At 72.6% G+C, this 54,827-nt stretch carries 55 protein-coding genes (2 of these 55 running past the window's edge); 24 read left to right on the plus strand and 31 right to left on the minus strand.

Translation table 11 applies throughout. The annotated features are described in order from the left end of the window. Both ACZ7FF_RS32150 and ACZ7FF_RS32155 read left to right on the plus strand, forming a co-directional pair. Positions 1-58 carry the end of a DUF2795 domain-containing protein gene (locus ACZ7FF_RS32150; protein ID WP_470816631.1) on the plus strand. Its footprint begins 320 nt before the window's first position, so the window shows 58 of its 378 coding nt (coding positions 321-378); its start codon lies off the left edge, out of view; the stop codon is at positions 56-58. A gap of 136 nt (positions 59-194) precedes the next feature. Beyond that, the gene (locus tag ACZ7FF_RS32155) at positions 195-737 is read left to right on the plus strand and encodes a type 1 glutamine amidotransferase domain-containing protein (RefSeq protein WP_470816632.1); all 543 of its coding nucleotides are present in this window, start codon (positions 195-197) and stop codon (positions 735-737) included. Positions 738-800: 63 nt separating this feature from the next. Here the strand turns inward: ACZ7FF_RS32155 and ACZ7FF_RS32160 are convergent, their stop codons facing one another. Continuing rightward, positions 801-1,088: a DUF6158 family protein gene (locus ACZ7FF_RS32160; protein ID WP_470816633.1), complete on the minus strand. Its 288-nt coding sequence runs from the start codon at positions 1,086-1,088 to the stop codon at positions 801-803. A gap of 58 nt (positions 1,089-1,146) precedes the next feature. Between ACZ7FF_RS32160 and ACZ7FF_RS32165 the strand changes: the two genes are divergently transcribed. Then, the gene (locus ACZ7FF_RS32165; protein ID WP_470816635.1) at positions 1,147-1,344 is read left to right on the plus strand and encodes a hypothetical protein; all 198 of its coding nucleotides are present in this window, start codon (positions 1,147-1,149) and stop codon (positions 1,342-1,344) included. A gap of 115 nt (positions 1,345-1,459) precedes the next feature. Here the strand turns inward: ACZ7FF_RS32165 and ACZ7FF_RS32170 are convergent, their stop codons facing one another. Together ACZ7FF_RS32170 and ACZ7FF_RS32175 are read right to left on the minus strand one after the other, a co-directional pair. Beyond that, on the minus strand, positions 1,460-3,079 hold the full coding sequence (locus ACZ7FF_RS32170; protein ID WP_470816636.1) for an ABC-F family ATP-binding cassette domain-containing protein: 1,620 nt from the start codon (positions 3,077-3,079) through the stop codon (positions 1,460-1,462). Between the two features lie 98 nt (positions 3,080-3,177). After that, positions 3,178-3,837 (minus strand): histidine phosphatase family protein, encoded by a 660-nt coding sequence (locus ACZ7FF_RS32175; protein WP_470816638.1) that lies wholly within the window; start codon positions 3,835-3,837, stop codon positions 3,178-3,180. A gap of 86 nt (positions 3,838-3,923) precedes the next feature. Between ACZ7FF_RS32175 and ACZ7FF_RS32180 the strand changes: the two genes are divergently transcribed. Both ACZ7FF_RS32180 and ACZ7FF_RS32185 read left to right on the plus strand, forming a co-directional pair. Continuing rightward, positions 3,924-5,420 (plus strand): phosphatase PAP2 family protein, encoded by a 1,497-nt coding sequence (locus ACZ7FF_RS32180; protein ID WP_470816640.1) that lies wholly within the window; start codon positions 3,924-3,926, stop codon positions 5,418-5,420. Positions 5,421-5,542: 122 nt separating this feature from the next. Further along, entirely contained in the window at positions 5,543-6,364 is an 822-nt protein-coding gene (locus ACZ7FF_RS32185) for a class I SAM-dependent methyltransferase (RefSeq protein WP_470816642.1), read from the plus strand. A gap of 34 nt (positions 6,365-6,398) precedes the next feature. Here ACZ7FF_RS32185 and ACZ7FF_RS32190 read toward each other — a convergent pair whose 3' ends face one another. From ACZ7FF_RS32190 to ACZ7FF_RS32250, 13 genes are all read right to left on the minus strand, one after another. Continuing rightward, the gene (locus ACZ7FF_RS32190) at positions 6,399-6,680 is read right to left on the minus strand and encodes a gas vesicle protein K (protein WP_397938672.1); all 282 of its coding nucleotides are present in this window, start codon (positions 6,678-6,680) and stop codon (positions 6,399-6,401) included. After that, positions 6,677-6,865, minus strand: coding sequence for a gas vesicle protein (locus ACZ7FF_RS32195; RefSeq protein ID WP_450583092.1), 189 nt, complete (start codon positions 6,863-6,865; stop codon positions 6,677-6,679). The genes ACZ7FF_RS32190 and ACZ7FF_RS32195 overlap by 4 nt, the downstream gene beginning before the upstream one ends. Next, entirely contained in the window at positions 6,862-7,629 is a 768-nt protein-coding gene (locus ACZ7FF_RS32200) for a GvpL/GvpF family gas vesicle protein (protein ID WP_470816645.1), read from the minus strand. The genes ACZ7FF_RS32195 and ACZ7FF_RS32200 overlap by 4 nt, the downstream gene beginning before the upstream one ends. After that, positions 7,626-7,961 (minus strand): gas vesicle protein, encoded by a 336-nt coding sequence (locus ACZ7FF_RS32205; RefSeq protein ID WP_470816647.1) that lies wholly within the window; start codon positions 7,959-7,961, stop codon positions 7,626-7,628. The genes ACZ7FF_RS32200 and ACZ7FF_RS32205 overlap by 4 nt, the downstream gene beginning before the upstream one ends. Then, complete coding sequence (locus ACZ7FF_RS32210; RefSeq protein WP_470816649.1) at positions 7,958-9,109, minus strand: SRPBCC family protein; 1,152 nt, start codon at positions 9,107-9,109, stop codon at positions 7,958-7,960. Before ACZ7FF_RS32210 ends, ACZ7FF_RS32205 begins: the two co-directional genes overlap by 4 nt. Further along, positions 9,106-9,771, minus strand: coding sequence for a DNA primase (locus ACZ7FF_RS32215; RefSeq protein ID WP_470816854.1), 666 nt, complete (start codon positions 9,769-9,771; stop codon positions 9,106-9,108). Before ACZ7FF_RS32215 ends, ACZ7FF_RS32210 begins: the two co-directional genes overlap by 4 nt. Continuing rightward, on the minus strand, positions 9,771-10,031 hold the full coding sequence (locus tag ACZ7FF_RS32220) for a gas vesicle protein GvpG (RefSeq protein WP_470816651.1): 261 nt from the start codon (positions 10,029-10,031) through the stop codon (positions 9,771-9,773). The genes ACZ7FF_RS32215 and ACZ7FF_RS32220 overlap by 1 nt, the downstream gene beginning before the upstream one ends. A 30-nt stretch (positions 10,032-10,061) precedes the next feature. Beyond that, entirely contained in the window at positions 10,062-10,832 is a 771-nt protein-coding gene (locus tag ACZ7FF_RS32225) for a GvpL/GvpF family gas vesicle protein (protein ID WP_470816653.1), read from the minus strand. Then, the gene (locus tag ACZ7FF_RS32230; RefSeq protein WP_470816655.1) at positions 10,829-11,248 is read right to left on the minus strand and encodes a gas vesicle structural protein GvpA; all 420 of its coding nucleotides are present in this window, start codon (positions 11,246-11,248) and stop codon (positions 10,829-10,831) included. Before ACZ7FF_RS32230 ends, ACZ7FF_RS32225 begins: the two co-directional genes overlap by 4 nt. Positions 11,249-11,313: 65 nt before the next feature. Next, a complete protein-coding gene (locus ACZ7FF_RS32235) occupies positions 11,314-11,679 on the minus strand; it encodes a gas vesicle protein GvpO (protein ID WP_470816657.1) in 366 nt (121 codons plus the stop codon). A 94-nt stretch (positions 11,680-11,773) separates the two neighbouring features. After that, positions 11,774-12,718 (minus strand): non-homologous end-joining DNA ligase, encoded by a 945-nt coding sequence (ligD, locus tag ACZ7FF_RS32240; RefSeq protein WP_470816659.1) that lies wholly within the window; start codon positions 12,716-12,718, stop codon positions 11,774-11,776. Then, the gene (locus tag ACZ7FF_RS32245) at positions 12,715-14,562 is read right to left on the minus strand and encodes a transketolase (RefSeq protein ID WP_470816661.1); all 1,848 of its coding nucleotides are present in this window, start codon (positions 14,560-14,562) and stop codon (positions 12,715-12,717) included. Before ACZ7FF_RS32245 ends, ligD begins: the two co-directional genes overlap by 4 nt. Before the next feature lie 51 nt (positions 14,563-14,613). After that, positions 14,614-16,023, minus strand: coding sequence for an NAD(P)/FAD-dependent oxidoreductase (locus ACZ7FF_RS32250; RefSeq protein ID WP_470816662.1), 1,410 nt, complete (start codon positions 16,021-16,023; stop codon positions 14,614-14,616). Positions 16,024-16,277: 254 nt separating this feature from the next. Here ACZ7FF_RS32250 and ACZ7FF_RS32255 point away from each other — a divergent pair, with 254 nt between their 5' ends. Further along, a complete protein-coding gene (locus tag ACZ7FF_RS32255; RefSeq protein ID WP_470816664.1) occupies positions 16,278-17,237 on the plus strand; it encodes an LLM class F420-dependent oxidoreductase in 960 nt (319 codons plus the stop codon). Positions 17,238-17,305: 68 nt separating this feature from the next. On the opposite strand, the gene ACZ7FF_RS32260 is transcribed toward ACZ7FF_RS32255, so the two are convergent. Continuing rightward, complete coding sequence (locus ACZ7FF_RS32260) at positions 17,306-17,764, minus strand: phage holin family protein (protein WP_470816666.1); 459 nt, start codon at positions 17,762-17,764, stop codon at positions 17,306-17,308. Between the two features lie 80 nt (positions 17,765-17,844). Between ACZ7FF_RS32260 and ACZ7FF_RS32265 the strand changes: the two genes are divergently transcribed. After that, positions 17,845-18,192 carry a VOC family protein gene (locus tag ACZ7FF_RS32265; protein WP_470816667.1) on the plus strand — a complete coding sequence of 116 codons (348 nt, stop codon included), beginning with the start codon at positions 17,845-17,847 and terminating at the stop codon, positions 18,190-18,192. A 4-nt stretch (positions 18,193-18,196) separates the two neighbouring features. Here ACZ7FF_RS32265 and ACZ7FF_RS32270 read toward each other — a convergent pair whose 3' ends face one another. The 10 genes from ACZ7FF_RS32270 to ACZ7FF_RS32315 all read right to left on the minus strand — a co-directional run bounded on the left by ACZ7FF_RS32270 (position 18,197) and on the right by ACZ7FF_RS32315 (position 32,715). Next, a complete protein-coding gene (locus ACZ7FF_RS32270) occupies positions 18,197-20,158 on the minus strand; it encodes a DUF5107 domain-containing protein (RefSeq protein WP_470816669.1) in 1,962 nt (653 codons plus the stop codon). A 218-nt stretch (positions 20,159-20,376) separates the two neighbouring features. Further along, positions 20,377-20,928 carry a GNAT family N-acetyltransferase gene (locus ACZ7FF_RS32275; protein ID WP_470816671.1) on the minus strand — a complete coding sequence of 184 codons (552 nt, stop codon included), beginning with the start codon at positions 20,926-20,928 and terminating at the stop codon, positions 20,377-20,379. A gap of 86 nt (positions 20,929-21,014) precedes the next feature. Next, on the minus strand, positions 21,015-21,938 hold the full coding sequence (locus ACZ7FF_RS32280) for a S66 peptidase family protein (protein WP_470816672.1): 924 nt from the start codon (positions 21,936-21,938) through the stop codon (positions 21,015-21,017). Next, positions 21,935-23,899, minus strand: coding sequence for a prolyl oligopeptidase family serine peptidase (locus ACZ7FF_RS32285; protein WP_470816674.1), 1,965 nt, complete (start codon positions 23,897-23,899; stop codon positions 21,935-21,937). The genes ACZ7FF_RS32280 and ACZ7FF_RS32285 overlap by 4 nt, the downstream gene beginning before the upstream one ends. 3 nt (positions 23,900-23,902) lie before the next feature. Next, positions 23,903-25,207, minus strand: a complete 1,305-nt coding sequence (locus ACZ7FF_RS32290) for a M20/M25/M40 family metallo-hydrolase (protein WP_470816676.1) — start codon at positions 25,205-25,207, stop codon at positions 23,903-23,905. After that, a complete protein-coding gene (locus ACZ7FF_RS32295; RefSeq protein WP_470816678.1) occupies positions 25,200-26,033 on the minus strand; it encodes a M55 family metallopeptidase in 834 nt (277 codons plus the stop codon). The genes ACZ7FF_RS32290 and ACZ7FF_RS32295 overlap by 8 nt, the downstream gene beginning before the upstream one ends. 164 nt (positions 26,034-26,197) lie before the next feature. Beyond that, the gene (locus ACZ7FF_RS32300) at positions 26,198-26,917 is read right to left on the minus strand and encodes a methyltransferase domain-containing protein (RefSeq protein WP_470816679.1); all 720 of its coding nucleotides are present in this window, start codon (positions 26,915-26,917) and stop codon (positions 26,198-26,200) included. Between the two features lie 139 nt (positions 26,918-27,056). Next, the gene (locus ACZ7FF_RS32305; protein WP_470816680.1) at positions 27,057-29,519 is read right to left on the minus strand and encodes a SpoIIE family protein phosphatase; all 2,463 of its coding nucleotides are present in this window, start codon (positions 29,517-29,519) and stop codon (positions 27,057-27,059) included. 160 nt (positions 29,520-29,679) lie between these two features. Then, entirely contained in the window at positions 29,680-32,118 is a 2,439-nt protein-coding gene (locus ACZ7FF_RS32310; protein ID WP_470816682.1) for an MFS transporter, read from the minus strand. 153 nt (positions 32,119-32,271) lie between these two features. Beyond that, entirely contained in the window at positions 32,272-32,715 is a 444-nt protein-coding gene (locus ACZ7FF_RS32315) for an SRPBCC family protein (protein WP_153545860.1), read from the minus strand. Positions 32,716-32,849: 134 nt separating this feature from the next. Here ACZ7FF_RS32315 and ACZ7FF_RS32320 point away from each other — a divergent pair, with 134 nt between their 5' ends. From ACZ7FF_RS32320 to ACZ7FF_RS32335, 4 genes are all read left to right on the plus strand, one after another. Continuing rightward, on the plus strand, positions 32,850-33,914 hold the full coding sequence (locus ACZ7FF_RS32320; RefSeq protein WP_470816684.1) for an Rv2578c family radical SAM protein: 1,065 nt from the start codon (positions 32,850-32,852) through the stop codon (positions 33,912-33,914). Between the two features lie 148 nt (positions 33,915-34,062). After that, positions 34,063-35,616: an alpha/beta hydrolase gene (locus ACZ7FF_RS32325; protein WP_470816685.1), complete on the plus strand. Its 1,554-nt coding sequence runs from the start codon at positions 34,063-34,065 to the stop codon at positions 35,614-35,616. Between the two features lie 55 nt (positions 35,617-35,671). Beyond that, the gene (locus tag ACZ7FF_RS32330) at positions 35,672-36,070 is read left to right on the plus strand and encodes a RidA family protein (protein WP_470816686.1); all 399 of its coding nucleotides are present in this window, start codon (positions 35,672-35,674) and stop codon (positions 36,068-36,070) included. Further along, positions 36,067-36,585, plus strand: coding sequence for a GNAT family N-acetyltransferase (locus tag ACZ7FF_RS32335; RefSeq protein WP_470816688.1), 519 nt, complete (start codon positions 36,067-36,069; stop codon positions 36,583-36,585). The genes ACZ7FF_RS32330 and ACZ7FF_RS32335 overlap by 4 nt, the downstream gene beginning before the upstream one ends. Positions 36,586-36,592: 7 nt before the next feature. On the opposite strand, the gene ACZ7FF_RS32340 is transcribed toward ACZ7FF_RS32335, so the two are convergent. Continuing rightward, positions 36,593-37,177: an adenylosuccinate lyase gene (locus tag ACZ7FF_RS32340; RefSeq protein WP_470816690.1), complete on the minus strand. Its 585-nt coding sequence runs from the start codon at positions 37,175-37,177 to the stop codon at positions 36,593-36,595. 378 nt (positions 37,178-37,555) lie between these two features. Here ACZ7FF_RS32340 and ACZ7FF_RS32345 point away from each other — a divergent pair, with 378 nt between their 5' ends. From ACZ7FF_RS32345 to pssA, 9 genes are all read left to right on the plus strand, one after another. Further along, complete coding sequence (locus ACZ7FF_RS32345; RefSeq protein WP_470816691.1) at positions 37,556-39,361, plus strand: 3-hydroxyacyl-CoA dehydrogenase family protein; 1,806 nt, start codon at positions 37,556-37,558, stop codon at positions 39,359-39,361. 136 nt (positions 39,362-39,497) lie between these two features. Beyond that, positions 39,498-40,316, plus strand: coding sequence for a TetR family transcriptional regulator (locus tag ACZ7FF_RS32350; protein ID WP_470816693.1), 819 nt, complete (start codon positions 39,498-39,500; stop codon positions 40,314-40,316). A 396-nt stretch (positions 40,317-40,712) separates the two neighbouring features. Then, entirely contained in the window at positions 40,713-42,050 is a 1,338-nt protein-coding gene (gene ccrA, locus ACZ7FF_RS32355) for a crotonyl-CoA carboxylase/reductase (RefSeq protein WP_470816856.1), read from the plus strand. Positions 42,051-42,059: 9 nt separating this feature from the next. Continuing rightward, the gene (locus tag ACZ7FF_RS32360; protein ID WP_470816695.1) at positions 42,060-44,087 is read left to right on the plus strand and encodes a protein meaA; all 2,028 of its coding nucleotides are present in this window, start codon (positions 42,060-42,062) and stop codon (positions 44,085-44,087) included. Next, positions 44,084-45,046, plus strand: coding sequence for an HpcH/HpaI aldolase/citrate lyase family protein (locus ACZ7FF_RS32365; protein WP_470816697.1), 963 nt, complete (start codon positions 44,084-44,086; stop codon positions 45,044-45,046). The genes ACZ7FF_RS32360 and ACZ7FF_RS32365 overlap by 4 nt, the downstream gene beginning before the upstream one ends. A 15-nt stretch (positions 45,047-45,061) precedes the next feature. Beyond that, positions 45,062-45,574 (plus strand): MaoC family dehydratase, encoded by a 513-nt coding sequence (locus ACZ7FF_RS32370; RefSeq protein WP_037654726.1) that lies wholly within the window; start codon positions 45,062-45,064, stop codon positions 45,572-45,574. Then, entirely contained in the window at positions 45,574-46,779 is a 1,206-nt protein-coding gene (locus ACZ7FF_RS32375; RefSeq protein ID WP_470816699.1) for an acyl-CoA dehydrogenase family protein, read from the plus strand. The genes ACZ7FF_RS32370 and ACZ7FF_RS32375 overlap by 1 nt, the downstream gene beginning before the upstream one ends. A gap of 169 nt (positions 46,780-46,948) precedes the next feature. Further along, positions 46,949-47,605: a phosphatidylserine decarboxylase gene (locus ACZ7FF_RS32380; protein ID WP_470816701.1), complete on the plus strand. Its 657-nt coding sequence runs from the start codon at positions 46,949-46,951 to the stop codon at positions 47,603-47,605. Positions 47,606-47,627: 22 nt separating this feature from the next. Continuing rightward, entirely contained in the window at positions 47,628-48,446 is an 819-nt protein-coding gene (gene pssA, locus ACZ7FF_RS32385) for a CDP-diacylglycerol--serine O-phosphatidyltransferase (RefSeq protein ID WP_470816857.1), read from the plus strand. A 265-nt stretch (positions 48,447-48,711) separates the two neighbouring features. Here pssA and ACZ7FF_RS32390 read toward each other — a convergent pair whose 3' ends face one another. Further along, positions 48,712-49,863: a glycerate kinase gene (locus tag ACZ7FF_RS32390; protein ID WP_470816703.1), complete on the minus strand. Its 1,152-nt coding sequence runs from the start codon at positions 49,861-49,863 to the stop codon at positions 48,712-48,714. A gap of 150 nt (positions 49,864-50,013) precedes the next feature. Between ACZ7FF_RS32390 and ACZ7FF_RS32395 the strand changes: the two genes are divergently transcribed. The 4 genes from ACZ7FF_RS32395 (at position 50,014) to ACZ7FF_RS32410 (ending at position 53,613) form a co-directional block, all read left to right on the plus strand. Further along, entirely contained in the window at positions 50,014-51,117 is a 1,104-nt protein-coding gene (locus ACZ7FF_RS32395) for an ADP-ribosylglycohydrolase family protein (protein ID WP_470816704.1), read from the plus strand. Between the two features lie 120 nt (positions 51,118-51,237). Then, entirely contained in the window at positions 51,238-51,729 is a 492-nt protein-coding gene (locus tag ACZ7FF_RS32400) for an NUDIX domain-containing protein (protein ID WP_470816705.1), read from the plus strand. Between the two features lie 280 nt (positions 51,730-52,009). Continuing rightward, a complete protein-coding gene (locus ACZ7FF_RS32405) occupies positions 52,010-52,639 on the plus strand; it encodes a hypothetical protein (protein WP_470816706.1) in 630 nt (209 codons plus the stop codon). A gap of 236 nt (positions 52,640-52,875) precedes the next feature. Then, positions 52,876-53,613 (plus strand): SIR2 family NAD-dependent protein deacylase, encoded by a 738-nt coding sequence (locus tag ACZ7FF_RS32410; RefSeq protein WP_470816708.1) that lies wholly within the window; start codon positions 52,876-52,878, stop codon positions 53,611-53,613. A 44-nt stretch (positions 53,614-53,657) separates the two neighbouring features. Here the strand turns inward: ACZ7FF_RS32410 and ACZ7FF_RS32415 are convergent, their stop codons facing one another. Both ACZ7FF_RS32415 and ACZ7FF_RS32420 read right to left on the minus strand, forming a co-directional pair. After that, the gene (locus ACZ7FF_RS32415; protein ID WP_470816710.1) at positions 53,658-54,149 is read right to left on the minus strand and encodes a methylated-DNA--[protein]-cysteine S-methyltransferase; all 492 of its coding nucleotides are present in this window, start codon (positions 54,147-54,149) and stop codon (positions 53,658-53,660) included. Positions 54,150-54,159: 10 nt separating this feature from the next. Then, a protein-coding gene (locus ACZ7FF_RS32420; protein ID WP_470816711.1) for an AlkA N-terminal domain-containing protein crosses the window boundary here: on the minus strand, positions 54,160-54,827 show its 3' portion. The gene runs 814 nt beyond the window's last position; the window shows 668 of its 1,482 coding nt (coding positions 815-1,482); the start codon falls outside the window, past its right edge; it ends in the stop codon at positions 54,160-54,162.

Here is a 54,827-nt window from a genome sequence, read left to right on the forward strand (position 1 = left end):
CGCCGAGCGGTTCAACAACGTCCAGCAGCTGGCCGAGGCGGTGACGGGCGGCAGGTGAGCCGGGACCGGGACCGGGCCGCCGGGGTCGCGCGGGGCGAAACCGCCGGCCCCGGGGAGCAGCCCGGCCATGTGCCGCCACTGCGGGACCGGGCGCCGGGGGACGCCGGGACCGTTCTGAAAGGAAGCTGAGAATCATGCGTATCGCGTTTCTGGTGGCGCCCGAGGGCGTCGAGCAGGTCGAGCTGACCGAGCCGTGGAAGGCGGTCTCCGACGCGGGGCACGAGCCGGTGCTGGTGTCGACGGAGGCCGGGAAGATCCAGGCGTTCAACCACCTCGACAAGGCGGACACCTTCGACGTGGACGAGGTGGCGGGCGAGACGTCCGCCGACGCGTTCGGTGGTCTGGTGCTGCCGGGCGGGGTGGCCAACCCCGACTTCCTGCGGATGGACGAGAAGGCCGTCGCGTTCGTGAAGGACTTCTTCGACCGGGGGCGTCCGGTCGCCGCGATCTGCCACGCGCCGTGGACGCTCGTGGAGGCGGACGTCGTGCGCGGCCGGGTGCTGACGTCCTGGCCGAGCCTGCGGACGGACATCACCAACGCGGGCGGCACCTGGGTGGACGAGCAGGTCAAGATCTGCGACCACGGCTCCAACCAGCTGGTGACCAGCCGCAAGCCGGACGACCTGAAGGCGTTCTGCGACGCCTTCCTGCACGTGCTCGCGGGCGAGGCGGGCTGAGCGCGACCGCTCGCCGAGGGCCGGCCCCGACGGGCCGGCCCTCGGCGTGTGCGGTGCGCCGCCTCAGGTGCCGGGCGCGCCCGGGGTCACCGACTCGCCGCAGCGGCGCTCCCGGGCTCCCTCCCGGGTACGGCCGGAGCTGACCAGCCGGCGCGGGTTGCGGCGCAGGTACTCGCCCTCCAGCTGCGCCATGCGCTCGTTGTGGGCCCGCAGCGCGTCGTTCGAGGCGTACAGGAGGGTGTCGTGGCGCGTGCGGTGGATCGTCTCCAGCTCCTTCATGAGCTGCTGGTCGTCCAGCCGGCTGGGGTCGACTCCGGTCATGGTGGTGCCCCGCTCGTCGTGTCCAATCATGCGGTCCGGGTACCCGCCCGGGCGTGCACTGCCCCCGAGCGCTTTCCGGGAGGGATCCATGGAGCTCGCTTTCCTGAGTCCACTGTACGAACATCCGGGGTCCCGGGCCTCCGCATGCGTCGACCTCGCCCAGCACGACGAGGACATGCGGCACCGCGGGCGTCCGACCGCGGAGGCGGTGTCCCGGGAGCTGCGCGAGCAGGGCGCCGACGAGGCCACCTGGGGGCGGTGGACGAGGCCAGGGCGGCCGTGGTGACGGACGCGCCGGTCGCCTCGCTCACCCCGGTGGCGCGGGAGACCGGGGACGAGGTCGCGGTGGGCGGTCCGGGCGGGCTGCCGCACCGGCGGTGAGGGCCCGGGCGGGCGCGGACCTACCGCGCCCGCTCGACCCTGCGCTCGTCCCAGACGGGTTCCGTGGTCTCGCGGACCCGTCCGTCGCTGCCGAAGACCAGGAAGCGGTCGAAGGAGCGGGCGAACCAGCGGTCGTGGGTGACCGCGAGGACCGTGCCGTCGAAGGCCTCCAGTCCCTCCTGGAGGGCCTCGGCGGACTCCAGGTCGAGGTTGTCCGTCGGCTCGTCCAGCAGCAGCGCGGTGGCTCCCCGCAGTTCGAGCAGCAGGATCTGGAAGCGGGCCTGCTGGCCGCCGGAGAGCCGGTCGAAGGACTGCTCGGCCTGCTGCGTGAGCTCGTAGCGGCGCAGCCGGGACATGGCCGCGCCCCGGTCCTGGGCGTGCTCCTTCCACAGGATGTCGAGGAGGGTCCGGCCCGCCAGCTCGGGGTGGGCGTGGGTCTGCGCGAAGTGGCCGGGCACGACGCGGGCGCCGAGCTTCCAGTGGCCCGTGTGCGCCACGTCCTCCCCGGCGAGCAGGCGCAGGAAGTGTGACTTGCCGGAGCCGTTGGAGCCGAGGACGGCGACCCGTTCGCCGTAGAAGACCTCCAGGTCGAACGGCTTCATCAGGCCGGTCAGCTCTAGAGCCTCGCAGGTGACGGCCCGGACGCCGGTACGGCCGCCCTTGAGGCGCATGGTGATGTCCTGCTCGCGCGGCGGCTCCGGCGGCGGGCCGGCCTCCTCGAACTTGCGCAGGCGGGTCTGCGCGGCCTGGTAGCGGGAGGCCAGCTCGTGACTGACGGAGGCGGCCTGGCGCAGGTTCAGGACGAGCTTCTTCAGCTGGGCGTGCTTCTCATCCCAGCGGCGGCGCAGCTCCTCGAAGCGGGCGAACCGCTCCCGGCGGGCCTCGTGGTAGGTGGCGAAGCCGCCGCCGTGCACCCAGGCGTCGGCACCGGCCGGTCCGGGCTCGACGGAGACGATCTTCTCGGCGGCGCGGGCGAGGAGCTCGCGGTCGTGGGAGACGAACAGGACGGTCTTGCGGGTCTCCCTGAGCTGCTCCTCCAGCCACCGCTTGCCGGGCACGTCGAGGTAGTTGTCCGGCTCGTCCAGGAGCAGCACCTCATCGGTGCCGCGGAGCAGCGCCTCCAGCACGAGGCGTTTCTGCTCGCCGCCGGAGAGGGTGCTCACCTGCCGCCACTGGGCTCGCTCGTAGGGCACGCCGAGCGCGGCCGTGGTGCACATGTCCCACAGGGTCTCGGCCTCGTAGCCGCGGGCCTCGGCCCAGTCGGCGAGGGCCTGCGCGTACCGCAGCTGGGCGGCCTCGTCGTCGACGGTCATGACGGCGTGCTCGGCCTCGTCCACGGCCCTGGCCGTCTCCCGGATGCGGGGCGGGGCCACGGAGACCAGCAGGTCGCGTACGGTCGTCTCGTCCCGCACGGAGCCGACGAACTGGCGCATCACACCGAGGCCGCCGCTGACGGTGACCGTGCCGCCGTGCGGCTTCAGCTCGCCGGAGATCAGCCTGAGCAGGGTGGTCTTGCCGGCCCCGTTCGGGCCGACCAGGGCGACGGCGGCGCCTTCGCCGACCCGGAAGGAGACATCACCGAGCAGCGTCCTGCCGTCGGGGAGGTGGTACTCGAGATGCGCGACTTCCAGATGTCCCATGGGGCGGCATTCTCCGGGGCGCCCCCCGGAGCGGGCAAACCGTTATCCCGCCGGCCGCCCGTGCCCGCCGCTCTCCCCCGGCCGGGCCCGCTGCCCGCTCAGCGTCCGTGCACCTCCTGCGGCTCGCCCGCCGGCCCGGGCTCGCCGGCCGGTTCCACCGTGGCACCCGCCCAGGAGAGGGCCTTCCAGCCGTCCGACGGCGAGCCCTCCAGGATCACCGTGCCGGTGTTGGCCAGCGGGTGGGCGGCGGCGAAGCGCACGTCGACGTTGTCCGCGCGGGCGGCGGTCCACATGCGGATCGCGGCGCCGTGGCTGACCATGGCGACGGTTCCGGCGCCGCTCGCGGCGGCCTCGGCGACCACGGCGTCGTAGCGGGCCAGCGCCTCCTCGCCGCTCTCCCCGCCGGGGACGCGCAGCGCGGTGTCGCCCACCGCCCACGCGAACGCCGTGCGCATGTAGCACCGGGCCTCGGGGGCGTCGCCGGGCAGCATCTCCAAGTCGCCGGCGGACAGCTCGCGGATGCCGTCGCGGACGGTCACCTCGAGGCCCCGGACGGCGGCCAGTGGGGCGGCGGTGAGCTGGGTGCGTATCAGCGTGGAGGCGTACAGGGCCTCGATGTCCTCGCCGGCGAGGGCCTCGGGCAGCGCCGCGGCCTGCGCCTCACCGAGCGGCGTCAGTCCGGGGCCGGGCACGGCGGTGTCCAGCAGGTGACGGACGTTGGACGGGGTCTCGCCGTGGCGGACCAGGAGCAGGCGCATCCGGGCGGTCTCCTTGGATACGCCGGCCGGGCGGCCGGCACGCGAGAGAACACAAGAACGGGGCACTTCAGGGTAACCGGACCCCTATGAGCCCAGACCTCGACCTGACCGTCCCGAAGATCGCCCCGCACGCCCTGCGCTCGCGGCTGCTCGCCCTGGACTCGCGGCTGTTCGTGCGCGCCGCCAAGTGGAACTGGCCGGGCGCCGAGCGGGTGCTGCCGCGGCTGAGCCGCAGTGCCAACCACGGGGTGCTGTGGTTCGCCACGGCCGCCGCGATGGCCGCGAGCCGCACGCCCCGGGGCCGCCGGGCCGCCGTGCGGGGCCTGGCCTCGCTCGGTCTGGCCTCCCTGACGATCAACACCCTCGGCAAGCGCTCGGTGCGCCGGGCGCGGCCGGTGCTGGACCCGGTACCGCTGGTGCGGCAGCTGAAGCGGCAGCCGATCACCACCTCCTTCCCGTCGGGGCACGCCGCGTCGGCGGCCGCCTTCGCGACCGGGGTGGCCCTGGAGTCCCCGGCGTGGGGTGCGGCGGTGGCGCCGGCGGCGTTCTCGGTGGCGATGTCCCGGGTGTACACGGGGGTGCACTTCCCCAGCGACGTCCTGGCCGGGGCGGCGCTCGGCGCGGGCGCCGCCTTCCTGGTACGGCGCCTGGTGCCGACCCGCGCCCAGTCCGTGTCGCCGCCCCGGCCGCGCGCCGAGGTGCCCGCGCTGCCGGAGGGCGAGGGTCTGGTGGTGGTCGCCAACCGGGCCTCGGGCACCGCGGACCGGGTGCGCGCCCTGCAGGAGGCGCTGCCGAAGGCCGAGCTGGTGGAGTGCGCGCCCGACGAGGTCATGGACGAGCTGGCGAAGGCGGCCGCCCGGGCGCGGGTGCTCGGGGTGTGCGGCGGCGACGGCACCGTGAACGCGGCCGCCGGGTTCGCGCTGCGCCACGGCCTGCCGCTCGCGGTGCTCCCGGGCGGCACCCTGAACCACTTCGCCTACGACCTGGGCGTGGAGGACGAACGCGACCTGGCGCGGGCGATCCGGGACGGCGAGGCGGTCCGGGTGGACGCCGGGCGCTTCGTCACCGGCGAGTCCGAGGGGCTGTTCCTGAACACGCTGAGCCTCGGGGTCTACCCGGAGCTGGTGCGCTCACGGGACCGCTGGTCGAACCGGATCGGCGGCTGGCCGGCCGGGCTGCTCGGCGCGCTGCGGGTGCTGCGCGCGGACCGGCATCCGCTGGAGGTGGTGGTGGGCGGTGAACGACGGCCGCTGTGGCTGCTGTTCGTCGGCAACGGCGTCTACCACCGGATGGGGCTCGCGCCCGCCCGCCGTGCCGACCTGGCCGACGGACTGCTGGACGTGCGCGTGGTGCACGGCAGCCGCCGGCCCGCGCTGCGCCTGCTCGCGGCGGCCGCCGCGGGCCCCCTCACCCGCTCCCCCGCCCATGCCGCGGTGCAGGTGAACCGGCTGCGGCTGACGGGCCTGGCACCGGGCACCCCGCTGGCGTACGACGGGGAGGTCACGGCGGTGTCGGGCGAGGTGAGGCTGGAGAAGCTGCCCGAGGCCCTGACGGTCTACCGTCCGCTGCGCGGTGCCTCCTGACAGAGAACTGACGTTCCATCAGTCCGAATGGTAAAACGGCGGTCTCAACATTCGGCATGCGCGCGTACGGTGAGCCGTATCGCCGGCCCGGTCCGGCCGGTACGACGAGAAGGGGCACAGCCATGCCGAACGCCCAGGAGACCGCCGTCTACACGCACGGGCACCACGAGTCCGTGCTCCGGTCGCACACCTGGCGGACCGCCGCCAACTCCGCGGCCTACCTGCTCGGTTCACTGAAGCCCCACATGAGGATCCTGGACATCGGCTGCGGCCCCGGCACCATCACCGCGGACCTGGCGGAGCTGGTCCCCGACGGCCACGTCACGGGCGTCGACCACGCGCCGGGCATCCTGGAGCAGGCCCGGGCCACGGCCGCCGGGCGCGGTCTGTCCAACGTCGACTTCACGGTCGCCGACGTCCACGCCCTGGACTACCCGGACGACACCTTCTGCGTGGTCCACGCCCACCAGGTGCTCCAGCACGTCGGCGACCCCGTGCAGGCGCTGCGCGAGATGCGGCGCGTGACGAAGCCGGGCGGGTTCATCGCCGTGCGCGACGCGGACTACGCGGCGATGACCTGGTACCCGGCGCTGCCCGGCCTGGACGACTGGCTGGACCTGTACGAGCGGGTGGCCCGCGCCAACGGCGGCGAGCCCGACGCCGGGCGCCGGCTGAAGGCCTGGGCGCTGGCCGCCGGGCTCACCGACGTCACCGCCACCTCCGGCAACTGGACCTTCGCCTCGCCCGAGGAGCGGGCCTGGTGGAGTGGCCTGTGGGCGGACCGCACCCTCGCCTCGGCCTACGCCGAACGGGCTGTGCAGGGGGGTCACGCGACCGCCGATCAGCTGCGGGCGGTCTCCGAGGCCTGGCGGGACTGGGGCCGGCGGGAGGACGGCTGGTTCGCCGTGCTGCACGGGGAGATCCTGTGCCGCAAGGAGGCCTGAGCCTGCCTCTGGCGGCTCGCCCCGGCGGTGCCCGTCAGTCGCGGGGAAGCAGCGGTCCGAGCGGTCCGAGGTCCAGGTTCAGGTCCTCGGGCCGCAGGCCGTAGCGGTCGCGCAGCTCGGCCATCCGGTCCTCCAGGAGCATCAGGGTGAGGCCGATCCGCTCCTCCTGCTCCTCCGTCAGGTCCCCGGTGTCGAAGCGCCGCACGGCCTGCCGCTCCATCAGCTGACGCAGCAGCTCCACCACCGTCAGCACGAGTTTCACCAGGTCGCGCTCGACCGTGTCGGGTTCGAGGTCGAGCCGCTTGCGCGCACTCATCGGGGCTCCTCGAAGGGTGAGGGGACCGACTCGTTCACCGAGCTGATCAGCGCGTTCAGGTCGATGCGGACGAGATCGACGTCCGCGATGCGCAGCGTGACGTCCCCCGTGATCACGACTCCGCCGGCCAGCAGCCGGTCCAGGAGGTCGACCAGCGCGATCTCCCGGCGTTCGACGACGGTCACCGCTCCGCCCCCGTTTCCTCTCCGGTGAACGAATAGGCGGCCCAGGGGCCGGTGAGTTCCACCCGGATCCCGGGTGCCTCGTCCTTGGTCCGGTCCACCAGTTCCACGAACTCCTCGGAACGCGCCCGCGACACCAGATAGGCCGCGTTGAGCACGTTCCGCCCGGTCGCGCCCGAGAGCGCGGAGTTCTGCGGGGCGTGCAGCCGGCAGTCCTCCGCCTGCTCGCACAGCCGCTCGTGCAGGGACTGCGCGAACGCCTCGGTGGCCTGCAGGCTCTCCTCGTGCGCCCAGGTGTCCGCACGGCGCCGGCGCAGATAGTCCCGGCCGCTGGCGGCCTTCTCTGCGGGGACGGCGGGCCGGGCCGGCGAGGCCTCCGCGTACACCTTCACGCCCCATTCCACGCGGCCTTCCAGCCGGTCCAGCACGCGCCGGAAGTCGTCCTCGCGCGCCTCCATCATCGTGCGCACCCCGCTGTCGTCCCTGAAGACCGTCGCGAGCCGCAGCGGCAGCGGGGTGGTGACCGTGGTCAGCGCGTCGATCACGCCTTGGTGGGCCCGCGCCGTCGCGGCCAGCCAGTCCAGGTCCTCCAGATGGGCCTTCAGTGCGTCCTCGCGGAAGTCCGCCTCCGAAACCGTGCTGACGACGGCGATCAGCTCGTGGTGATGCAGCAACGCGGGCGGAGCGCCCCCGATGCCCGTCAGCTGGGCCTGCAGGGGCGTTCCGAAGGGGCGGCAGACGGCGTAGACGTAGCGCAGCCCGGTCATGGCGCCTCCTTCGGTACGTGGCCCGGTTCCAGCTCCTCCAGCCGGGCCAGCCGTTCTCTCAGCTCGGCGTTCTCCCTGGCCAGCTCGTCCCGGCGGGCCCGGGACGAGAGGGCCGGGTCGGTCTCCCACCAGTCGATCCCCATTTCCTTGGCCTTGTCCACCGAAGCGACGATGAGCCGCAGCTTGACGGTGAGCAGTTCGATGTCGAGCAGGTTGATCCGGATGTCGCCCGCGATGACCACACCCTTGTCGAGAACACGTTCAAGGATGTCGGCGAGGTTGGCCCCCGAGCTTTGGCCGTACGGCTCGGGGAACCGGCTGGGCGTCGTCATCGACGGCTCCCGCGCTCCGCGTACTCGGGCTCCTCTTCCTCTTCCTCTTGCTCTTCCTCGTACTCCTCGTCAGGCTCGTCCTCGTCCCGGTACGAGCCCTCGTCCTCGTCCTCGTACTCCTCGGGCTCCTCCTCGTCCTCTTCCTCCTCGTCGGCGGCCTCGTCCTCGTCCTCGTACTCCTCGGGCTCCTCGGACTCGTCCTCGGCGGCGGACCCCTCGGGCTCGCCGGTGTCCTCGGAGTCCTCGGACTCCTGGGACTCCCGCTCCTCCTCGGCGACCGCGTCCTCGTGGCTCTTGACCACCTCGCCGTCGCGGATCTCACCGCGCCAGCCGTCCTCCGCCTCGCCCTTCATGGAGATGAAGCGGGCGAAGTGCTTCAGGTCGAGCCTGGCCCGGCGGCCCTGGGCGCGCCAGATGTTGCCCGTCTTCTCGAAGAAGCCGCTCGGGTAGTACTCCATGACGAGCAGCACCCGGGTGAGGTTCTCCGCCAGCGGGTGGAAGGTGACGACACCCTTGACGCTGCCCTTCGCCCCCTCCGACGTCCACTGGATGCGGTAGTCCGCTATCTGTTCGGTGGTGTGCGCCTTCCAGCTGCGGCTGGACAGGAAGATCTTGGCCTGCCAGTCGGAGTCGGTGTCGCTCGCGCGGCTGGCGCTCTTGACGCCCTTCGCGAAGTGGGAGAAGTCCTGGTACTGGGTCCACTGGTCGTAGGCGGTGCGCACCGGCACGCCGACGTCGATGAACTCCATGATGACGGTGGGCTTGTTGCCGCCTCCGCCCTTCTTCTTGCCGCCCCCGAGGTTCTTGAGCGCGCCCATCACGTTGTCCTTCGCCCGGGAGGCGCCGAGTTCCAGCGCGGAGCGCAGCGGCCCCTTGCCCTCGGCGAGCTTGCGTCCGCCGTCCAGCGCCAGCTTTGCGAAGCCGGGACTGTTTCCCTCGGCGATGTCGTTCAGCTTGTTGGTGGTCTCGCCGAGCTTGCGGCCGAGGCCGGTGAGCAGCTTCTGGGCCTGTGCGGACAGGTACTCCTGCGCCTCCTCCTTCAGCCGGTCGGCGGCCTCGCTGTGGGCGAGGCTGGTGAGCGGGTTCTCCTTCGCCGCGCCCGTGCCCTTGCCGGCCGCGGAGGTGGCCGATCCGAGTGTGTCGGTCATCGGTCATCGCCGCCCTTCGACTTGCTGGACGCCGCTCCGCGGGCACCGGACGTCCGCTGCGCGGCCGACTTGCGTGCCGCACCGGTCCTCTTGGCCGCCGTCTTCTTCGCGGGAGCCGTCTTCTTCTCGGCCTTGCCGTCCGCCGCAGCCTTCTTCGACGGTGCCTTCTTGGCCGCCTTCCTGGCCGTGCTCCGGCCCGACCCCTCCTGGCGGGATGCGCGGTCCTCGTCGTCCGCGTCCTCGCGCGCCCCGGAGTCCTCCTCGTCGCGCGCCCCCGTGTCGTCCTCGTCCCGCGCCTCCGTGTCGTCCTCGTCCGGCTCCTCCTCGGACCCGTCGGACGGCAGGGCGCCGGTGACCTCCCCGCGCACCTGTGCGGTGCGGTCGTGGAGCCGGTCGGCGAGCGCGCCGATCTGCCGCTCGACCATGGCCCCGGTGGCGGCCTTGCCGACGCCTCGCAGTTCCTGGCGCAGCTGGTCCCCGATCTCCTTGAACTGGGGGTTGTCGCGCAACTGCTGCCGCGCCAGATCGGCGAGCGCCCCGGGGCCGAGATTCAGCTTCTTGCCCGCCACCATGGAGCCGACGGCGAGCGCCATCTTCATTTTCCTGGTGCGTCCCAGGAGGTATCCGGCCCCTATGGCGAGGCCCAGTGCCGTTCGGTTCATCATCCCGTCCCGTTGCCTGTGGTTTCGCCGGAGCGCAGCGCGATCTCCAGCCGGTCGAGCAGCTCGTCCTCGCGCCGGTCGAACTCCTCCTCGGTGATCTCGCCCGCTTCCAGCTGTTCTTCGAGGCGGGCGAGTTCGGCCCGAACGGTGGCGGGGTCGTAGTAGATCCGTTCCGCCTCCCGGAGCACCTGCCTGATCGCCCACGCACTGCCCCGCACGGGTGCGAACGGCAGCATCAGCACTTCGCCGATCAGTCCCACGGTGTTCTCCTTCCGCTCGGGCCTGGAGTGCTACTGCGCGCCGGCGTCCGCACCGGCCGTGCTGCTCGCGGGCTCGGCCGGGCCGGGCTCGACGAAGCTGTACGGCGGGAGGGGGCCGTTGACCCGCAGTTCGAGGTGGGGATGGCTCTCGCGGACGTGCTCGACCGCGGCCAGGAATTCCTCGGCCGTGTCCCGGGGGACCAGGAACGACACGTTCAGCAGCCAGCCGGTGGACTCGGCACCGATGCTGACCGCGGCGGCGGTCGGCGTCAGCAGGCGCCGCACCTCGTCGGCGTCCCCCGCCTCCTTCGCCTTGACTGCGGCCGCGACCATCTCGCCGAGCCGGATCTTGTCGTCGTAACTTCCGCCTCCGGAACGGCGGTTCGCCTCAGCCAGGCTGCGGGCGTCCGCGTTCTCGGCCATGACCAGGTGCAGGACGGCCTCCTCGACATGGGTGGCCTTGACGTTGTACTCGACCTTGCCGTCCAGGGCCCTGAGCCGCTCCAGGTAGTGGTCCGCACGCTCGTCGAGGACCTGGGCGACGGTGTCGTCGTCCGGAGCCACGTTGCCGAACCGCATGGGCAGCACGCAGCCCGCGGCCCCGGTCTCGGCGAGCACGTTCTGGTGCGCGAGCAGGTCCCGGCGCTTGGGGCGCAGGTCGTCGGGGGCGTCACTGACCACGGCGGTCAGCTCCCCCGCCGTGAGGACCCGGACGGACTGGGCCGGCTCGCCGACGCCGGTCATGCCCTCGGGGAGAGCCGGGTGCGACCGGGCGGTGATCCCGTAGACGTAGGTGCTCACTCCTGCTCCTCCTTCCTGCGGGCCGTGCTCTTGCGGGCGCGCCGCGGCTCGGGCTCGCCCTCCTCACGGGCCTGCTTGAACGCGTCGGAAACGGTCTGCGCCGCGCCGGTCAGAGCACCCTTGGACTTGCCGCGGGCGCCGGACTCGGTGACCTCGCCGACCAGGTCGGGGAGCCCCGGGCTCTTGTGCGGGCCGGACTCCAGGTCGAGGCGGTTGCACGCCTCGGCGAAGCGCAGGTACGTGTCGACGCTGGCCACGACGACCCGGACGTCGATCTTCAGGATCTCGATGCCGACCAGGGAGACGCGCACGAAGGCGTCGATGACGAGCCCCCGGTCGAGCACCAGCTCGAGTACGTCGTAGAGGCCGCTGCTGCCGCCTCCGCCTCCGGTCTGCTGAGCCGGAACAACAGTCATGCCGGCAATTCCTCCTCGTACGTTGTCGGTGAACGCTTTCAGGGCTGTCACGCGTCGGCGTCGGCCTAACGGCCGCCTCGGGCGTCGGCCCTCCCGCGTTCGTAGCGGCGGACGCGCCGGTAGCCGGTCAGCTGCCCGTCCGGATCGAGTTCGACCTGGTAGGTCGCCATCAGGCTCATCGTGTCGGGCACCCTCACCAGTTCGAGGACCTCGACCTCCAGCGACCACCCGGCCTCCGTCTGCTCGAACGAGGACACCGACTCCGGTGTGAGTCCGGTGAGTTCGGCGAGCTGGGCGCGCGCCTGGCGCAGCACCTCCATGGGGGTCGGACGGTGGTCGTCCGCCGCGTGCTCTGTCTTCTTGTGAGAGTCCTGAGAGTCATGTGACTCATGTGAACTCTGTGAATTCGCTGTGTCTTTTGCGTTCGACATGGCCACCTCTCCCTGCGTGTGGCCGCCACATCCTTGGCCAAACCTCCGAGAGCCACCGGGTGCCACCGCGGGACCAGACTGCCTGGTCACGAGGTCACGTAAGCCGGTCACCCAATGCGGCGAGGCGACTACGTGCGGTCCCGAGGGAGCGGCCACGACTCGGCAGAGCGGCCCAGGGGTCGGTGCGCGCCTGCTCCACGGCGTCGGCCATGGTCCAGCGGCGGGCGTCGAGGCCGGGGTCGTCCACCTGTTCCCAGGCTAGGGGCACCGCGACGGGCGCGCCCGGCAGGGCGCGGACGGCATAGGGGGCGACGGCGGTCTGCGCGTAGGCGTTGCGCTGCACGTCGAGGTAGAGCCGGTTGCCGCGTTCGTCCTTGCGGACGGCGGTGGTGAGCCGCTCCGGGTGCCGCGCCTCGGCGAGTTCGGCGACGTCATGGGCGAACTGCCGTACCGCGTCGAAGTCCTGGCGGCCGTCCAGCGGGACGACGAGGTGCAGTCCGCGCGAGCCGGTGGTCATCGGCGCGGCGGGCAGGCCGAGTTCGTCGAGCAGCTCGCGCAGCCACGCCGCCGTCTCACGGACCGGGGCGAAGTCCCGGCCGGGAGGGTCGAGGTCGAAGACCAGGCGGTCGGGGTGGTCGAGGCCGCCGGCGCGGTCGGTGCGCGAGAGCCACCGGTGCAGCGTGACCGAGGCCTGGTCGGCGAGGTAGAGCAGGGTGGCGGTGTCGTCGCACACGACGTGCGTCACCGTGCCGTCCTCCTTGGCGACCTCGGCGCGGGTGATCCAGTCCGGGTAGTGCGCGGGGGTGTTCTTCTGCATGAACCGCTGCCCGTCGATGCCGTCCGGGTGGCGTTCCAGCATCAGGGGACGGCCCCGCAGGTGTGGCAGCATGTGAGGGGCCACGCACCGGTAGTAGTCGACGAGGTCGTACTTGGTGTACTCACCGGCGCCCCCGCCGCCGGGGAAGAGGACCTTCCCCGGCCGCTGGATCTCCACCGTGCGCCGCCCCGCCCGTATGGCGCGGGCGTCGCCCTCGCTCATCGCACGACCGCCTCCTCCACCAGCAGCCTGGCCGCCGCCGCGATGCCCGCGGCGTCGATGCCGGCCGCGTGCAGCTGCTCGTCGGGCGCGGCCGAGCCGGGCATCGTGCGCACCCCGAGCCGGACCAGCCGGGGCACCGGCCCACCGTCGGCGAACGACTCCGCCACGGCGTCCCCGAGACCGCCCTCCGGGTGGTGGTCCTCGACGGTGAGCAGGCAGCCGGTCTCCTCGGCGGCCCGGCGCAGGGTGTCCGCGTCGACGGGCTTCACGGAGTACAGGTCGATCACCCGGACCGCGATGCCGTCCTCGGCGAGCCGGTCGGCCGCCGCCAGCGCCTCGTGCACGGTGACCCCGGCCGCGACGACGGTCAGCCGGTCCTCCTCGCTCGACCGCAGCGTCTTGCTGCCGCCCACCTCGAACTGCTCATCCGCGCCGTAGATCACCGGGGTCTTGCCGCGCGAGGTGCGCAGGTAGCGGATGCCGTCGCGGCCGGCCATGGCGGCGACCAGCCGGGCGGTCTGGTTGGCGTCGCACGGGTAGAGGACCGTCGAGCCGTAGACCGCCCGGAACATCGCGAGGTCCTCCAGGCCCATCTGGGAGGGCCCGTCCTGGCCGATGGAGACGCCCGCGTGCGAGCCGACCAGGTTGATCCCGGAGCCGCTGATGGAGGCCATGCGCACGAAGTCGTAGGCCCTGGAGAGGAAGGCGGCGAAGGTCGCGGCGTACGGCACCCAGCCGCGCGTGGCCATGCCGACGGAGGCGGCCACCAGCTGCTGCTCCGCGATGTAGCACTCGAAGTAGCGGTCGGGGTGCGCCTTGGCGAACTCCTCGGTCCGCGTGGAGTCGCCGACCTCGCCGTCCAGGGCGACGATGTCGCCGCGGGCGGTGCCGAGCGCGGCGAGGGCCTTGCCGAAGGCGTCCCGGGTGGCGACCTCCTCGCCCCGGTCGAAGGCGGGCAGCTGGAGCACCTCGGTGGTGACGGAGCGCAGCGCGGCGGCGGCCGGCGGCTCGCTGACCCGCACGCGCACACTGCGGGGCCCGCCGAGTTCCTCGATGGCCTCCTCCGCCTCGGGCAGCGGCTTGCCGTGCAGGCCCTCGCGGTCCTCGACGGAGGCGACGCCCTTGCCCTTGAGGGTGCGGGCGAGGATCACGGTGGGCTGCCCGGTGGTGGACAGGGCCTCGCCATAGGCCCGGTCGATCTTGTCGACGTCGTGGCCGTCGATCTCGATGGTGTGCCAGCCGAATGCCTGGAAGCGGCGGGCGTAGGCGTCCAGGTCGTGGCCGTGCCGGGTGGGGCCGCGCTGCCCGAGCCGGTTGACGTCGACGATCGCGGTCAGGTTGTCCAGGTTCTCGTACCCGGCGTGCTCGGCGGCCTCCCACACCGACCCCTCCGCCAGCTCGCTGTCGCCGCACAGCACCCACACCCGGTAGCCGACGCGGTCCAGCCGCTTCCCGGCGAGGGCGATGCCGACCCCGACCGGCAGTCCCTGACCGAGCGAGCCGGTGGCCGTCTCCACCCAGGCCAGCCGCCGGGGCGTCGGGTGTCCTTCGAGGCGGCTGCCGAGCTTGCGGAAGGTCATCAGCTCGCCGTCCTCGACGGCGCCGGCCGCCTTGTAGACCGAGTACAGCAGGGGCGAGGCGTGGCCCTTCGACAGCACGAAGCGGTCGTTGGCCGGGTGTTCGGGGCGCTCGAAGTCGTAGCGCAGATGGTTGGCGAGCAGGACGGCCATCAGGTCGGCCGCGGACATCGAGGACGTCGGATGCCCGGATCCCGCCGCGGCGGCGGCCCGTACGCTGTCGACACGCAACTGCTGGCCCAGTTCGGCGAGTTCGGCGGTGTCCATGAGTCTCCTTGCGCAGAGTCGTGGGAGAAGTGGAAGAGGTCGGGGGCGGGGTCAGGCGGACGCGGGGTCGGGCGGGTCGGTGCGCCGGACGGGGCCGGGCGCGGGATGGCTCCCGCCGGGCCCGCCGTGCTCACCTGCGTTCGCCTCGCCCGGTCCGCCCGGTACCCGGGCCAGCTCGGGCGATGCCGACTCCAACGGCACCGACCAGGCCCGCACCAGGCCCAACTGGACGCTCTGGCACGGCAGCAGGGCGTCCAGCAGCCAGTCGGCGGCCACCCGGACCCGGTTTCCGGGCAGCGCGGCCAGGTGGTAGCCGCGGGTGACCGCGCCGGCCGCCGGGCCGGACAACGGGACGCCGAACGGGTTGGCGGCGGCCTGGACACCGCCGAGGTCGACGGCGAAGCCCAGGTCGCGATGGCGGTAGGGGCGCCGGCGCCGGCCGAGACCGAGCGAGGCGGCCACGTTCTCCCCCGCGACCCGGCCCTGCCGCCAGGCGTGCTGCGCCGTCATCGGCGTGAACTGCCCCGGCTGCTCCAGGTCCGGTACGGCGGCCGCGTCCCCGCAGGCGAACACGTCGGGCCGGCCGGGCACCTGCAGAAACGGGTCGACGATGAGCCGGCCGCGCTCCAGGGGCTGCCCCAGCGCCTCCACCAGCGGATCGGGCCGCACGCCGACGCACCAGACCAGGGTCCGGGAGGCGACGGACTCGCCGTCGCTCAGCAGCACCCCGTCGTGGGTGGCCTCCTTCACCGACGTCCCCGTCCGCACGTCGACCCCGCGCGTCCGCAGCACCCGGTCGGCCGTCCGGGACAGCCGCCGGTCCATCTCCGGGAGCACGCGCGGCGCCACGTCCAGCAGGATCCAGCGCGGCCGCACCCCGGCCGGCAGCGGATTGCGGCGGGCCACCCGGTCGGTGAGCAGCTGCATGTGCGCGGCCACCTCGGTACCGGTGTACCCGGCGCCGACCACGACGAAGGTGCACCGGGCGGCGCAGGCCCGAGGGTCGCAGCCCGCGGCGGCCAGCTCCATCTGCCGGGTCACGTGGTCGCGCAGGTACAGGGCCTCGGGCAGCCCGCGGAACCCGTGCGCGTGCTCGGCGACCCCCGGGACGGGCAGCAGCTTGTTGACGCTGCCGACGGCCAGCACCAGCCGCTCGTAGCCGAGGGTTCCGGTGCCGCCCTCGGGGCCGGTGAAGTGGACGGTGTGCGCGTCGAGGTCGACTCCGTCCGCCTCGCCGAGCACCAGCCGCACCCCGTGCAGGGTGCCGGGCAGTGAGACGGTGACCCTGCGGGCGTCCAGGACACCGGCGGCGACCTGGGGCAGCAGCGGCAGGTAGAGGAAGTAGTCGGTCGGGTTCAGCAGAGTGATGTCGGCCCGGTTCCGGGTCAGCCGGGCCAGGGTGCGGGCAGCCCGGTACCCGGCGAAACCGGCGCCGACGATCACCACGCGAGGTCGGCTCACGGTGCGCCTCCGGCGGTGTGGCTCGTCCGAGGCTTTCCGCGTATCCGGGGCCGGGGCACGCAAACGCCGGGCGGGTCACCCGTACGCGGGCCGGAGCACCCGAACGCCGCCCGCCCCGGACGGTCGCGCCGTGTCAACGCCGTGTCCGCGCCGCGTCTCGCACCGTGTCCGCCCCGCGTTTCGCGCCGGAGCCCCCGGTTACCCGGCCGCGGACCGGACCACACACCGGCTTCCCCCACGCGGAGGTACCCGCCATGCCCGAGTACGGCTATTTCCTGGCGAGCGAGGAGCACGGCCCCGCCGACCTCGTCGAGCAGGCCCGGATGGCCGAGCAGGCCGGCTTCCGGGCACTGTGGATCTCCGACCACTTCCACCCCTGGAACGACGAGCAGGGGCAGAGCCCGTTCGTGTGGTCGGTGATCGGCGCGTTGTCGGAGGCGGTGTCGCTGCCCATCGAGACGGCCGTGACCTGCCCGACCGTGCGAATGCACCCGGCGGTGACGGCGCACGCCGCGGCGACGAGCGCGGTGCTGACCGGCGGCCGGTTCCGGCTCGGCATCGGCACCGGGGAGGCGCTGAACGAGCACGTCCTCGGCGACCGCTGGCCGCCGCTGCACGTGCGTCTGGAGATGCTGGAGGAGGCGGTGCAGGTCATGCGCCGGCTGTTCACCGGCGAGGAGGTCAACCACCAGGGCACGCACTACACCGTGGAGAACGCCCGCCTCTACACCGTCCCGGACGAGCCGGTCCCGATCGACATCTCGGGCTTCGGCCCCAAGTCCGTCTCGCTGGCCGCGCGGGTCGGCGACGGCTACATCACGATGATGCCCGAGGAGGAGATGGTCACCCAGTTCCGCAAGGGCGGGGGCGGGGCCAAGCCGGTCAGCGGCGGCACCAAGGTCTGCTACGGCGCCGACCGCGAGGAGTGCGTCCGCACGGTGCACCGGCTCTGGTACAACGAGCTGCTGCCCGGCGAGATGGGGCAGGTACTGCCCTCACCCCGCCACTTCGAGCAGCTGCGCGAGCTGGTGACCGAGGACATGGTCCGGGAGAAGGTGGTGTGCGGGGACGACGTCGAGCAGCACGTCTCGGCGCTGCGCGCCTATGCCGACGCCGGCTTCGACCGGGTCTACGTCAACCAGATCGGGCCGGACCAGCGGGGGTTCTTCGACTTCTACCGGACGAAGGTGCTGCCGCAGCTCGACCAGAGCTGACGCCGGGCAGGTACGGCAGGTACCCGGCACCGCTTCGGAAGCGGTGCCGGGTACCTGTGGGCCACGGCTCAGGAGCGGTGGTGCGGTGCGTCCGGTTCGGGGTCGACGGGCGGCTCGGGCGGGGTCTTGGGCATCGGCGGGTAGGGCATGCCGAGGCCGCTCGGCGGAGCGCCCGGCGGGGTGCCGCCGACCACGCGGTGCGGGGCGTGCGGCTCGTGCGCCTCGTGCGGCCCGTGGCCCGAATGGGCGGCGCCGCGCAGGAAGTAGGCCACCACGCCCATGATCGCCGCGGTGATCAGCGCGGCCGCCCAACCGGGCAGGCCTATGGCCAGGGCGAGGCCCACGGCCAGGGCCACCCCGGCGCCCGCGTACAGGGCGGTGGCACCGGAGGCGGCATAGAGCATGGCGGTGCGGCGTTGCTTGCGGGTCTGCTCGCGCAGTTCCTCGCGTACCGTCTCGCGTGCCACCTGTGCCAGCTCGTCGACAAGGTGCTTGTCCAGATGTTCCAGGTGATCCAAACGGTCCATGTACTGCGGATACCCGGAGGACCGGACGGGTAACGTCCGGGTCCTGCGCGGCCGCCGCCCCGCCAACTAGGCTCGTGCGCATGGAGATTCTGGGCGCTTCCCTGCGCATCTGCGTCGACGACCTCGAAACCGCGATCCCCTTCTACGAACGTCTGGCGGGCGGCACGGCGCTGCGTTTCGGGCGCGGCGGGGTGCAGGTGGCCGCGGTGGGTTCGTTCCTGCTGATGAGCGGGCCGGAGGAAGAGCTGGAGATCCTGCGCAAGGTGGCTGCGACCATCGCCGTGAAGGACGTCGAGGAGGCCCGCCGGCTGCTGACGGAACTCGGCGCCCAGATCGTCGCGGGGCCGGTTCCGACGCCGGTGGGCCGCAATCTGATCGCACGGCATCCGGACGGTTCGATCTTCGAGTACGTGGACCAGCGGGGCTGACCCGTCAGGGCGCGTCGGGCCGCATCCGGAAGTCGTGGGCGGCGGGCAGGGGCTCGTCGGTGAGCCGGGCCCACAGCCGGCCGATCGCGTCGGCGCCCTCCCTGAGGTCGGCGACCTCGAAGCCCTCGTCGAAGACGGCCCGTGCCTTGGCGCGCCGGCCCTCGGCGAGCAGCAACTCGGCCTCCAGGAGCCGGAACCGGCCACGCCGGCGGACGGCCGGGAGCAGCCGTTCCCACACGGACCGGGCGTCCGCGGTCCGGCCCGCCCGGAGCAGCGCCTCGATGGTCTCGCGGCCGAGCGCGGCCACGGCGGCGGTCCAGGCCTCGCCGTCGTCGCGCCGTTCGCGGCACAGGTCGTCGAACGCGTCCGCGTACCGCTCGGCGGCGCGCTCGTGGTGGCCGGCCTCCTGGTCGTCGACGGCGAGGCAGCGCAGCAGCGGCCAGAGCGAGGGCGCCAGCGGCAGGGCCCGCTCCCAGCTGCGCACGGCCTGGGCACGGTCGCCGGCGTGCCACTGGGCGACGCCGAGGTGGTACTCGGTGTGCGGGGTCGCGGGCGCGGTCTCCAGCATGTCCCGCCAGTGCGGGGCGACCAGGGTCTCGCCGGGCGGCCGTACCCGGCGCGGCTCGGGCAGGGAACCGGTGCGCAGCAGCTCCCGCCAGGGCTCCTGGGCCTCGCCGAGGGTGGCCTCGGCGAACGGTGTGCCCGCCGGCTTCCAGCCGGCCCTGAGCACTTCGAGCGCGCCCCAGCCCGAGCCGGTGGCCAGGATCTCACCGGGCTCGGTGTCGGCGCAGGGCCGCCATGCCTCGTACGCCTCCTCGACCTGGGCGCGGGGCAGCACCGCCGCCAGCCGTTCCCCGGCGCCCCGGACGGCGTCGGCCCACTCCCCCTCGGGCGACGCGTCGAGCGGTCCGTACGCCTCCAGCCAGCTCACCTCGCTCTCCGCCTCCAGCCGGACGTGCTCCAGCTGGGTGCGGGCGAGGCCGGCCTGGATCTCGCAGTAGCCGCCGGTGCCGGGCTCGGTCAGCCAGTCCTGCCAGCGGCGTCCACCGGGCCCGCTGCCCCACACGAAGAGCTTGCGGCCGCGCAGTGCGTCGGTGGAGGTCTGCACCAGCCCGTGCCCGTCCGCGTCCAGCGCGGCGATCCAGCGGCGGCGCCCGTCGGGGACCTCGTAGAAGTAGTCGGCCGCGTAGGGGCTGTTGAGCGGGTGGGTGCGGTCGATGCCGTCGTACGACGGGACGGGCACCCGGCGCAGCCGGCGCTCGTATCCGAAGTGCCAGGCCTCCTCGGCGGGGGCCAGCACCCGGACCTCCTCGGGCACGGCGATGTTGGACCACCAGTAGGTGGGTACGGGCCGCTCGTGCGGGTTGCGGATGCGGACGCCGACGTGGAGGAAGTCGGAGCCCTCCGGCAGCCACAGGTCGACCTGGAAGGGGAGGTCGCGCAGCCGCTCCCACTCCCACAGGCGCAGCATCTCGCCGCCGTCCGGCGCGGGGACGCGGGCGGCGTGCAGCGGGGCGCAGGAGAGGGTGGTGTGGCCGGTGGCGCCGATGTTCCATTCGATGCCGCCGGAGTACCAGGCGCCGTTGAGGGCGAAGTTGGCGGGCTGGAACACCGGGTTGCGGTAGAGGAGTTCGCGTCCGGTGGGCAGGTGGACCAGGGAGGCGACACGGCCGCCGAGGCCGGGCAGCACGGTGGCGCGCAGCCGGTCGTTCTCGATCACCAGGGCGTCGAGCGACCGGGTTTCGCGGGTTCTGTCGTAGCCGTCGCGGACGCGGACCGGCAGCAGGCTGTGCAGCGGCTCCAGGCCCAGCTGGCGGACCATGTCCCGGGGCATGCCGTCCCGGTCGCGGTCGTCGATGCGGTGGACCTCGTCGAGCGGGCGCAGCGGGGGCAGGGGGTTGTCCGGGCCCAACCGCGCGGCGGGCAGGGTCAGTACCTCACGTCGGATCCTCGTCACGATCACCATGGAACCCGGCCTGCGGTCGCTCGGCCAGGGGACCTGCCGGTCAGGATTGCGCAAAGGCACCGCCCCGCCGCCGGGCAGGCGGGCCGCCGGGGAGACGGTCAGCCGGGCACGTGGTTCGCCGGGCAGGCGCTCCGCCGGGCAGCCGGTGCGCGGGGCAGGCGGCCAGGCGGTCCGCCGGGCGGGGAGGCCGGCGGTGAACCGGGCAGCCGGTCAGGCTGTCAGCCGGTGGAGCGCATCTCGGTGGTGAGGGCCCAGCGTTCGTGGTCCCGCCAGGCTCCGTCGATGTAGATCATGTCCGGCGAGAAGCCCTCCAGCCGGAAGCCGGCGCCCCGGGCCAGCGCGACGGAGGCGGTGTTCTCGGGCTGCGCGTTGATCTCCAGCCGGTGCAGGCCCAGCGGGCCGAACGCGTAACCGATCACCAGCTCCAGGCCCTCGCGCATCAGGCCGCGCCCGGCGGCGTGCGCGAACGCGCCGTAGCCGAGGGCGCCGCACTGGAAGCCGCCCCGGACGATGTTGTTGATGTTGATGAATCCGGCGATGTCCCCGCTGTCCTTCTCGCACACCAGGAAACCGGCCTTGGTCGCGTCGTCGATCAGCCGGCCGGCGTAGGCGGTGTAGGCCTCGTCGCCGTCCGGCGGGAACAGCCACGGCCGGTGCAGGTCCTTGCTCTCGCGGGCACGTGCGGTGAACTCGGGACCGTCCTCCAGGGCGAAGTGACGGATGCCCGTGCGGGGGCCCTCGGCGAGGTAGCGGGAAGCGGTGTGCGGCATCCGGCCAGCCTACGCGTCAGGGCCCCGGCGTCCGCGGGAAAAGCCGCGACGTGGCCCGCGGACCGGCCGCGGCGGGCGGCGGCCGGTCAGCGCAGCGCGGGCTCGTCCAGGGTCAAGGTCGCCTCGTCCGCGTCGAGTTGCGCGGCGGCTCCGAACGGGACGGTCAGCGCGCCCTCGCAGTGCCCGAACCCGAACGCCTCCACGACGGGCACGCCGAGGCCGCCGAGGCGGTCGGCGAGCAGCGGCCGCACCTCGGCGTAGTCCGGGCAGCTCTCCCACGAGCCGAGCAGCACCCCGCGCACCCCCTCGAACCAGCCCGCCCGCAGCAGCTGGGTCAGGTAGCGGTCCAGCCGGTACGTCTCCTCGCCCACGTCCTCCAGGCAGGCCAGGCCGCCGTCGGCGGACGGGCGGGCGTGCGGGGTGCCGCACTCGGCGGCCAGCAGGCTCAGACAGCCGCCGAGGGTCACCCCGCGCGCCCGTCCGGGCACGAGGGCCGTGCCGCCGGAGACGATGGTGCGGACCGTCTCCGGGGCGAAGAGCGTGGCCCGCAGGTGCTCCTGGGCGCGGGCGTTCTTGACGAAGTCGATCCCCGCCGCCATCGGCCCGTGCAGCGTGGCGAGCCCCAGGCGCGTGGCGAACGCCTCGTGCAGCACGGTGATGTCGCTGAAGCCGACGAAGACCTTCGGGCCCGCCGCCCGCATCGCCTCCCAGTCGAGGAGGTCCACCATGCGCTGTGCCCCGTAGCCGCCGCGGGCGCACAGCACCGCGGCGACGGAGGGGTCGCACCAGGCGTTCTGGAGGTCGGCCGCACGGTCGGCGTCGTCGCCCGCCAGATAGCCGAACTCGTGGTGTCGGCCGAGCACATGGGGTGCCACGACCGGGTCGAGGTCCCAGCCGCGCAGCACGTCGATCCCGGCCTGGAGCCGTTCCTCGGGCACCGGCCCGCTGGGGGCGACGACGGCCACCCGGGCCCCCGGGGCCAGCCGCTCCGGGCGGGTGAGCGGGTTCACGTGCGCAGCTCCAGTCTCGGGACGTCGGGCACGTCCAGCTCGAACACCTGGGCGTACAGGGACAGTTCGGCCTCCAGGGCGCGGATCACGGTGTCGGCCCGCCGGAAGCCGTGACCCTCCCCCTCGAAGGTGAGGTAGGCGTGCGGCACGCCCCGGCCCTCGATCCTGGCGAGGAAGCGTTCGCACTGGGCGGGCGGGCAGATGACGTCGTCCAGGCCCTGGAGCAGCAGGAAGGGCGCGGTGAGCCGGTCGGCGTGCGCGGTCGGCGAACGCTCGGCGTAGCGGGCCGGCACCTCGTCGATCGGGCCGACCAGCGAGTCCAGGTAGCGGGACTCGAAGTCGTGGGTCTCCCCCGGGCCCCAGGTCGCCAGGTCCAGGACCGGGTAGATGACGGTGCCGCAGGCGTACACGTCGGTGGTGGTCAGCGAGGCGGCGGTGGTCCAGCCGCCGGCGCTGCCGCCCCGGATCGCCAGCCGGGCGGGGTCGGCGGTGCCCTCGTCGGCGAGGGCGCGGGCGACGGCCGCGCAGTCCTCGACGTCGACCACGCCCCACTGCTCGCGCAGCCGCTCGCGGTAGGCACGCCCGTACCCGGTGGAGCCGCCGTAGTTCACCTCGGCGACCCCGATGCCCCGCGAGGTGAAGTAGGCGATCTCCAGGTCCAGCACGAGCGGCACCCGGCTGGTGGGGCCGCCGTGCGCCCAGATGACGTAGGGCGGCAGCTCGCCGTCGGGCGCGGCGCGTCCGGGGTGGTGCGGCGGGTAGACGTGGGCGTGCACCTCGCGGCCGTCCGGGCCGGTGAAGACACGGATCTGCGGCTCGGGGTAGTACGCCGCGTCGACGGGGTCCTCGTGCCGGGCGCCGATCGCGCGGGCCCGGCCGGTGGCGGTGTCCAGCTCGACCACCTCGTGCGCGGTGCGCGGGCTGGCGCCGACCGCGACGACCTGCTGCCCGTGGGCGGACAGGCTGCCGGTGAACTCCGTCCACGGCCCGGCGGCGTCGACGACCTCGCCGGACTCCGGGTCTAGTATCCCGAGCACGGTCGCCCCCTTGCCGTGGACGACCGCGATCAGTCCGTTGTCGAGCGGCGCGAACCAGCGGAAGCCGATCTGCCACAGGGGCCCGCCGAACTCCTCCTCACGGGGGCACAGCGGGCTGCCGTCCCGGTAGAGGTTCCACCAGCCGCTGCGGTCGCTCGCGTAGAGCAGCCTGCCGTCCGCGGACCACTCCACCTGCGCGACGGACTCCTCGGGGCCGCCGGCGACCGTGTGCGCGCCGCTCAGCGTGCCGTCGTCCCCGACGTCGGCCACCAGCAGTTCCGTGCCGTCCCAGGGCATCAGCGGATGGTCCCAGGCGAGCCAGGCCGCGCGGCGGCCGTCGGGCGACAGCCGGGGGCCGGTGACGAACCGGTGCCGGTCGTCATTGAGTTCGCGGACGGCGCCGCGGTCCTCGGCGGCCGAGCCGTCCAGCGGTACGGCGGCGAGGACGCGCCGCACGTCGCCGGGACCCTCCCCGGTGAACTCCTCCAGGACGCACCACACTTCGCCGCGCGCCAGGTCGATCCGGGCGTCCGCCCAGCGCAGGCCGCCGCCGACCGGGGACACCGGGGTGAGCGGGCGCGGCTCGCCGCCGGGCTCGTACCGGTACAGCCGCTGGTCGGCGAAGTGCGCGAAGACCACGAGCGGCCCACCGTCGCGGACCGCCCCGCACCAGGGCCGGCCGCCGTACTCCATGACGCGGCTGCGCACGTTCCACGGCGCGGGCAGCGGCGTCTCCTCCGTCCCGTCGGCGCGGCGCCGCACCAGGGCCCGGCGGCCGCCCTCGCCCGGGCGGGGTTCGGTCCACCAGATCTCGTCGCCGAGGATCCCCACCCAGTCCGGCCGGCCGTCGTGCGCGGCGGCCACCGCCGCGTCGACCGGCGACGGCCACGAGCCGAACGGTGCCTTCCGCATCTCGTCCCCCATCGTCTAGACCGTCCGCAGGAAGCGGTCGAGGACACGGACGCCGAAGTGCAGGGCCTCCACCGGCACGCGCTCGTCCACTCCGTGGAACAGCGCCTGGTAGTTGAGGCCTTCGGGCAGCTTCAGCGGAGTGAAACCGTAGCCGGTGATGCCGAGCCGGGAGAACTGCTTGGCGTCCGTGCCGCCCGACATGCAGTACGGAACCACGTGGCCCTCGGGGGCGAACTCCTCGACGGCGGACCGCATCAGGGCGAAGGTGCGCGAGTCCACCGGTGCCTGCAGGGCCACCTCCCGGTGCGCGAACTCCCAGGTCACGTCCGGGCCGGTGAGCCGGTCCAGGGTGGCGGTGAACTCCTCCTCGCCGCCCGCGAGATACCGGCCGTCCACATGGGCGACCGCCTCGCCGGGGATGACGTTGAGCTTGTAACCGGCGTCCAGCATGGTCGGGTTGGCGCTGTTGCGGACGGTGGCCTCGACCAGCTTGGCCGCCGGGCCGAGCTTCTCCAGCAGCCGGTCCACGTTCCCGAAGTCCGCCTCGACGCCGTACAGGGCGGCGAGTTCGGTGAGCGCGGCACGCACGGTCGGGGTGAGCCTGAGCGGCCACTCGTGCTCGCCGATGCGGGTGACGGCGGCGGCGAGCCGGGTCACCGCGTTCTCCTTGTTCACCTTGGAGCCGTGCCCGGCCCGGCCGCGCGCGGTGAGCTTCAGCCAGCCGGTGCCGCGCTCCCCCGCCGCGATCGGGTAGATCTGCCGGCCGGCGCCGTCGTGGAAGGTGAAGGCGCCCGACTCGCTGACGCCCTCGGTGCAGCCCTCGAACAGCTCGGGGTGCTCGTCGGCGAGGAATCCGGAGCCGTCCTCGGCGCTGGCCTCCTCGTCGGCGGTGAACGCGACGACGATGTCCCGCCGGGGCCGTACGCCCTCGCGGGCCCAGGACCGGACGACGGCGAGGATCATCGCGTCCATGTTCTTCATGTCGACGGCGCCCCGCCCCCACACCACTCCGTCCCGGATCTCCCCGGAGAACGGGGGCACGCTCCAGTCGGCGGCCTCGGCCGGCACCACGTCCAGGTGACCGTGGAGCAGCAGGGCGTCGGCGGACGGGTCGGTGCCCGCGATCCGGGCGACCACGTTGGTGCGGCCCGGCGTGCGCTCCAGCAGCAGCGGTTCCAGGCCGGCCCCGGCCAGCCGCTCGGCCGCGTACTCGGCCGCGGGCCGCTCCCTGCAGTCCCCGCCCCCGCGGTTGGTGGTGTCGATCCGGATCAGGCCGGAGGTGAACTCCACGACCTCGTCGAGGGCCTGGTGGTCAGCCATACTGCTCCTCCACGGCGGCGGAGACGATCGTGGTGACCGCCTTGAACGTGCGGATCCCGTCGTACATGGTGGCGCTGGTGTACGCCACCTTCCGCTCCCCGGTCCGCGCGACGCCGGGGACGACGGTCGCGGCCATCGCCAGGTGCTCGGCGTCGAACTCCAGGGCGACCGTGGCCGGCCCGGCCTGGACGGGTTCGTGCCGTACCGCGAGGCGGGCGGCCTCCTTGGCGGCGGCGCGGATGTCGGCGGCGGTGCGGGCCGGGGTGCGGCACACCGCCGCGTAGCGCGAGACATGGTCCTTGACGGCGACCTTCAGCGCCTCGGGCGCGTAGCCGAGGGCGTCCTCGCAGGCCACGTCATCGCCGGTGACGAGCACCACGGGGACGCCGTACTCGGCGACCACGCGCGCGTTGAGCAGGCCCTCGCTGGCGCGGACGTCGTCGAGCCAGACGCCGGTGATCTGGTTGGCGAGGTAGGTGTGGGCGAGGACGCCCTCCATACCCGCGCCCGCGTGGTAGCCGACGAACGCGATGCCGTCCACGTCGCCGTGCTGGACGCCCTCCACCATGGACAGCGACTTGTGCCGCCCGGTGAGCATCTCGACCCGCTCGTCGAGCTGTTCGAGCAGCAGGTTGCGCATGCTCCAGTGGGCCTCGTTGACGAGTACCTCGTCGGCGCCGCCGTCGAAGAAGCCCTCCGCGGCGGCGTTCACGTCCGAGGTGAACATCGACCGGCACCGCTCCCACTGCGGCGTCCCCGGCAGCACGTCGGCCGGCCAGGTGACGCCCGTGGCCCCCTCCATGTCGGCACTGATGAGGATCTTCATGCTGCGCACGTTACGCGCCGGGGAGCGGCCAGGCTACGACCTCGCGGCAACCGGTCACCGGCCCCACGTGCGCCGGGTCGCGAGACCGGCCGGGGTCCGGTGCCCGGGGCGGCGCGGGACGGTGGTCAGGTGTCCCGCACACCCCGTGGGCCTCCGCCGTCCGCCTACTTCCCGGCCAGCACGAACCAGCGGGCGGGCAGGTCGATGCGGGTGCCGTCGGTCAGGTGCTCGGTCTGCGGCAGGGTCGTCTCGCCGTCGGCGAGCACCGTCAGGCCGGCCTCGGTGAGCAGGCGCGGGATCTCGTCGTCGTCCGCGTCCGCGGGCTTGAGGCCGTGGTGGAAGACGCGCTGCAGCTTGGGCCCGGGGCCGCCCGACTGGGACGCGGCGTGCTGGAGAACGTCCCGGGAAGCGGAGGTGAGTTCGACGACGAAGGCGCGTCCCTCGCTGCCGATGATCTCGGCGACGGCAGCGGCGACCGCGGGGCGCGCGTCCGGTTCGCTCTGGTGGATGACGGCCCGCATGTAGACGTTGCTGTCGCCGAGCCGCTCGTGCAGGGCGGTCACGGCCTTGGCGTCGGTGAGGTCGAGCTGCCGGAACTCGACGGTCCCGCCGTCCGCGGCCCGGCGGGCGTGCTCGACGGCCGCGTGCGAGAGGTCGACGCCGACGGCGCGCGCGAACCGGGTGGCCAGATAGCGGGTCTGGGTGCCGTTGCCGCAGCCGAGGTCGACGACGGTACGGTCCGGGTCCGCGTGCGGCAGGAACAGCGCGCTGTGCGGCTCCGCGGTCAGCGAGGGATCGGAGTCCCAGATCGCCTCCCCCGGAGCGTCGGAGGTCTCGCTCCAGTAACTCTCCCACGCGCTGCGGTAGTTCTCCGAGACGTTCATGCCCTCTCCCCAACGGTCGGTTCCGTGATCGGAATATCGCGGGGAGCGGGGGGTGGGCAAGGGGTGAGGGGCCACCTTCACCAGAAGTACGGACCCAGGACATGCGCGGGGGCGCGCAGAGCAGGCTCGCGCGCCCCCTTCAGCGGTGTCCCACGAGGCCCTGCTCGAACCAGACGGTCTTGCGGTGCCCGGTCGCGCTGGCACCCCATTCCCGGGCGAGTCGGCTCACCACGCGCAGCCCCCGGCCCGACTCGTCGTAGGGCCCGGCGCCGATCATGGCGGGCAGGGCGGGTTCGTCGTCGGTGACCTCGAACAGCAGCGCGTCGGTGCGGACCACGCGCAGCCCGATCCGGTCGCTCCCGGCGTGCCGGATCGCGTTGGTGACCACCTCGCTGACCAGCAGCCGGGCGGTCTCCACCGCCTGCGGCAGCCCCCATTCCAGCAGCCGGCCGGTGACCAGGCGGCGGGCCCGGCCCACCTCGCGCGGATCGGCTTCGAGGTGCCATTCGGCGACGTGGTCGTCCGGGATGCCGTTGAGGCGGGCCATGAGCAGGGCGACGTCGTCCTTGCGTCCGCCATGGGTGTTCAGCGCGCGGATGATGGTGTCGCAGGCGTCGTCCATCGAGGCCGCGGGGTGCGCGGCGGACTCGCAGAGCGCGGCGAGTCCCTCGCCGATGTCGGAGCCGCGCACCTCGACCAGGCCGTCGGTGCACAGCACCAGCCGGTCACCGGGGGCGACCTCGATCCGGGTGGACTCGAAGGGGACGCCGCCGACGCCTATGGGGGCGCCAGTGGGCAGTTCGAGGAGTTCGCTGCTGCCGTCCTCGGCACGCACCAGCACCGGCGGGATGTGCCCAGCGTTGGCGAGGTGCAGCTCGCCGCGGATCGGGTCGTACACCGCGTAGACACAGGTGGCGAGGTAGTTGTCGCCGAGCCTGCGGGCCAGGTCGTCGAGGTTGCGCAGCAGTTGGGCGGGCGGGGTCTCCATCGCGGCCATGGTCTGCACGGCGGTGCGCAACTGGCCCATCATCGCGGCCGAGTTGAGTCCGTGGCCCATGACGTCGCCGACCACCAGGGCGGTGCGCGAGCCGGGCAGCTTGATGGTGTCGAACCAGTCGCCGCCGATCCGGCCGAGCCGGGTGCCGGGCAGGTAGCGGGTGGCGACGTCGCACCCGGCCATCCGCGGGGTCACCTGCGGGAGCATGCTGTCCTGCAGGGTGTCGGCGACGTTCTCCTGGTAGGTGTACATGCGGGCGTTGTCGAGCACGAGGCCCGCGCGGGCGGCGAGTTCGGCGCCGGTGGTGCGGTCCATGTCGTCGAACGCCGGGCGGTCGGGGCGGCGCATCAGCACCATGAAGCCGAGGACGACGTTGCGCGCCTTGAGCGGCACGATCAGCAGCGAACGGCCGCCGATGAGCGGCCTGAGGTCGCGCTTCTCGAACTCGCCGGAGATCCGCTCGGACAGCTCCTCGGTGATCTGCGGGATGAGGACCGGTTCGCCGGTGACCATGCACTTGTAGAAGGGCGTGTGCTCGGGGAAGGCGAAGGCCTCGCCGACCGGCACGGTGTCGTCCCAGCGGCCCGGTTCGTCGTTGTGCTCCACCCAGACCCGGAACATCACGGTGCTGGCGTCCGGCGGGCCCTCCGGGAAGCCCTCGCCCGCGAGGACGGCCGCGCGCAGATGGGTGCCGGCGAAGTCCGCGAAGCGGGGCACCGCGGCGCTGGTGACCTCGCGGATGGTCTCCCCGAGATCGAGGGAGGTGCCGATGCCGGAGCTGACCTCGTTGAGGAACTCCAGACGCTCGCGCACGGCGGCGTACTCGAGGTCCCGCTCGGCACCGGCCGGGACGACGGCCGAGGCCGCCCGCTGCTGCGGTACGACGGGCTCGACACGGGTGCCGAGGCGTCCGGGCCGGCGGGGCACGCCCCAGTAGGGCGTCACGGGCACCCGGTCGTACTGGCTGAACTCCAGGACCGGGTAGCCGAGTTCGAGGACCTGGGAGATGATGCGCCCGCTCAGGCCCGGGCCCATGTTGGGCAGGATCTCCGGCAGTCGCCGTTCCAGTTCGTCCGGCGCGGGGAGTTCGGTGTGGCGGGCGAAGCCGGGCGAGATGCGCTCGGCGGTCTCGTCGTCGTAACCGCGCTCCGCGCGCAGCCTGGTGGCGTCGGCGGCGAGCACCAGCAGCCGGGCGGGGCCGGGGCCGACCAGCGGGTACGCCCACCACAGCACGTCCAGCCGCTCGGCTTCGTCGGCCTTCCGCTGGTGCGGGGAGACGCGGGCGCGGCCGGCCGTGGCGTAGGCGGTGTGGCCGACGAGCGAGGCCTCCAGGTCGGGGCCGATCCCGTCGTACGCCTCGTAGGCGTCCGGCATCGGATCGTCCCGCAGGTCCTCGGGGAGGGCGCCGGAGACCGGCAGGAGGTCCGCCGCGCAGTGCCCGACCGCGTCCTCCCTGGGCACGCCGAACAGACGCCGGGCGCCGCTGCTCCAGTGGGACACCAGGCCGTCGCGGTCGACGACGACCACGGCCAGCGGGATCCGGCCCGCCTCGGTGTCGCCGGCGCCACGCCCGGGAGCTGCGTCCCGCTCGCTGCCACGGTCCATGGCCCAGGCCCTCTCTCCCCACGGCTGTTCGCAAACGATCTGTGCCGCCCGCCACTACGGTACGGCGGCGGCCGGTGGCGATGTGTGGCAATCCTGGAATTGCTTTCACAAGATCGCACCGGCTCGCGGCCCGGCGCTCCGAGGGCGCCCCCGGGTCCGCTCAGTCCTCGTGACCGAGCTGGAGGTCCCGTTCCGTACGGCCGCCGCCCGCGACCTGGAGCACGGTGGCGACCGGCGGGTAACCGGCGGCGATGACCGTGTACTCGCCCGAGGAGAGGTCCACGAACCGGAACGATCCGTCCGCTCCGGTGGTGAGGGTGTCGACGACATTCCCGGCGGCGTCGAGGAGCGTCACGCGCGCGTCCTCGACGGGCCGGCCGCCGCTCGCCCTGACGGTGCCCCGCAGCACGGCGCCGCCCGCGAGTTCGACGTCCTGGCGGGTCTCCCGGGAGGCCTGCACGGTGACCGGGAGGGCGGCCGGGCGGAAGGCGGGGGCGCTGGCGGCCAGGGTGTACTCCCCCGCGACCAGCTCCGTGATGACGTAGCCGCCCTCGCGGCCGCTGCGGGTGGCCGCCACCACCTCGCCGTGCACGTTGGTGAGGGTGACGGTGGCGTCCCGCACGGGGGTGCCGTCGGCGGTGACCACGCTGCCGGCGAGGCGCCCGGCGCCGCCGAGGACCACGTCGAGCTCGACGGGCCGTTCGCCGACGGTGACGGAGACGGCCTGCGGCTGGTGCCCGCCCGCGGCGGCGATCAGCACGTACGACCCGGAGCCGGGCGTGCTGAGCGCGTACCGCCCGTCGTCGCCGCTGGCGCCCCGGCCGATCTGGACCCCGGCGACGTCGATGAGGGTGAGCGCCGCGCGGGGCACCACGGTGCCGTCGGGGTGCTGCACGGTGCCGCAGACGGGGATGCCCGCGGCGTACGGCGAGCGGGGCGGTACGGGGCTCCCCCCGGCCTGGGACCGGGCGCGGGCCCCCGGGATCGGGGCGGTCACGGACTCGTGCTCCGTGTCGGCGGTGTTGTGGGACACCAGGGGTTTCTCCTTGAGGAAGAAGGCGATGACCAGACCGAGGGCGAGCACCGGGACGAGGTAGAGGAAGATCCGGGGCATCGCGTCGGCGTAGGCGCGGATGTAGGCGTCGCGCAGGGCCGCGGGCAGCGCGTGGACGAGCTGCGGGGTGATGGAGTCGGCGTCGGGCAGCCGGGCCCCCGCGCGCGGGGGCAGTTCGTGGCGCAGGGCGGTGGTGAGCCGGCCGGCGAACAGGGTGCCGAAGACGGCGGCACCGACGCTGCCGCCGATCTGCCGGAAGTAGTTGTTGGCGCTGGTGGCGGTGCCGAGGTCGGCGGGCCGTACAGAGTTCTGCACGGCGAGGACGAGCACGGGCATCACCAGGCCGATGCCCGCGCCGAGGACGGCCATCCAGATGCTGTAGTGCAGCCGGGGGGTGTCCACCTCCAGGCGGGACAGCAGCCACATGCCGACGGCGGAGACGGCGCCGCCGAGGACGGGGAAGACCTTGTAGCGGCCGGTGTGGCTGATGAGCTGGCCGCCGATGATGGAGGCGCCGACGATCCCGGCCATCATGGGCAGCATCAGGAGCCCGGACTCGGTGGCACTGGCCCCGTCGACCATCTGCAGGAACGTCGGCAGATAGCTGGCGGCGCCGAACAGGGCGACCCCGATCACGAGGCCCACCAGGGCGCTGACGTTGAAGACGGAGTCCCTGAACAGCCGCAGCGGGATGAGGGGTTCGGTGGCGAACCGCTCGGCGACGAGGAAGAGGACGACGGCGGCCAGCGCGCCCGCGCCGAGGCCCAGGATCTCCCGCGAGCCCCACGCGTACTCGGTGCCGCCCCAGCTGGTCAGCAGGACGATACAGGTGGAGGCGGCGGCGAGCAGCAGCGCGCCGAGCACGTCGAGGCGGCCGCGGGACCCCGGCCGCGGGAGCTTCAGTACCACGGTGACGACGGCGAGCGTGACCAGTCCGAAGGGGACGTTGACGTAGAAGCACCAGCGCCAGGAGAGGTGGTCGGTGAAGTAGCCGCCGAGCAGCGGCCCGGCGACGGAGGCGAGGCCGAACGCGGCGCCGATCAGGCCCATGTAGCGGCCGCGCTCCCGGGGCGGGACGATGTCGGCGATGATCGCCTGCACACCGATCATGAGCCCGCCCGCCCCGACGCCCTGGACCGCGCGGAAGGCGATCAGCTGGTCCATGGTCCCGGCCCGGCCGGCGAGCGCGGAGCCGACGACGAAGACGGCGATGGCGAACTGGAAGACGCCCTTGCGGCCGAACAGGTCGCCGAGCTTGCCGTACAGGGGCAGGCCGACGGTGGAGGTGAGCAGGTAGGCGGTGATCGCCCAGGACATTCGGTCCAGGCCGTGGAGTTCGCCGACGACCTTGGGCAGGGCGGTGGCGACGATCATCTGGTCCAGGGCGGCCAGCAGCAGTGCCAGCATCAGCCCGAGGAAGACCAGCCGCACCCGGCGCGGACCCAGCGGGGCCCCGGGCGCGGGGGGCGGCGGTGCGGTGGCGGTCTCCCGCCCCGCGGCCGGGGGCGCGGCAGGCTCGTGCTCCACCAGAGTCGTCCCGCCCACGTCCCGCTCCCCTCGTCGCACCTGCTCACATTTCCCGCGTAAGGCGACAACTGCGAACAACTGCGGCGAGTTACGGCACGATCCCGGACCGCCGGGAGATCCACCCGAACCGGTGAAGGGGCGCAACGCCCCTTCACCGTACGGGGTTTGGCCCTACTTCTCGACCTCGGCGGCGAGCCGGGCGAGCACCGCGTCGTAGATCCGGCCGAGGCCCTTGGGTGCGAACGTCTTCTCGAAGAAGCCGCCGATGCCGCCGGCGCCCTTCCAGGTGGTGGTGACGACGACCCGGGACTTCCCCTCGCCGGCCGGGGTGACGCGCCAGGTGGTGACCATCGACGAGTTGCGGTCCTTCTCGACCAGCTCGCCGTCGGTGGGCTCGCTGACCTCCAGGAGGCAGTCGCGCACCCGCTTGCTGGTGGCCTGGAGCTTCCAGTGGACGAGGGTGCCCTCGCCGTCGCCGCCCTCGCGCACCTCGTACTCGCTGAAGTGCTCGGGCAGCAGCTTCTGCCGTGTGCCGCGGTAGTCGGCGAGGGCGTCGAACACCTTCTCCGCGTCCGCCGCGACGACCCGCTCCGTAGTGGCCTCGACCTGCGCCATTGCGTTCCTCCAGGACCTGATTGCTCGGGGTTGGGAAAAGCCAACCACCCCGGCACCCGGGCGCCCAAATCGGGGCCCGCACGATCATGGGAACAGATGTTCTATTCTGTGGCCAGTGCTACCGAGGAGGGTTCATGCGCTGGGAGAACCTCGCCGTGGAGTCCGCGGAGTCCGCCGGGTCCGCAGAGCACCGGCGGGCCGCCGACGCCGCGCTGTTCGGCGCGGACGCGGTCACGACCCGCACCTTCGACACGCCCGAGTTCCGCGGGATCACCTTCCACGAGGTGCGGGCGCGCTCGGTGCTGAACCGGGTGCCGGGCGCCTCACGCATGCCGTTCGAGTGGACGGTCAATCCGTACCGTGGCTGCTCGCACGCGTGTGTGTACTGCTTCGCGCGCAAGACGCACAGCTATCTGGACCTCGACACGGGCATCGGCTTCGACACCCAGATCGTGGTCAAGGTGAACGCCCCCGAGGTGCTGCGCCGGCAGCTGGCCTCCCGCCGCTGGCAGGGCGACCACGTGGCGATGGGCACGAACGTCGACTGCTACCAGCGCGCCGAGGGCCGCTACCGCCTGATGCCGGGCATCATCTCCGCCCTCACCGAGCACGCGAACCCGTTCTCGATCCTGACCAAGGGCACCCTGATCCTGCGCGACCTGGACCTGCTGGTCCGGGCGGCCGAGGTGACGGACGTGGGCATCTCGGTCTCGGTCGGCTTCCTCGACGCCGGGCTGTGGCGCACGGTGGAGCCGGGGACGCCCGCGCCCGAGCGCCGCCTGGACGTCGTGCGGGCCCTCGGCGAGCACGGCATCGGCTGCGGGGTGCTGATGGCGCCGGTGATCCCGTTCCTGAGCGACCATCCGGACCGACTGCGGGAGACGGTACGGGCCATCGCGGCGGCCGGGGCCACCTCGGTCACCCCGCTGGTGCTGCACCTGCGCCCCGGGGCGCGGGAGTGGTTCACGGCCTGGCTCGGCGAGCACCACCCGCACCTGGTGCGGCGCTACGAGCGGCTCTACGCCGAGGGCGCCTACGCGCCGAAGTGGTACCAGCGCCGGATCACCCGTCAGGTGCACGAACTGGCCCAGGAGTACGGCATCGGGCCCACGCGCGCGGGGACCGCCCGGCGGATCCGCCCGGCCGGGCCGGGCCGGCCCGCGGACCTGTCCGAACCGACCCAGCTCACGCTCATGTGAGGGCGGCCCGGGAGCGTTAGGGGGCATCCCGCGGCCCAATTGGGTCAACTATCGCTGCGACGCGTTCCACGGGGCCCCGATTCCGGGACGATGCCGCGTGAACCGTGATCCTCCGCGGTTCGCCGAAACCTCCGTCCCGGGAGGACCCATGAGAACACGCGCAGCCCTGCTGTGCGCGGCCGGCGCCCTGGTGGCGGCCTCGGTCACGGCCGCGCCGGCCGAGGCCGCCCCGTCGGCCGGCCTCGTCTGGAAGAAGTGCGGCACCGCCGACTACCCGACCCTGCAGTGCGCCTCGGTGCGGGTGCCGCTGGACCACGCGAACCCGTCCGGCTGGCAGATCACGCTCGCCCTGTCCCGCGTTCCGCACACCGCCCGGACCTCCCAGGGCCCGCTGCTGGTCAACCCCGGCGGCCCCGGCGGCAGCGGGCTCACGCTCGCCGGGTTCGTGGCGTCCGCGCTGCCCAGGAGCGTGGCGGCCCGGTACGACGTCATCGGCTTCGACCCGCGCGGGGTCGGCCGGAGCACCCCGGCCCTGGACTGCGAGCCCGGCCACTTCGGGGCGCCGCGCGTGGACACCGTGCCGGCCACGCCCGCGCTGGAGCAGGCGAACCTGCAGCGCGCGAAGTCGTTCGCCGCCGCCTGCGGCCGCCGGTACGCGGACGTGCTGCCCTACATCAACACCGTCAGCGCCGCGGAGGACATGGACTCCGTCCGCCAGGCCCTCGGCGCGCGGCAGATCAACTACTACGGGTACTCCTACGGCACCTACCTCGGCGCGGTCTACGCCAAGCTCCACCCCGACCGGGTCCGCCGTCTGGTGCTGGACTCGATCGTCGACCCGACCGGCGTCTGGTACCGCGACAACATCGGCCAGGACTACGCCTTCGACGACCGCCACCGCGCGCTGATGGCCTGGATCGCCAAGTACGACGCCACGTACCGGCTCGGCAAGGACCCCGAGAAGGTCGCGGCCGAGTGGTACGCGATGCGGGCGGCCCTCGCGAAGAAGCCGGCCGGCGGCAAGGTCGGCGCCTCCGAACTGGAGGACACCTTCATCCCGGGCGGCTACTACGACGGCTACTGGCCCTACCTCGCCGAGGCGTTCGCGGCCTACGTCCACGACCGGAACACCGGGCCGCTGGTGCAGGCGTACCAGAACTTCGCCCACGTGGACGCCTCCGGCGACAACGGGTACAGCGTCTACACGGCCGTGCAGTGCCGGGACACCGCCTGGTCGCCCGACTGGGCGCACTGGGCGCGCGACACCTGGGCGGTGTACGCGAAGTCGCCCTTCATGGCCTGGAACAACGCCTGGTACAACGCGCCGTGCGCGTTCTGGCCGACCCAGCGGATGAAGCCGGTGAACATCGCCAACGGCAAGCTGCCGCCGGCGCTGCTGTTCCAGGCGACGAACGACGCGGCCACCCCGTACGCCGGCGGCGTGACGGCACATCAGCTGCTGGCCCGCTCCAGCCTGGTGGTCGAGGAGGGCGGCGGCAACCACGGCATCACGCTGAGCGGCAACGCCTGCCTGGACACGTACCTGGCCGCCTACCTCACCGACGGCACCGTCCCGCGCGGCAGGGGCGTCGCCGACGCCGTCTGCGAGAAGTCGCCCGACCCCGAGCCGCTGACGACGAAGGCGGCCTCGACCTCGTCGCGCGGCTCCACCCTCCACGGTCTGCTGGGGTTCCGCCGCTGAGCGTGCACCGAGGGCCGTCGGGGGCGTTGTCGGTGCCGTGGTCCACCATGGAGCCATGACGGAACCCACCCGGATCACCGCCCCCGACGGTGTCGCACCCGCCACCCAGTACAGCCATGTCGTCTCGGCGACCGGCCGCCTCGTGGCCGTCTCCGGCCAGCTGGCCCTGGACGAGGACGGCAAGCCGGTCGGCCCGGGTGACGCCGCCGCCCAGGCCCGGCAGGTGTTCGAGAACCTGCGCCGCTGCCTGGCCGCGGCCGGGGCCGGCTTCGAACACGTCGTCAAACTGACGTACTTCGTCACCGACATGGCCCACATGCCCGCCATCCGCGCGGCCCGCACCGCCCACATACCCGACGACCGCCTCCCCGCCTCCTCGGCCGTGCGCGTGGCCGGGCTGGTGGGCCCGGAGTTCCTGATGGAGATAGAGGCGCTCGCCGTGGTGCCGGCATGAGCCTCCTCACCGTCCGGGACATGACCTCCGCCGACTGCGACCGCGTCGCCGAGATCCGGGTGGGTGGCTGGCGGCACGCGTACAAGGGGCTCATGCCGCAGGGGTACCTCGACGGGCTCAGCGTGGCGCGGGACGCCGAGCAGCGGCGGACGTGGCTCGCACAGGACGACGGCTCGGTGGTGAACCTGGTCGCCGAGCGGGCGGGCGAGATCCTGGGATGGGCGGCGCACGGGCCGTACCGCGACGGGGAAGCGCCCACCGGGGACGCCGAGTTGTACGCGATCTACGTCGACCCGGCGCACCTCGGGAGCGGCGTGGGGCGCGCCCTGCTGGAGCACGCCGAGCGGCAGCGCCGTGACCACCCGCGGATGCTGCTGTGGGTGCTCCGGGACAACGCCCCCGCCCGCCGCTTCTACGAGCGCGCCGGATACCGGCCGGACGGGGCCGAGGAGCCGTTCGAGGTGGACGGCGTGCCCGTGCCCGAGGTGCGCTACGCCAGGGAGCTGCGCGACTGACCGGGCGTCACCTGGCCTGTTCCTCCTGGGGAAGCCCCGCCAGGGCGTGCACCGCCGCCTCGGCGAGCGGCGGATGGGCGAGGGCTTCCTTCAGGACGCGGCGGGCCCGGGGGTCGCCGAGCGCGCCCAGGCCCTCCACGCAGGCGAGGGCGACCCGCCGGTAGGGGTCGTGCGGGCGCAGCCGGCGCTCCAGGGTGGTGATCAGCGCGGGCACGGACTCGGGGGCGCGGAGCGCGGCCAGGAGCCGTACCGGGTGCAGGGCGTAGGCGACGCGCAGTTCGTTGGTGGCGAGGGCGGCGGCCGCGCGGGCGGTACGGGGGTCGCCGAGACGGGCCAGCGCGTGGGCGGCGGAGGCGCAGCGCGGGGGGTCGCGGTGGTTCAGCAGGAGGACCAGGGACTCGAAGGCGCGCCGGTCGCCGACGAGGCCGAGCCGGAACGCGGCCAGTTCCCTGGCCCATAGGGGCTGTCCGGGCGCGGTGAGCGCCTCCGCCAGTTCGTCGTGGTCCTCGGTCGCGAGCAGGCGGTCGACCGCCGCCGAGCCGCGCGACTCCTGCCGTACGCGCTCCGTGAGCGATCGCAACTCTTCGTCCACGAGCACCAGCGTAGGGGGCCTCGCCCGCGGAGGGAGCCAGATCACAAAGTCGGGAACGACTTGGGTCTGGCGCGCTCGTTACCCGCGAGTTAAGCTCATTCGAGCGAGGTGACCCCCTCGCACTTCTGCTGGCGACGGTCTGGTGACGCGGCCGTCGCGAGCATGGTCGGTTCGGTACTCGTGTACCGCAGTACGACCCGGCTCCGGGACAGGGCCGGTCGGAACATCGCCGCTGCCGGGCGTGTGCACGCCCGCGGCACCGGCACCGGGCGTGTGCGCTCGCAGCCCGGCAACACCCGCACTCCTCTCCGCACCGTGGTGCGCCTCCGGCGCACCCGGCGCGCTCCTCGTCGTCACCCTCATCCCTGGAGTCCCGCGATGGCCACTCCCCTGTCCGACACCCCTCTGTCCCCGCTCAAGACGATCGCCGTCGTCGGCCTCGGCACCATGGGCACCGGCATCACCGAGGTCCTCGCGAAGGCCGGGCGCGAGGTGATCGGCATCGACATCAGCGAGGCCCAGGCCGCGAAGTCGCTCGCCGCCCTGGAGGCCTCCACCGCGCGTTCCGTGGAGCGCGGCCGGCTCACCGAGCAGGAGCGCGCCGACGCCCTGGCCCGGGTCCGCACCTCGACCGACCTCGGCGCGGCGGCCGACGCCGACCTCGTCATCGAGGTGGCCCCTGAGTCGTACGAGGTCAAGCACCAGATCTTCCGTGAGCTGGACGGCATCGTCCGCCCCGGGACGATCCTCGCGACCGGTACCAACGCCCTGTCCGTCACCCGGCTCGCCGCCGACTCTGCGCGCCCCGAGCGGGTGCTCGGCCTGCACTTCTTCAACCCGGCGCCGGCGATGCGGCTGGTGGAGATCGTCTCCTCCGTGCTGACCGCGCCGCCGGTCGTCGCCGCGGTCACGGACCTCGCGATCGAGCTGGGCAAGGAGCCGGTCTCGGTCGGCGACCGCCCCGGCTTCGTCGCGGACGGGCTGCTCTTCGGCTACCTCAACCAGGCCGCCGCGATGTACGAGGCCAGGTACGCCTCCCGTGAGGACATCGACGCGGCGATGCGGCTCGGCTGCGGCCTGCCGATGGGCCCCCTGGCCCTGCTCGACCTGATCGGCGTCGACACCGCGCGGACCGTCCTCGAGGCCATGTACGCGGAGTCCCGCGACCGGCTGCACGCGCCCGCGCCCATCCTGAAGCAGCTCAGCGAGGCGGGCCTGACCGGCCGCAAGTCGGGGCGGGGCTTCTACACCTACGAGGCGCCGGGCAGCGCCACGGTCGTGGCGGACGCGCTGACCCCGGCCGCCGGGGACAGCCGGGTCGCGGGGCGCACGGTGCGCTCGGTCGGCGTCGCAGGCTCCGGCACCATGGCCTCGGGCATCGCCGAGGTCTTCGCCAAGGCGGGCTACGACGTGGTGCTGGCCGCCCGCAGCGAGGAGAAGGCCCAGGTCGCCAAGGCCCGCATCGGCAAGTCCCTGGCGCGCTCCGTCGACAAGGGCCGGCTCACCGCCGAGGCCGCCGCCGCCACCCTGGACCGGATCACCCCGGCCGGCTCCTACGAGGCCTTCGCGGACGTCGACCTGGCCGTCGAGGCGGTCGCCGAGGACCTGGAGGTCAAGCGGCAGCTGTTCCAGGCGCTGGACAAGGTCTGCAAGCCCGGCGCGGTCCTCGCCACCACCACGTCCTCGCTGCCCGTCGTCGCCTGCGCCCGCGCCACCTCGCGCCCGCAGGACGTGATCGGGATGCACTTCTTCAACCCGGCCCCGGCGATGAAGCTGGTCGAGGTCGTGCGGACCGTGCTGACGGCCGACGACGTCCACGCCACCGTCCGCGAGGTCTGCGCGAAGGTCAGGAAGCACGCGGTGGACTGCGGCGACCGGGCCGGGTTCATCGTGAACGCCCTGCTGTTCCCGTACCTCAACAACGCGATCAAGATGGTCCAGGAGCACTACGCCTCCCTGGACGACATCGACGCGGCGATGAAGCTCGGCGGCGGCTACCCGATGGGCCCGTTCGAGCTGCTCGACGTGGTCGGCCTGGACGTCTCGCTGGCCATCGAGAAGGTGCTGCACCGCGAGTTCCGCGACCCGGGTCTCGCCCCCGCGCCGCTGCTGGAGCACCTGGTGGCCGCGGGCTGCCTCGGCCGCAAGACGGGCCGCGGCTTCCGCGAGTATGCCCGCCGCTGACGGCGTCGGCGACTGGTCCCGCGCGGACACGGACTGGGGCGGGCTGCTCGAGCCCGCCACGGGAACCCCGCCCTTCACGGGCGGGGGAAACCCGGCACCTGCGCACCGAGCTGCGCACATGCAGTACGTTCGGGTCATGTCCCAGCCCGCCAAGTCCTCACGTACACCAGCTACGCCCGACGCGCCGGAAAGTGCCGCAGGCAGTCGCGCCGCCGCCCAGCGGCTCAAGATGCGCCGAGAACTGGCGGCCGCAGCGATGGAGCTGTTCGCGACCAAGGGGTACGAGGCCACCACGGTCGACGAGATCGCGGCGGCGGCCGGCGTCGCCCGCCGCACCTTCTTCCGCCACTTCCGCTCCAAGGAAGAGGCGATCTTCCCGGACCACGACGACACGCTGATCCGCGCCGAGGCGGTGCTGAACGCCGCCCCGGCGCACGAGCACCCTCTCGACACCGTGTGCCGCGGCATCAAGGAAGTCATGCGGATGTACGCGGCCCGGCCGGAGATCTCGGTCGCCCGCTACAAGCTCACGCGCGAGGTGCCCACCCTGCGCGAGGCCGAGATCGCCTCGGTGGCCCGCTACGAGCGCCTGTTCACCCGCTATCTGCTCGGCCACTTCGACGAGCACGCGCACGCCGACGACGCCAACGACGACCCGCTACTGGCCGAGGTCGCCGCCTCCGCGGTCGTCACCGCCCACAACCACGTGCTGCGGCGCTGGCTGCGGGCGGGCGGCCAGGGCGACGTCGAGGCGCAGCTCGACCACGCCTTCGCGATCGTCCGCAAGACCTTCGGCACCGGCATCGGCGCCGGGCGCGGCTCGGCCCCCAGGCCGGCCGTCACGGCCCCCGCGACCGCCTCGGCGCACGGCGAGGTGCTCGTCACCGTCGCCCGCACCGACGCCCCGCTGGAGGAGGTCATGCGGACCATCGAGGAGGCTCTGAAGGACCGCTGACGCCTCCTTCCCGCTGTGATGACGGCCACCCTTCGGGGTGGCCGTTTTGCCATGTCAGGGGCTGTTTTCCAGCAGATTTCAGAGGCCGTTCGATCGATCATCGCTCATTTGTCACGTAAAGATTTCATCTGAGAGCAGGTTCTGGCACTCAGTGCCTTGCCACCTGACACGCGGTGTCATACGTTGATGGTGTCCGGCTGTCCCGGCAGGCCCACCGCCTGCGCGCCGGACGCCTGCGTCACAGGCAACCTCCCGCGCCACAAAGCGCTGCCGAAGCACCACCGAGCCGAACCGACGGCATCCCCGAAAAACCCTCAGCAGCACTCATCGCAGCACCGACGAACCCACAGGCGCCCCTCCCTCAGGGCGCTCACCGCCGGAGGCAACACCGTGACCGTGAAGGACATCCTGGACGCGATCCAGTCGAAGGACGCCACGTCCGCCGACTTCGCCGCTCTGCCGCTCCCCGACTCGTACCGCGCGATCACCGTGCACAAGGACGAGACGGAGATGTTCGCGGGCCTGGAGACCCGCGACAAGGACCCGCGCAAGTCGATCCACCTCGACGAGGTCCCCCTGCCGGAACTCGGCCCGGGCGAGGCCCTGGTGGCCGTCATGGCCTCCTCGGTCAACTACAACTCGGTGTGGACCTCGATCTTCGAGCCGCTGTCCACGTTCGGGTTCCTGGAGCGCTACGGCAAGGTCTCGGAGCTGACCAAGCGCCACGACCTGCCGTACCACATCATCGGCTCCGACCTCGCGGGCGTCGTCCTGCGCACCGGCCCGGGCGTCAACGCCTGGAAGCCCGGCGACGAGGTCGTCGCCCACTGTCTGTCCGTCGAGCTGGAGTCCTCCGACGGCCACAACGACACGATGCTCGACCCCGAGCAGCGCATCTGGGGCTTCGAGACCAACTTCGGCGGCCTGGCCGAGGTCGCCCTCGTCAAGTCCAACCAGCTGATGCCGAAGCCCGGCCACCTGAGCTGGGAGGAGGCCGCCGCCCCGGGCCTGGTCAACTCAACCGCCTACCGCCAGCTGGTCTCCCGAAACGGCGCCGGCATGAAGCAGGGCGACAACGTCCTGATCTGGGGCGCGAGCGGTGGCCTCGGCTCCTACGCCACCCAGTTCGCCCTCGCCGGCGGCGCCAACCCGATCTGCGTCGTCTCCAGCGACCAGAAGGCGGACATCTGCCGGTCCATGGGCGCCGAGGCGATCATCGACCGCAGCGCCGAGGGCTACAAGTTCTGGAAGGACGAGCAGACCCAGGACCCGAAGGAGTGGAAGCGCTTCGGCAAGCGCATCCGCGAGCTCACCGGCGGCGAGGACATCGACATCGTCTTCGAGCACCCGGGCCGTGAGACCTTCGGCGCCTCGGTCTACGTCACGCGCAAGGGCGGCACCATCACCACCTGCGCCTCGACCTCGGGCTACATGCACGAGTACGACAACCGCTACCTGTGGATGTCCCTGAAGCGGATCATCGGCTCCCACTTCGCCAACTACCGCGAGGCCTGGGAGGCCAACCGGCTCATCGCCAAGGGCAAGATCCACCCGACCCTGTCGAAGGTCTACTCCCTCGAGGACACCGGCCAGGCGGCGTTCGACGTCCACCGCAACCTGCACCAGGGCAAGGTCGGCGTGCTCTGCCTCGCGCCCGAGGAAGGCCTCGGCGTGCGCGACGAGGAGATGCGGGCCAAGCACATCGACGCCATCAACCGCTTCCGGAACGTCTGAGAGCCATAGATGACAGAGCGTCAGAAGGACCGTCCGTGGCTCATGCGGACGTACGCCGGCCACTCCACGGCCGAGGCGTCCAACGAGCTGTACCGGCGCAACCTCGCCAAGGGCCAGACCGGTCTGTCGGTGGCGTTCGACCTGCCGACGCAGACCGGCTACGACTCCGACCACATCCTCGCCCGCGGCGAGGTCGGCCGGGTGGGCGTGCCCGTCGCGCACCTCGGTGACATGCGCCGGCTGTTCCAGGACATCCCCCTGGAGCAGATGAACACCTCGATGACGATCAACGCCACCGCCATGTGGCTGCTGGCGCTCTACCAGGTCGTCGCCGAGGAGCAGGGCGCGGACATCACCAAGCTCCAGGGCACGACGCAGAACGACATCGTCAAGGAGTACCTGTCCCGCGGGACGCACGTCTTCCCGCCGGGGCCGTCGCTCCGCCTGACGACGGACATGATCGCGTACACGGTCTCCCACATCCCGAAGTGGAACCCGATCAACATCTGCAGCTACCACCTGCAGGAGGCCGGGGCCACACCGGTGCAGGAGATCGCGTACGCGATGTCCACCGCGATCGCCGTCCTCGACGCCGTCCGCGACTCCGGCCAGGTGCCGCAGGAGCGCATGGGCGACGTCGTCGCCCGCATCTCCTTCTTCGTGAACGCGGGCGTCCGCTTCGTCGAGGAGATGTGCAAGATGCGGGCCTTCGGCCGCATCTGGGACCGGATCACCCGGGAGCGGTACGGCATCGAGGACGCCAAGCAGCGCCGGTTCCGCTACGGCGTCCAGGTCAACTCGCTGGGCCTGACCGAGGCGCAGCCGGAGAACAACGTCCAGCGGATCGTGCTGGAGATGCTGGCGGTCACCCTCTCCAAGGACGCACGCGCGCGCGCCGTGCAGCTGCCCGCCTGGAACGAGGCCCTGGGCCTGCCCCGCCCCTGGGACCAGCAGTGGTCGCTGCGCATCCAGCAGGTCCTCGCCTACGAGAGCGACCTGCTGGAGTACGACGACATCTTCGAGGGCTCGAAGGTGATCGAGGCCAAGGTCGAGCAGCTGGTCGAGGACGTCCTCGCGGAGATCGACCGCATCCAGGAGATGGGCGGCGCGATGGCCGCCGTGGAGTCCGGCTACCTGAAGTCGCAGCTGGTCGCCTCGCACGCCGAGCGCCGGGCCCGGATCGAGTCCGGCCAGGAGAAGATCATCGGCGTCAACATCTTCGAGGGCACCGAGCCCAACCCGCTGACGGCCGACCTGGACACCGCGATCCAGACGGTCGACCCGGCGGTCGAGGCCCGGGTCGTCGAGTCCCTCGGGCGCTGGCGGGACACCCGCTACCAGCCGCCCTTCAACCACCCGCGCCCCTGCAAGGCGCTGGAGCGGCTGAAGGAGGCCGCCAAGGGCACCGACAACCTGATGGAGGCCACGCTGGAGTGCGCCCGCGCCGGGGTCACGACCGGCGAGTGGGCGGGCGCCCTGCGCGAGGTGTTCGGCGAGTTCCGGGCGCCCACCGGGGTCTCCTCGGCGCCGGTGGCCGTCCCCGCCGAGGCCGGCTCGGCGCTCGCCGAGGTCCGCGCCCGGGTGGACGCCACCGCCCGCGACCTGGGCGTCGGCAAGCTGCGCTTCCTGGTCGGCAAGCCCGGCCTCGACGGACACTCCAACGGCGCCGAGCAGATCGCCGTCCGGGCCCGCGACGCCGGCTTCGAGGTGGTCTACCAGGGCATACGGCTGACGCCCGAGCAGATCGTGGACGCCGCCCTCGCGGAGGACGTGCACGCCGTGGGCCTGTCGATCCTGTCCGGCTCGCACGCCCAGCTGGTCCCGGACGTACTCCAGCGGCTGCGTGTGGCCGGTGCCACAGATATACCCGTGATCGCAGGTGGCATCATCCCGAACGGTGACGCCGAGCAGCTGAGGGCCGCCGGAGTGGCCGCCGTCTTCACCCCGAAGGACTTCGACATCACCGGGATCATCGGCCGCATCGTCGACGAGATCCGGAAAGCGAACAAGCTCGACCCCCTGGAGGTCCCCGCATGACGACCGTCAACCGCCTTCGCCCGCGGCGCTCCTGCCTGGCCGTGCCGGGCTCGAACCCGCGCTTCCTCGAGAAGGCGCAGGGCCTGCCGGCGGACCAGGTCTTCCTCGACCTGGAGGACGCGTGCGCGCCGCTCGCCAAGCCCGAGGCGCGGCACACCATCGTCAAGTTCCTCAACGAGGGCGACTGGACCGGCAAGACGCGCGTCGTGCGGGTCAACGACTGGACCACCGAATGGACGTACCGGGACGTCGTGACGGTCGTCGAGGGCGCGGGCCAGAACCTCGACTGCATCATGCTGCCGAAGGTGCAGAACGCCGAGCAGGTCGTCGCCCTCGACCTGCTGCTGACGCAGATCGAGAAGACCATGGGCTTCGAGGTCGGCAAGATCGGCATCGAGGCGCAGATCGAGAACGCGCAGGGCCTGAACAACGTCAACGCGATCGCGCAGGCCTCCCCGCGCATCGAGACGATCATCTTCGGCCCGGCCGACTTCATGGCCTCCATCAACATGAAGTCGCTGGTCGTGGGCGAGCAGCCGCCCGGCTACCCGGCGGACGCCTACCACTACATCCTGATGAAGATCCTGATGGCCGCCCGCGCCAACAACCTCCAGGCGATCGACGGCCCCTACCTGCAGATCCGCAACGTCGAGGGCTACCGCGAGGTCGCGCAGCGCGCCGCCGCGCTCGGCTTCGACGGCAAGTGGGTGCTGCACCCGGGCCAGGTCGAGGCGTCCAACGAGATCTTCTCGCCCTCGCAGGAGGACTACGACCACGCCGAGCTGATCCTGGACGCGTACGACTACTACACGTCCGAGGCGGGCGGCAAGAAGGGCTCCGCGATGCTCGGCGACGAGATGATCGACGAGGCCAGCCGCAAGATGGCCCTGGTCGTCTCCGGCAAGGGCCGGGCCGCCGGCATGCAGCGCACCTCGAAGTTCGAGATCCCCGCCAGCTAAGGAGCCCTGAGCGCGATGCAGTTCGGACGGACCTACGAGGAGTTCGAGGTCGGGGCGACGTACAAGCACTGGCCGGGCAAGACGGTCACGGAGTACGACGACCACCTGTTCTGTCTCCTCACCATGAACCACCACCCCCTCCACATGGACACGAACTATGCGGAGAAGACGACGGACTTCGGCAAGAACGTCGTCGTCGGGAACTACATCTACTCCCTCCTGCTCGGCATGTCCGTCCCGGACATCTCCGGCAAGGCGATCGCGAACCTGGAGATCGAGTCGCTCAAGCACGTGGCGCCGACCTTCCACGGCGACACGATCTACGGCCAGACGACCGTGCTCGACAAGTGGCCGTCGAAGTCGAAGAACGACCGCGGGATCGTCTACGTCGAGACCAAGGGCTACAAGCAGGACGGCACCCTGGTGTGCGTCTTCCGCCGCAAGGTGATGGTGCCCACCGAGACGTACATCAAGGAGCGCGGCGGCGAGCAGCCCGGCCGCCCGGAGCCGAAGCAGCAGGAGAAGTAATGGCGCGCCTCGCCCAGACCGCCGGTCTGACCGACGTCCAGCAGGAGATCCTCTCCACCGTTCGGGACTTCGTCGACAAGGAGATCATTCCTGTCGCGACCGGTCTCGAGCACCGCGACGAGTACCCGCAGCAGATCGTGGACGGCCTCAAGGAGCTCGGCCTGTTCGGTCTGATGATCCCCGAGGAGTACGGGGGCCTGGGCGAGTCGCTGCTCACCTACGCGCTGTGCGTGGAGGAGATCGCCCGCGGCTGGATGTCGGTGTCCGGCATCATCAACACCCACTTCATCGTCGCGTACATGCTCAAGCAGCACGGCACGCAGGAGCAGAAGGACCACTTCCTGCCGAGGATGGCGGCCGGCGACATCCGGGGCGCGTTCTCGATGTCGGAGCCGGGCCTGGGCTCCGACGTGTCGGCGATCACGTCGAAGGCGGTCAAGGACGGCGACGAGTACGTCCTGAACGGCCAGAAGATGTGGCTCACGAACGGCGGCACGTCGTCCCTGGTGGCGGTTCTCGTCCGGAGTGACGAGGGTCACCCCGAGGGCTCCGCCCCGCACAAGTCGATGACCACCTTCCTCGTCGAGAAGGAGCCGGGCTTCGGTGAGGTCCGCCCGGGCCTGACCATTCCCGGCAAGATCGACAAGATGGGCTACAAGGGCGTCGACACCACCGAGCTGATCATGGACGGCCTGCGGGTACCGGCCGATCGGGTGCTCGGCGGCGCCACCGGCCGAGGTTTTTACCAAATGATGGACGGCGTGGAGGTCGGCCGGGTCAACGTGGCCGCCCGCGGCTGCGGTGTCGCCCAGCGCGCCTTCGAGCTGGGCGTGCAGTACGCCCAGCAGCGGCACACCTTCGGCAAGCCGATCGCCCAGCACCAGGCCATCCAGTTCAAGCTGGCGGAGATGGCCACCAAGGTCGAGGCCGCGCATGCGATGATGGTCAACGCGGCACGCAAAAAGGACTCGGGAGAGCGAAACGATCTCGAGGCGGGGATGGCGAAGTACCTCGCCTCCGAGTACTGCAAGGAGGTCGTGGAGGATGCCTTCCGGATCCACGGCGGCTACGGCTTCTCCAAGGAGTACGAGATCGAGCGCCTGTACCGCGAGGCCCCGATGCTGCTCATCGGTGAAGGCACCGCCGAGATCCAGAAAATGATCATCGGCCGCCGACTGCTCGAAGAGTATCGATTCCAGGGCTGAATGTCCGGATACGGGGTGTTTTCTTCGAGAAGAAGATCACACCCCGTAGACGTTCTTCGGGCGCCGACTCGACTTCCTGGCTTGCCCAGTTGTAGCCCGCGCCCGGTACGATCCCCGGAAAGCCGCCGTCCCCCGTCTTGCGCGGCATCATCCGCTACGAAGGTCATCCATGCCCCACAGCCAAACCTCTGCACCTCGCGACAGCCGAGCCGGCGTACGCCTCGCGCGCGGAGCATCGCCGTGGCTTCTCCCGACCGTCGCCACCGCAGCCCTCAGCCTGGCCCGTGCCCGCCGCTCGGGCGCCGCCAAGGCCGTCGCCGTGCCCGCCACCGCGCTCGCGGCGGGCATGCTGTGGTTCTTCCGCGACCCCGAGCGCGAGATCGCCTCGGGCCGCGTCATCTCGCCCGCCGACGGCGTGGTGCAGAGCATCATGCCGTGGAAGGACGGGCGCACCCGCGTCGCGATCTTCATGAGCCCGCTGAACGTCCACGTCAACCGCGCGCCCCTCGCGGGCACGGTGACGTCCGTCGAGCACGTCCCCGGTGGCTTTGTTCCAGCTTTCAACAAGGAGAGCGAGAACAACGAGCGCGTAGTCTGGCATTTCGACACCGAACTCGGCGACATCGAGATGATCCAGATCGCCGGCGCGGTGGCCCGTCGTATCGTGCCCTACATCCCTCGGGGCACGAAGGTCGAGCAGGGCGACCGACTCGGGCTGATCCGTTTCGGCTCGCGTGTCGACCTCTACCTGCCCGAGGGCGTGGAGGTCGCGGTCGAGGTCGGACAGAAGACCGTGGCTGGGGTGACTCGCATTGACCGTGATTGATCCGGAGACCCAGGCGGGCTGGGTGCCCGAGGCGGACGAGGTGGACGAAGAGGAGGAGATGCCCCTCTCTCTCCGCCTCTCAATAGCGGACACCCTCACCCTGGGCAACGCCACGTGCGGGTTCATGGCGGTGTACTTCACCACCACCGGCATCCTGATCCCGCACCTCACCGGCAGCCAGGAGTCCGGCATGGCCCGCCACAGCGCGGCCACGGCGGTCATCCTGATGCTCTGCGCGGCCGTCTTCGACCTGTGCGACGGACTGGTCGCGCGGAAGCTGCGCTCGTCGCCCATGGGCGCGGAGCTGGACAACCTCTCCGACCTGATCAGCTTCGGCCTGGCACCGGCGTACTTCGTGCTCGTGTACGGCATGGTCGCCGACGACGCGCACCAGAGAATGGCGGCGCTGGGGGCAATCGTGGTGCTCCTGGCGGTCGTCCTGCGCCTGGCCCGCTTCTCCTGCGTGACCATGAAGGACGGCATGTTCCAGGGCATGCCCTCGCCGTTCGGCGCGCTGACGGTCGTCTCCATCGTCCTGCTGGAGCTGCCCTTCGTGGCGACGCTCCTGGCCATCCTGGGCACCGCCTGGCTGATGGTGAGCCGGGTGGAGTACCCGAAGCCGCGGGGACGGCTGGCCGGCGCGGTGCTGGGCTGGATCGTCCTGTCCATGGGCCTGCTGGCCGCCTGGGCCTTCGACGCGCCCAGCGGACAGCTGCTCCTGCAGACGGGCTGCGCCCTGCAGCTGGTCATGGGCGCGGTGATCCCGCTGTTCGCCACGGCGCGCCGGGTGAACAACTTCCGCGACAACCGCCGCGAGGCGCGGGCGGCACAGCTGCCGTAGTCGCTCGCACGGCTCGTACGAGGGGCCCCGGACCACTGCTGGTCCGGGGCCCCTCGTCGTCGTCGGCGGCTCCCGTCTGCCCACCTCTCCCGGCTGACCGGGATCCTCCGGTGGCGAGTGGGCACGGCCCCCGGGCCTCCCGCCCCACCCGGCTCGGCTCGAGGAGCCGGAAGGGTGTCCTTCGCCAAGTCTCGTCGAGCCGAGCGAGTCGGGTGGTGAGCGGGCACGGGCCGGGCGTCCGGGGGCGCGGCCCCCCGGGGGGCCGTCAGCCCAAGTGGTCCTCGGCGATGCGCACGGCGACCCGCTCCAGGATCGGCCCGGCGTCCGAGATGCACTTCGCCACGTCCGGCTCCACCGACGTCAGCGGGTACGCCCGGCCGATCCCGGCCCGTTCGAGCGCGGCCGGCGCCAGCGCGAGGCGCCCGCACACCGCGATCACGGTCTTCCCCGCGGAGCGCGCCGCCGCGGCCACCCCCGCCGGTGCCTTGCCGTGCAGCGTCTGCTCGTCCAGCGACCCCTCGCCGGTGATCACCAGCGAGGCGCGCTCCAGCGCGGGCGCGAAGCCGAGGACGTCCAGCATGACCTCGATGCCGGGCCGGAACCGGGCGCCCAGCAGCAGCGCGCCGTACCCGATGCCGCCGGCCGCGCCGGCGCCCGGCGCGGCGGCGTACTCGGCCGCCCGCGGCCCGACCTCGGCCTCCAGCACCTTCGCGAAGTGGGCGAGGGCCGCGTCCAGGGTGTCCACGTCGTCCGGCGTGGCCCCCTTCTGCGGGCCGTAGACCGCCGGCGCGCCCTTGGGCCCGGTCAGCGGATTGTCGACATCGCTGGCCAGCACCAGCTCGACCGAGGACAGCCGGGGGTCCAGGCCGGAGAGGTCCACGCGGTCCAGGTCGGCGAGTCCGCCGCCGCCCGGGGTCACCGGCTCGCCCCGCCCGTCCAGGAACCGGGCGCCCAGCGCCGACAGCATGCCCGCGCCGCCGTCCGTGGTGGCGCTGCCGCCCACACCGAACACGATCGTCCTCGCGCCCGCGTCCAGCGCGGCCCGCAGCAGCTCACCCGAGCCGTACGTCGAGGCCGTCAGCGGCGCGAAGACACCGGCGGGCAGCCGCTGCAGGCCGCTCGCCTCGGCCATCTCCACCACCGCGGTGCCGTCGCGCAGCGCGAACGCGGCGGTCACCTCCTCGCCGAGCGGCCCGGCGACGCGGATCTCGTGCCGTTCGAAGCCGGCCGCGACCGCCGCGTCCACGGTGCCGTCGCCGCCGTCGGCCACGGGCAGCGCCTCGACCGGGAGATCCGGCACGACACGGCGCAGCCCGGCCGTCACCCGCTCGGCGACCTGCACGGCCGTCAGCGAGCCCTTGAACTTGTCCGCGGCGATGAGCACCCGACGGGTCTCGTTCCCTGCAGCGTCCGCCACCTTGCTTACCCCTTGCTCTCCGGGCCCCGCGCACGTCAGGGCCAGTCGCGCCGCTGCGACCTTAACCTCAGGACGCCCCCGCCGTCATGCCCCGACCGAAGGCTGGGCAGTGCCTGGGAGCCGGCCGGGCAAAACGGGTAGACCCCTGCCATGGACACCCAGCGCACCGGGCCCGATCTCGCCGACCGCATCCACGGCGGCTGGCTCGGCCGGATCGCGGGCAACATGCTCGGCAAGCCGGTCGAGCAGGGCGAGGTGTGGACGCGCGAGCGCATCGACCGCTATCTGCGGCGGGCCGAGGCGCTGCCGCTCACCGACTACCTGCCCGAGCCCGCGGACGCCGACGACGCCGCCGTACTGCGCCCGGAGTGGCGGGCCTGCGTGCGCGGGCGGATCGACGGCAGCTGCCGGGACGACGACGTGGACTACGCGATCCTCGGCCTGCACCTGCTGGAGACCCACGGCTTCGGCTTCAGCACGGAGGACGTCGGCGAGCTGTGGCTGCTGCGGCTGCCGTACCTGCAGACCTTCACGGCGGAGCGGGCGGCGTACCGGAACCTGGCGAAGGGGCTGAAGCCGCCGGTGACGGCGACGTACGACAACCCGTACCAGGAGTGGATCGGCGCGCTGATCCGCGCCGACGTGCACGGCTGGACCTGCCCGGGCGACCCGGTCCGCGCGGCCGGTCTGGCCCGCCGGGACGCGGTGCTCTCGCACTCCGGCAACGGCGTCTACGGCGCCATGTGGGCGGCCGCCCTGGTCGCGGCCGCGTTCACCGCCCCGACGGTGCGGGACGCGCTGGACAGCGCGCTCGGTGTGATCCCCCCGGGCAGCCGGCTCGCCCGTACCGTGCGGCGGGTCATGTCCCTGCACGAGACCCGCCTGGGCTGGGAGGACACCCTGGCCACGATGTCCACCGAGACCGCAGGGCTGGGGTGGATCCACACCGTCCCGAACGTGGCCGTGCTCACCGCCGGGCTGCTCTACGGCGACGGCGACTTCACCCGGACCCTCGCCCTCACCGTGCGCGGCGGCCTGGACACCGACTCCAACGGGGCGACGGCCGGCTCGGTGGCCGGTGTGCTCACCGGCGCGTCCGCCATCCCGGACCGGTGGAAGGACCCGCTGCGGGACACGGTGCGCAGCGCGGTGTTCGGCTTCGACGGGGTGCGGATCAGCGACCTCGCCGAGCGCACCCTGAGGCTGGCGGCCGCGTCCGGGCGCCCCGAGTCCGACGGCGCGCGTGTCTCCTGAGCGCCGTGGTCCCCGCGTCGCACGCCGTCCCGTGCGCCCCGCACGGGCACTCGCGTGCGGGTCCGGCCGCCACCATGCGCCGGTGCCGGACGGGGTGGGCGTGGCGCTACCCTCGGCGGGGTGACCACTTCGGACTTCGCCGCGTACATCGCGGGCCTGCCCCGTGTCCTCGCCGGTGCCGCGGCGCTCTTCCGGGACGCCGAGGGGCGGGTGCTGCTCGTCGAGCCCAACTACCGCGAGGGATGGGCGCTGCCGGGCGGCACGATCGAGTCGGACGACGGCGAGACACCCCGCCAGGGCGCCCGCCGGGAGACCCTGGAGGAGATCGGCCTCGACCGGGAACCGGGCCGGCTGCTGGCGGTGGACTGGGTGAACGGCGTGGGCCGCCCGCCGCTGGTCGCCTACCTCTACGACGGCGGCGTCCTCACGGACGCCGATCTGAAGGCCATCCGGCTGCAGGAGGAGGAGCTGCTCTCCTGGCGCCTGGTCCCCCGCGAGGAGATCACCGGCCACCTCCCCGGCGCCCTCGGCCGCCGCGTCCTGGCCGCCCTCGACGTCCTCACCGAAGCCGCCCCCACAGCCGAACTGGAGAACGGCCACCGCGCCGTCTGACCCCGGGTCCGAAGCCCGGTCCGTGTACAGGCCCGGGCGGTGCCGGTCCGACGCGCTTGCGCTGCCACGCCGCTGTGCCGGGCTCCTCGTACATGTAGCCATGTCGGCCCCTCGACTCTCGCCGAACCGGCTCCGTCCTTCTCCTCGCGGCTCTGAGACGGAAACAGGTCGTTGACGCAGCCTTCCAGCTCCTCAGGACCGCGCGGGCCGGTTCGCCGCTCGATCCGCAGATGAAGGTGTTCGAGCACGCCGCTGCCGGCTACAACGACGAGGTGAACGGGTGGTGACCTCGCACGGCATCGACGCCTGTACGGCAGATCAGGTCTCACTGGAGCAGGCGGTGAGCAAGAAGGCCAGGAGCAACGGGGTGGCGTTGGACTTCCGGTTCGTCGGTTACAAGGTCCCGCGGAAAGAGCAGCAGCCGCTCGCCTGGTTGGCCAAAGCGACCCACGCCTCCGACCCCCGGTTCGTCAGCACACCGAAGGACCTCGCCACAACCCTCAAGCAGCTCGCGATCCCCGATTCTCCGGATGTCAGGCACGTCAACGTCCCGTCCACGACGACAACGTCGCCATCCACTCCCACCGCGTGGCTCAGCCTGTCCACCTCGTCGGTGAAGGTCGACGACGACTACACGGCGAAGGTGGGCGGGATGCGAGTCCGGGCGCCGAGCCGATGCCGAGCTGCGGTACGAGAAAGAGAACACGACTGGGCCAGTCGGCGCACACGCACGTCCCAACCCTGCGAGCCCTGGCGAAACGGTCACGGTTACCGGCAGCGGTTTCGCACCGCGCCTCCGCATCGACCAGGTCGCCTCGGGAACGGAGCTCACGGTGTCGCTCAGAGTGCAGCCGGCGACACCGGCTCTCTCGCCATCCCCCACACCCACTCGGGCATCGCCGTCCGGTGAACCGCATTCGTCCCGCATCGCCGATGGGAGCGCTACCGCACCTGCCCGCAGGTCCGGGCGACGGCGCCCAGACGCCGGTGGGTCGGCAGGGTGCGCCGTGAGTACCGCGCCTTTCCCGGCTCGCCCGGGGCATCCACAGGTGTGTCACCCGGTGCCCTGAACGCTTCGGGTGCCGATCGTATTGACGGACCCGATACTCGCTCGCCCCAGCGACGCAGGCGACCTACTCTCGCCCCATGAACAGGCCTCTCGTAGCCATTCTCAGCGGCGCAGGTATTTCCACCGACTCCGGGATCCCGGACTATCGGGGGCCGAACGGGCTGTGGCGGCGGGATCCGGGGGCCGAGAAGCTCGTCACGTACGAGTACTACATGGGCGATCCGGAGATCCGGCGGCGGTCCTGGGAGATGCGGCGCGGGAATCGCGCGTTGGCGGCGGAGCCGAACGTGGCGCATCTGGCCGTGGCGGAGCTGGAGCGGTCCGGGGTGCCGGTGCGGGTGATCACGCAGAACGTGGACGGTCTGCACCAGCTGGCCGGGATGCCCGCGCGCAAGGTGCTCGAACTGCACGGCAGCGCGCGGAGTGTGGTGTGCACGCGATGCCATGTGCGCACGTCCATGGAGGACGCCCTCGCCCGTGTCGACGCCGGTGAGGCCGATCCGCCATGCCTGGAGTGCGGCGGCATCCTCAAGTCCGCCACCGTGATGTTCGGCGAGAACCTGGACCCGGTGGTGCTCGGCGAGGCCGTGGCCATCACCAAGGCCTGCCAGGTGTTCATCGCCGTCGGCAGCAGCCTCCAGGTCCAGCCCGCCGCGGGCCTCGCCGGGGTCGCCGCCGACCACGGCGCCCGGCTCGTCATCGTCAACGCCGAGCCGACGCCGTACGACGAACTGGCCGACCGGGTCGTCCGCGAACCCATCGGCACGGCCCTCCCCGACCTGCTGCGCCGCCTGAGCACCGGAGATGACGTCTGATCACAAGGGCGGCCCCGTCAGAGGGGCCGTCCTGTAACGCGCTTCTAGAACAGCGCCGTTCCGCGTTCGAAGTCCAGCAGGCGGCGCTTGCGGGCGAGTCCGCCGCCGTAGCCGGTGAGGCTGCCGTCGGAGCCGATCACGCGGTGGCAGGGGACGATGATGCCGACGGGGTTGCGGCCGTTGGCGAGGCCCACCGCGCGGGAGGCCTGGGGATTGCCGAGGGCGTCGGCGAGTTCGCCGTAGGTGCGGGTCTCGCCGTAGGGGATCGCGGCGAGCTGTGCCCAGACTCTGCGCTGGAACGGCGTTCCGTGCAAAGCGAGTTCGAGGGTGAACTCCTTCAGCTCGCCAGCGAAGTACGCCGACAGCTGCTCACCCGCCGCGGCGAAGCAGGCCGGGCCGTCCTCGCGCGGGCCGAAGTCCTCCTCGGGCGGGCGGTGCCGCTGGTCCACCATGTACAGGCCGCACAGGGCCTCGTCGGCGTCGGCGACCAGCGTGAGCGGGCCGTAGGGGCTGTCCAGCACGGTGTGACACTTCACGGGAACCTTCTTATACCGGGAGGAAGTTGATCGGGTGGCCGTCGGTCGCCCACAGGTACTGCACCGCGTACGCGCGCCAGGGGCGCCAGGCCTCGGCGCGCGCGGTGAGCGCGGCCGGGGTGGAGGGCAGCCCCAGCTCCTTCGCGGCGCGCCGGATGCCGAGGTCGGTGGCGAGGAAGGCGTCCGGGTCGCCGAGGGCGCGCATGGCGATGACGTCGGCGGTCCAGGGCCCGAAGCCGGGCAGCGCGAGCAGCCGGGCCCGGGCCTCGGCCCGGTCGGACTCCACTCCCAAGTGGAGTGCGCCGTCGGCGAGTTGACGCACGAGGGTGGTGAAGGTGGTGCGCCGGGTGCGGGGCATCGCGAGGGTCTCGGGGTCGAGCGCGGCGAGCGCCTCGGGGGACGGGAAGAGGTGGGTGAGGCCGCCCTCGGGGTCGTCGAGCGGCTTGCCGTGCGCGGTGACCAGCCGGGCCGCGTGGGTGCGGGCGGCGGCCGTGGAGACCTGCTGGCCCAGCACGGCCCGGACGGCGAACTCGGCCTCGTCCACGGTGCGCGGCACCCGGCGGCCCGGGGCGCGGTCGACCAGCGGTGCCAGGAGCGGGTCGGTGCGCAGCCGGCCGTCGACGGCGACCGGGTCGGCGTCCAGGTCGAGCATGCGGCGGCAGCGGCTGATCGCCACGG

The organism is Streptomyces sp. NPDC037126 (assembly GCF_055605965.1).

Excerpts from the sequence above, each read along its gene's own strand:
- ACZ7FF_RS32155 (WP_470816632.1), top strand. The coding sequence starts at position 195 with ATGCGTATCGCGTTTCTGGTGGCGCCCGAGGGCGTCGAGCAGGTCGAG.
- ACZ7FF_RS32160 (WP_470816633.1), bottom strand. The coding sequence starts at position 1,088 with ATGATTGGACACGACGAGCGGGGCACCACCATGACCGGAGTCGACCCC.
- ACZ7FF_RS32165 (WP_470816635.1), top strand. The coding sequence starts at position 1,147 with ATGGAGCTCGCTTTCCTGAGTCCACTGTACGAACATCCGGGGTCCCGG.
- ACZ7FF_RS32170 (WP_470816636.1), bottom strand. The coding sequence starts at position 3,079 with ATGGGACATCTGGAAGTCGCGCATCTCGAGTACCACCTCCCCGACGGC.
- ACZ7FF_RS32175 (WP_470816638.1), bottom strand. The coding sequence starts at position 3,837 with ATGCGCCTGCTCCTGGTCCGCCACGGCGAGACCCCGTCCAACGTCCGT.
- ACZ7FF_RS32180 (WP_470816640.1), top strand. The coding sequence starts at position 3,924 with ATGAGCCCAGACCTCGACCTGACCGTCCCGAAGATCGCCCCGCACGCC.
- ACZ7FF_RS32185 (WP_470816642.1), top strand. The coding sequence starts at position 5,543 with ATGCCGAACGCCCAGGAGACCGCCGTCTACACGCACGGGCACCACGAG.
- ACZ7FF_RS32190 (WP_397938672.1), bottom strand. The coding sequence starts at position 6,680 with ATGAGTGCGCGCAAGCGGCTCGACCTCGAACCCGACACGGTCGAGCGC.
- ACZ7FF_RS32200 (WP_470816645.1), bottom strand. The coding sequence starts at position 7,629 with ATGACCGGGCTGCGCTACGTCTACGCCGTCTGCCGCCCCTTCGGAACG.
- ACZ7FF_RS32205 (WP_470816647.1), bottom strand. The coding sequence starts at position 7,961 with ATGACGACGCCCAGCCGGTTCCCCGAGCCGTACGGCCAAAGCTCGGGG.
- ACZ7FF_RS32210 (WP_470816649.1), bottom strand. The coding sequence starts at position 9,109 with ATGACCGACACACTCGGATCGGCCACCTCCGCGGCCGGCAAGGGCACG.
- ACZ7FF_RS32215 (WP_470816854.1), bottom strand. The coding sequence starts at position 9,771 with ATGAACCGAACGGCACTGGGCCTCGCCATAGGGGCCGGATACCTCCTG.
- ACZ7FF_RS32230 (WP_470816655.1), bottom strand. The coding sequence starts at position 11,248 with ATGACTGTTGTTCCGGCTCAGCAGACCGGAGGCGGAGGCGGCAGCAGC.
- ACZ7FF_RS32235 (WP_470816657.1), bottom strand. The coding sequence starts at position 11,679 with ATGTCGAACGCAAAAGACACAGCGAATTCACAGAGTTCACATGAGTCA.
- ligD (WP_470816659.1), bottom strand. The coding sequence starts at position 12,718 with ATGAGCGAGGGCGACGCCCGCGCCATACGGGCGGGGCGGCGCACGGTG.
- ACZ7FF_RS32245 (WP_470816661.1), bottom strand. The coding sequence starts at position 14,562 with ATGGACACCGCCGAACTCGCCGAACTGGGCCAGCAGTTGCGTGTCGAC.
- ACZ7FF_RS32255 (WP_470816664.1), top strand. The coding sequence starts at position 16,278 with ATGCCCGAGTACGGCTATTTCCTGGCGAGCGAGGAGCACGGCCCCGCC.
- ACZ7FF_RS32260 (WP_470816666.1), bottom strand. The coding sequence starts at position 17,764 with ATGGACCGTTTGGATCACCTGGAACATCTGGACAAGCACCTTGTCGAC.
- ACZ7FF_RS32265 (WP_470816667.1), top strand. The coding sequence starts at position 17,845 with ATGGAGATTCTGGGCGCTTCCCTGCGCATCTGCGTCGACGACCTCGAA.
- ACZ7FF_RS32270 (WP_470816669.1), bottom strand. The coding sequence starts at position 20,158 with ATGGTGATCGTGACGAGGATCCGACGTGAGGTACTGACCCTGCCCGCC.
- ACZ7FF_RS32275 (WP_470816671.1), bottom strand. The coding sequence starts at position 20,928 with ATGCCGCACACCGCTTCCCGCTACCTCGCCGAGGGCCCCCGCACGGGC.
- ACZ7FF_RS32285 (WP_470816674.1), bottom strand. The coding sequence starts at position 23,899 with ATGGGGGACGAGATGCGGAAGGCACCGTTCGGCTCGTGGCCGTCGCCG.
- ACZ7FF_RS32290 (WP_470816676.1), bottom strand. The coding sequence starts at position 25,207 with ATGGCTGACCACCAGGCCCTCGACGAGGTCGTGGAGTTCACCTCCGGC.
- ACZ7FF_RS32295 (WP_470816678.1), bottom strand. The coding sequence starts at position 26,033 with ATGAAGATCCTCATCAGTGCCGACATGGAGGGGGCCACGGGCGTCACC.
- ACZ7FF_RS32300 (WP_470816679.1), bottom strand. The coding sequence starts at position 26,917 with ATGAACGTCTCGGAGAACTACCGCAGCGCGTGGGAGAGTTACTGGAGC.
- ACZ7FF_RS32305 (WP_470816680.1), bottom strand. The coding sequence starts at position 29,519 with ATGGACCGTGGCAGCGAGCGGGACGCAGCTCCCGGGCGTGGCGCCGGC.
- ACZ7FF_RS32315 (WP_153545860.1), bottom strand. The coding sequence starts at position 32,715 with ATGGCGCAGGTCGAGGCCACTACGGAGCGGGTCGTCGCGGCGGACGCG.
- ACZ7FF_RS32320 (WP_470816684.1), top strand. The coding sequence starts at position 32,850 with ATGCGCTGGGAGAACCTCGCCGTGGAGTCCGCGGAGTCCGCCGGGTCC.
- ACZ7FF_RS32325 (WP_470816685.1), top strand. The coding sequence starts at position 34,063 with ATGAGAACACGCGCAGCCCTGCTGTGCGCGGCCGGCGCCCTGGTGGCG.
- ACZ7FF_RS32330 (WP_470816686.1), top strand. The coding sequence starts at position 35,672 with ATGACGGAACCCACCCGGATCACCGCCCCCGACGGTGTCGCACCCGCC.
- ACZ7FF_RS32335 (WP_470816688.1), top strand. The coding sequence starts at position 36,067 with ATGAGCCTCCTCACCGTCCGGGACATGACCTCCGCCGACTGCGACCGC.
- ACZ7FF_RS32345 (WP_470816691.1), top strand. The coding sequence starts at position 37,556 with ATGGCCACTCCCCTGTCCGACACCCCTCTGTCCCCGCTCAAGACGATC.
- ACZ7FF_RS32350 (WP_470816693.1), top strand. The coding sequence starts at position 39,498 with ATGTCCCAGCCCGCCAAGTCCTCACGTACACCAGCTACGCCCGACGCG.
- ACZ7FF_RS32360 (WP_470816695.1), top strand. The coding sequence starts at position 42,060 with ATGACAGAGCGTCAGAAGGACCGTCCGTGGCTCATGCGGACGTACGCC.
- ACZ7FF_RS32365 (WP_470816697.1), top strand. The coding sequence starts at position 44,084 with ATGACGACCGTCAACCGCCTTCGCCCGCGGCGCTCCTGCCTGGCCGTG.
- ACZ7FF_RS32370 (WP_037654726.1), top strand. The coding sequence starts at position 45,062 with ATGCAGTTCGGACGGACCTACGAGGAGTTCGAGGTCGGGGCGACGTAC.
- ACZ7FF_RS32375 (WP_470816699.1), top strand. The coding sequence starts at position 45,574 with ATGGCGCGCCTCGCCCAGACCGCCGGTCTGACCGACGTCCAGCAGGAG.
- ACZ7FF_RS32380 (WP_470816701.1), top strand. The coding sequence starts at position 46,949 with ATGCCCCACAGCCAAACCTCTGCACCTCGCGACAGCCGAGCCGGCGTA.
- ACZ7FF_RS32395 (WP_470816704.1), top strand. The coding sequence starts at position 50,014 with ATGGACACCCAGCGCACCGGGCCCGATCTCGCCGACCGCATCCACGGC.
- ACZ7FF_RS32410 (WP_470816708.1), top strand. The coding sequence starts at position 52,876 with ATGAACAGGCCTCTCGTAGCCATTCTCAGCGGCGCAGGTATTTCCACC.